This is a genomic window from Enterococcus sp. C74 (genome assembly GCF_040887125.1).
Taxonomy (GTDB): domain Bacteria; phylum Bacillota; class Bacilli; order Lactobacillales; family Enterococcaceae; genus Enterococcus_B; species Enterococcus_B hirae.
Window position 1 is genome coordinate 1 of sequence record NZ_JBFOFA010000011.1, and the last position, 57671, is coordinate 57671.

49 protein-coding genes and 1 other annotated feature (1 of these 50 running past the window's edge) are annotated in these 57671 nt (G+C 37.7%); of the genes, 8 read left to right on the forward strand and 41 right to left on the reverse strand.

Annotated elements, in window-relative coordinates; all coding sequences use genetic code 11:
* Positions 1-172: 172 nt before the first annotated feature.
* The 8 genes from AB3H93_RS12345 to dnaX form a co-directional block, all read right to left on the reverse strand.
* On the reverse strand, positions 173-517 hold the full coding sequence (locus AB3H93_RS12345) for a DNA replication initiation control protein YabA (protein ID WP_010718685.1): 345 nt from the start codon (positions 515-517) through the stop codon (positions 173-175).
* Entirely contained in the window at positions 510-1334 is an 825-nt protein-coding gene (locus tag AB3H93_RS12350; RefSeq protein WP_010738041.1) for a stage 0 sporulation family protein, read from the reverse strand. The genes AB3H93_RS12345 and AB3H93_RS12350 overlap by 8 nt, the downstream gene beginning before the upstream one ends.
* Positions 1335-1369: 35 nt before the next feature.
* A complete protein-coding gene (gene holB, locus AB3H93_RS12355) occupies positions 1370-2311 on the reverse strand; it encodes a DNA polymerase III subunit delta' (RefSeq protein ID WP_010718687.1) in 942 nt (313 codons plus the stop codon).
* An 8-nt stretch (positions 2312-2319) separates the two neighbouring features.
* Entirely contained in the window at positions 2320-2649 is a 330-nt protein-coding gene (locus tag AB3H93_RS12360; RefSeq protein ID WP_010718688.1) for a cyclic-di-AMP receptor, read from the reverse strand.
* Positions 2650-2663: 14 nt separating this feature from the next.
* Complete coding sequence (tmk, locus tag AB3H93_RS12365; RefSeq protein ID WP_010718689.1) at positions 2664-3308, reverse strand: dTMP kinase; 645 nt, start codon at positions 3306-3308, stop codon at positions 2664-2666.
* Between the two features lie 63 nt (positions 3309-3371).
* The gene (gene recR, locus AB3H93_RS12370; protein WP_010718690.1) at positions 3372-3968 is read right to left on the reverse strand and encodes a recombination mediator RecR; all 597 of its coding nucleotides are present in this window, start codon (positions 3966-3968) and stop codon (positions 3372-3374) included.
* 23 nt (positions 3969-3991) lie between these two features.
* Entirely contained in the window at positions 3992-4303 is a 312-nt protein-coding gene (locus tag AB3H93_RS12375; protein WP_010718691.1) for a YbaB/EbfC family nucleoid-associated protein, read from the reverse strand.
* Between the two features lie 24 nt (positions 4304-4327).
* Complete coding sequence (gene dnaX, locus AB3H93_RS12380; RefSeq protein WP_034699015.1) at positions 4328-6076, reverse strand: DNA polymerase III subunit gamma/tau; 1749 nt, start codon at positions 6074-6076, stop codon at positions 4328-4330.
* A gap of 297 nt (positions 6077-6373) precedes the next feature.
* On the opposite strand from dnaX, the gene AB3H93_RS12385 reads away from it, so the two are divergent.
* Genes AB3H93_RS12385 through AB3H93_RS12395 form a run of 3 tightly spaced genes read left to right on the forward strand, consistent with a single transcriptional unit; the run spans position 6374 to position 9649 of the window.
* Entirely contained in the window at positions 6374-7621 is a 1248-nt protein-coding gene (locus tag AB3H93_RS12385) for an SPFH domain-containing protein (protein WP_368020635.1), read from the forward strand.
* A 22-nt stretch (positions 7622-7643) separates the two neighbouring features.
* Positions 7644-8855 (forward strand): TFIIB-type zinc ribbon-containing protein, encoded by a 1212-nt coding sequence (locus tag AB3H93_RS12390; RefSeq protein ID WP_207426815.1) that lies wholly within the window; start codon positions 7644-7646, stop codon positions 8853-8855.
* A complete protein-coding gene (locus AB3H93_RS12395; RefSeq protein ID WP_368020636.1) occupies positions 8852-9649 on the forward strand; it encodes a TPM domain-containing protein in 798 nt (265 codons plus the stop codon). Before AB3H93_RS12390 ends, AB3H93_RS12395 begins: the two co-directional genes overlap by 4 nt.
* Before the next feature lie 116 nt (positions 9650-9765).
* On the opposite strand, the gene AB3H93_RS12400 is transcribed toward AB3H93_RS12395, so the two are convergent.
* Entirely contained in the window at positions 9766-10422 is a 657-nt protein-coding gene (locus tag AB3H93_RS12400) for a Crp/Fnr family transcriptional regulator (protein WP_010738044.1), read from the reverse strand.
* Positions 10423-10616: 194 nt separating this feature from the next.
* On the opposite strand from AB3H93_RS12400, the gene AB3H93_RS12405 reads away from it, so the two are divergent.
* Together AB3H93_RS12405 and AB3H93_RS12410 are read left to right on the forward strand one after the other, a co-directional pair.
* A complete protein-coding gene (locus tag AB3H93_RS12405) occupies positions 10617-10895 on the forward strand; it encodes a hypothetical protein (protein WP_010718697.1) in 279 nt (92 codons plus the stop codon).
* An 18-nt stretch (positions 10896-10913) separates the two neighbouring features.
* Positions 10914-12101 carry an MFS transporter gene (locus tag AB3H93_RS12410; RefSeq protein ID WP_368020637.1) on the forward strand — a complete coding sequence of 396 codons (1188 nt, stop codon included), beginning with the start codon at positions 10914-10916 and terminating at the stop codon, positions 12099-12101.
* A 317-nt stretch (positions 12102-12418) separates the two neighbouring features.
* Here the strand turns inward: AB3H93_RS12410 and AB3H93_RS12415 are convergent, their stop codons facing one another.
* From AB3H93_RS12415 to AB3H93_RS12505, 19 genes are all read right to left on the reverse strand, one after another.
* On the reverse strand, positions 12419-15169 hold the full coding sequence (locus tag AB3H93_RS12415) for a discoidin domain-containing protein (RefSeq protein ID WP_368020638.1): 2751 nt from the start codon (positions 15167-15169) through the stop codon (positions 12419-12421).
* A gap of 206 nt (positions 15170-15375) precedes the next feature.
* On the reverse strand, positions 15376-16146 hold the full coding sequence (locus tag AB3H93_RS12420) for a DeoR/GlpR family DNA-binding transcription regulator (RefSeq protein WP_096710034.1): 771 nt from the start codon (positions 16144-16146) through the stop codon (positions 15376-15378).
* A 270-nt stretch (positions 16147-16416) separates the two neighbouring features.
* A complete protein-coding gene (locus tag AB3H93_RS12425) occupies positions 16417-17280 on the reverse strand; it encodes a ketose-bisphosphate aldolase (protein WP_034698965.1) in 864 nt (287 codons plus the stop codon).
* Complete coding sequence (locus tag AB3H93_RS12430; protein WP_240274239.1) at positions 17280-18707, reverse strand: PTS fructose transporter subunit IIC; 1428 nt, start codon at positions 18705-18707, stop codon at positions 17280-17282. Before AB3H93_RS12430 ends, AB3H93_RS12425 begins: the two co-directional genes overlap by 1 nt.
* A gap of 71 nt (positions 18708-18778) precedes the next feature.
* Positions 18779-19243, reverse strand: coding sequence for a PTS sugar transporter subunit IIA (locus tag AB3H93_RS12435; protein WP_053765737.1), 465 nt, complete (start codon positions 19241-19243; stop codon positions 18779-18781).
* A 250-nt stretch (positions 19244-19493) separates the two neighbouring features.
* On the reverse strand, positions 19494-21020 hold the full coding sequence (locus tag AB3H93_RS12440) for a M60 family metallopeptidase (RefSeq protein WP_368020639.1): 1527 nt from the start codon (positions 21018-21020) through the stop codon (positions 19494-19496).
* A 233-nt stretch (positions 21021-21253) separates the two neighbouring features.
* Positions 21254-21517 (reverse strand): type B 50S ribosomal protein L31, encoded by a 264-nt coding sequence (locus tag AB3H93_RS12445; RefSeq protein WP_010718705.1) that lies wholly within the window; start codon positions 21515-21517, stop codon positions 21254-21256.
* A gap of 97 nt (positions 21518-21614) precedes the next feature.
* Complete coding sequence (rho, locus tag AB3H93_RS12450) at positions 21615-22910, reverse strand: transcription termination factor Rho (protein WP_010718706.1); 1296 nt, start codon at positions 22908-22910, stop codon at positions 21615-21617.
* Positions 22907-24178, reverse strand: coding sequence for a UDP-N-acetylglucosamine 1-carboxyvinyltransferase (locus tag AB3H93_RS12455; RefSeq protein ID WP_010718707.1), 1272 nt, complete (start codon positions 24176-24178; stop codon positions 22907-22909). The genes rho and AB3H93_RS12455 overlap by 4 nt, the downstream gene beginning before the upstream one ends.
* Positions 24179-24400: 222 nt before the next feature.
* Positions 24401-25270 (reverse strand): class II fructose-bisphosphate aldolase, encoded by an 870-nt coding sequence (locus tag AB3H93_RS12460; protein WP_010718708.1) that lies wholly within the window; start codon positions 25268-25270, stop codon positions 24401-24403.
* A 269-nt stretch (positions 25271-25539) separates the two neighbouring features.
* Positions 25540-27150, reverse strand: a complete 1611-nt coding sequence (locus AB3H93_RS12465) for a CTP synthase (protein ID WP_010718709.1) — start codon at positions 27148-27150, stop codon at positions 25540-25542.
* A 327-nt stretch (positions 27151-27477) separates the two neighbouring features.
* Positions 27478-28302, reverse strand: coding sequence for a hypothetical protein (locus AB3H93_RS12470; protein WP_368020640.1), 825 nt, complete (start codon positions 28300-28302; stop codon positions 27478-27480).
* Positions 28283-29002 (reverse strand): hypothetical protein, encoded by a 720-nt coding sequence (locus tag AB3H93_RS12475; RefSeq protein WP_368020641.1) that lies wholly within the window; start codon positions 29000-29002, stop codon positions 28283-28285. Before AB3H93_RS12475 ends, AB3H93_RS12470 begins: the two co-directional genes overlap by 20 nt.
* 828 nt (positions 29003-29830) lie before the next feature.
* Positions 29831-31171 (reverse strand): type I glutamate--ammonia ligase, encoded by a 1341-nt coding sequence (gene glnA / locus AB3H93_RS12480; RefSeq protein WP_010718711.1) that lies wholly within the window; start codon positions 31169-31171, stop codon positions 29831-29833.
* 30 nt (positions 31172-31201) lie between these two features.
* The gene (locus tag AB3H93_RS12485; protein ID WP_010718712.1) at positions 31202-31594 is read right to left on the reverse strand and encodes a MerR family transcriptional regulator; all 393 of its coding nucleotides are present in this window, start codon (positions 31592-31594) and stop codon (positions 31202-31204) included.
* A 204-nt stretch (positions 31595-31798) separates the two neighbouring features.
* Positions 31799-33031: a GTPase HflX gene (gene hflX, locus AB3H93_RS12490; protein WP_034698955.1), complete on the reverse strand. Its 1233-nt coding sequence runs from the start codon at positions 33029-33031 to the stop codon at positions 31799-31801.
* Positions 33021-33947: a tRNA (adenosine(37)-N6)-dimethylallyltransferase MiaA gene (gene miaA, locus AB3H93_RS12495; protein WP_368020642.1), complete on the reverse strand. Its 927-nt coding sequence runs from the start codon at positions 33945-33947 to the stop codon at positions 33021-33023. The genes hflX and miaA overlap by 11 nt, the downstream gene beginning before the upstream one ends.
* Positions 33948-33954: 7 nt before the next feature.
* Positions 33955-34689 (reverse strand): glycerophosphodiester phosphodiesterase, encoded by a 735-nt coding sequence (locus AB3H93_RS12500; RefSeq protein ID WP_368020643.1) that lies wholly within the window; start codon positions 34687-34689, stop codon positions 33955-33957.
* A 472-nt stretch (positions 34690-35161) separates the two neighbouring features.
* Entirely contained in the window at positions 35162-35689 is a 528-nt protein-coding gene (locus AB3H93_RS12505; protein WP_010718716.1) for a hypothetical protein, read from the reverse strand.
* A gap of 178 nt (positions 35690-35867) precedes the next feature.
* Between AB3H93_RS12505 and clpP the strand changes: the two genes are divergently transcribed.
* Positions 35868-36461: an ATP-dependent Clp endopeptidase proteolytic subunit ClpP gene (gene clpP, locus AB3H93_RS12510; RefSeq protein ID WP_010718717.1), complete on the forward strand. Its 594-nt coding sequence runs from the start codon at positions 35868-35870 to the stop codon at positions 36459-36461.
* An 86-nt stretch (positions 36462-36547) separates the two neighbouring features.
* Here the strand turns inward: clpP and AB3H93_RS12515 are convergent, their stop codons facing one another.
* From AB3H93_RS12515 to efrA, 4 genes are all read right to left on the reverse strand, one after another.
* A complete protein-coding gene (locus tag AB3H93_RS12515) occupies positions 36548-37036 on the reverse strand; it encodes a gamma carbonic anhydrase family protein (RefSeq protein WP_010718718.1) in 489 nt (162 codons plus the stop codon).
* A 373-nt stretch (positions 37037-37409) separates the two neighbouring features.
* The gene (locus AB3H93_RS12520) at positions 37410-38882 is read right to left on the reverse strand and encodes an immunoglobulin-like domain-containing protein (RefSeq protein WP_368020644.1); all 1473 of its coding nucleotides are present in this window, start codon (positions 38880-38882) and stop codon (positions 37410-37412) included.
* A gap of 643 nt (positions 38883-39525) precedes the next feature.
* Positions 39526-41292 carry a multidrug efflux ABC transporter subunit EfrB gene (gene efrB / locus AB3H93_RS12525; protein ID WP_368020645.1) on the reverse strand — a complete coding sequence of 589 codons (1767 nt, stop codon included), beginning with the start codon at positions 41290-41292 and terminating at the stop codon, positions 39526-39528.
* On the reverse strand, positions 41289-43019 hold the full coding sequence (gene efrA / locus AB3H93_RS12530) for a multidrug efflux ABC transporter subunit EfrA (RefSeq protein ID WP_010738063.1): 1731 nt from the start codon (positions 43017-43019) through the stop codon (positions 41289-41291). Before efrA ends, efrB begins: the two co-directional genes overlap by 4 nt.
* A gap of 389 nt (positions 43020-43408) precedes the next feature.
* Here efrA and AB3H93_RS12535 point away from each other — a divergent pair, with 389 nt between their 5' ends.
* Together AB3H93_RS12535 and AB3H93_RS12540 are read left to right on the forward strand one after the other, a co-directional pair.
* Positions 43409-43621: a DNA-directed RNA polymerase subunit epsilon gene (locus AB3H93_RS12535; RefSeq protein WP_010718722.1), complete on the forward strand. Its 213-nt coding sequence runs from the start codon at positions 43409-43411 to the stop codon at positions 43619-43621.
* 1 nt (position 43622) lies between these two features.
* On the forward strand, positions 43623-45305 hold the full coding sequence (locus AB3H93_RS12540) for a ribonuclease J (protein WP_010718723.1): 1683 nt from the start codon (positions 43623-43625) through the stop codon (positions 45303-45305).
* A 165-nt stretch (positions 45306-45470) separates the two neighbouring features.
* On the opposite strand, the gene AB3H93_RS12545 is transcribed toward AB3H93_RS12540, so the two are convergent.
* The 9 genes from AB3H93_RS12545 to thiI form a co-directional block, all read right to left on the reverse strand.
* Positions 45471-45671 (reverse strand): cold-shock protein, encoded by a 201-nt coding sequence (locus AB3H93_RS12545; RefSeq protein ID WP_010718724.1) that lies wholly within the window; start codon positions 45669-45671, stop codon positions 45471-45473.
* A gap of 163 nt (positions 45672-45834) precedes the next feature.
* Entirely contained in the window at positions 45835-46527 is a 693-nt protein-coding gene (radC, locus tag AB3H93_RS12550) for a DNA repair protein RadC (RefSeq protein ID WP_034698946.1), read from the reverse strand.
* A 57-nt stretch (positions 46528-46584) separates the two neighbouring features.
* Positions 46585-47241 (reverse strand): HAD family phosphatase, encoded by a 657-nt coding sequence (locus tag AB3H93_RS12555; protein WP_010718726.1) that lies wholly within the window; start codon positions 47239-47241, stop codon positions 46585-46587.
* Positions 47231-48544, reverse strand: a complete 1314-nt coding sequence (locus AB3H93_RS12560) for a folylpolyglutamate synthase/dihydrofolate synthase family protein (protein ID WP_368020646.1) — start codon at positions 48542-48544, stop codon at positions 47231-47233. The genes AB3H93_RS12555 and AB3H93_RS12560 overlap by 11 nt, the downstream gene beginning before the upstream one ends.
* 215 nt (positions 48545-48759) lie before the next feature.
* A complete protein-coding gene (locus AB3H93_RS12565; RefSeq protein WP_368020647.1) occupies positions 48760-51405 on the reverse strand; it encodes a valine--tRNA ligase in 2646 nt (881 codons plus the stop codon).
* A gap of 47 nt (positions 51406-51452) precedes the next feature.
* Positions 51453-51693, reverse strand: a binding site (T-box leader).
* Positions 51694-51854: 161 nt separating this feature from the next.
* The gene (locus AB3H93_RS12570; RefSeq protein WP_368020649.1) at positions 51855-53078 is read right to left on the reverse strand and encodes a hypothetical protein; all 1224 of its coding nucleotides are present in this window, start codon (positions 53076-53078) and stop codon (positions 51855-51857) included.
* A gap of 122 nt (positions 53079-53200) precedes the next feature.
* Positions 53201-55213 (reverse strand): hypothetical protein, encoded by a 2013-nt coding sequence (locus AB3H93_RS12575; RefSeq protein WP_368020650.1) that lies wholly within the window; start codon positions 55211-55213, stop codon positions 53201-53203.
* A gap of 422 nt (positions 55214-55635) precedes the next feature.
* Entirely contained in the window at positions 55636-56283 is a 648-nt protein-coding gene (locus AB3H93_RS12580) for a redox-sensing transcriptional repressor Rex (protein WP_368020651.1), read from the reverse strand.
* Between the two features lie 225 nt (positions 56284-56508).
* Positions 56509-57671: the 3' portion of a tRNA uracil 4-sulfurtransferase ThiI gene (gene thiI / locus AB3H93_RS12585; protein WP_010718731.1), read on the reverse strand. The gene runs 49 nt beyond the window's last position; the window shows 1163 of its 1212 coding nt (coding positions 50-1212); its start codon lies off the right edge, out of view; it ends in the stop codon at positions 56509-56511.

Genomic DNA, 57671 nt, shown 5'->3' on the forward strand with positions numbered 1-57671 from the left:
ATATAAGAGGTCGTGAACAACACGGCCTCCTTTAAGAATTAAGGGCGAAACATTGAAAAATAGCATTTCTTATTTTTTATTTTCGGACTTAATTCCGTAGAAGTGATACTGTGAGTGCCGTTTATTGATCGCTAAAAATAAGCAATATCAGGCTTGTTTCAAATCTCTTTGTTTACCGTCCGCTTTCTCGATAGATGACTTCTAAACAAAAGGCACAAGGTTCGTCATTCTCACGTCTTGAGCCATAGAGATCATAACAAACATGAAAGCCTTCTTCATAAATCTTTTCTAAGTTCATACGAGATTTTGAAAGTTCTTGTTTCACATTATCTGCTGGTGTTTGTACTTGATTTAATTCCCGTAAATGCTCTCTTAAACGTTGATTTTCCATTTCCAACGTTGTATTTTTTTCAACGATCTCATGTAATGCTTGCTTCATTTCCACCAATTCAGTTAATGTATTTCTTAGCTCTGATTCTAATTGGTTCAAGCCATCATATAATGATCTCTTATCCATTTATCTCACCTACCTGGATGAAGTTTTTCAATTCATCCCATTCATATTCGATTGGATTTTCCCGACCTGTTAATCGAACATTTACTAGTCGATTAAGTAAGTTCAAGCCGACAACTTTCCCTTTACCATCAGGAGTGTTAACCACTGTTCCAAAATCTGGAAGTGCTTTTTTTGCTAATTCATATTCTTCATTTTCATATTGCAAGCAACACATCAAACGTCCACACAACCCAGATATCTTAGTCGGGTTTAAGGACAAATTTTGATTTTTTGCCATTTTGATTGAAACTGGAACAAAATCTCCTAAAAAAGAAGCACAGCATAAAGGCCGTCCACATGGACCAATCCCACCTAGCAATTTTGCTTCATCTCGTACTCCGATTTGTTGAAGTTCAATCCTAGTGCGAAACACGGCAGCTAAGTCTTTGACTAATTCCCGAAAATCAATTCGTCCATCTGCTGTGAATGAAAAAATGAGTTTACTACGATCTAACGTATATTCTACATGAATGATCTTCATTTCTAACCCATGTTTTTTGACTTTTTCTTTCGCAATCAGCCTGGCTTGTTCTGCATCTTCTTTATTTTTTTGTTCTTTTTCGAGTTCTGCTTGTGTCGCTTTATGCAAAATTGAACTGATTTGCTCAGGCAATTCTTCCGGATCAAGTTCTGCTTTAGGAATGGCGACAGTTGCAATATGTAAGTTTTTTTGAGTTTCAACGATTACTTTCTCGTTGTATTCATACGTTAATTGACCAGGTTTAAAATAATAGATAGGACCTGCTTCTTTATAACGGACACCTACTACTTCGACCATTTCCATCCCCCTTGACCCTCATTTTTCCTGCTGTCTCAGCCAGTAATTGTTTGTAAAACAAACTGTTCCGCTACTGCTTGGAAGCTGACATTGCTTCTTAATTTCTGTTCCGCTAATAAAATACGCTCAATCGTCTGATTAATACGTGTTACTTTTCTAAGATTTTCTGCTATTAAAGCTTGTTGTAAAGCTTCTTGATAATAAAACATTAAGATTGATAAACCAGTAAATTGTTGCGATTTTTCTTTAAAAGTCTTTATTAACTTTTTTTGAACATAAATGAATGCTTGTGTATCATTTTTTTGCAAATACACAAACCACTGTTGAATCGAATCCTTAGCATCATTAAACCATTCATTTTGCGATATTTCAACTGCTTTTGTGAAACTGTTCGTCAAGAAAGTCAAAAGTTTCGCTTTTTCTAAAGGAATCTGTGCTTGTTGTAATTTATAAATCAACGCATCTTTAGCCAGCTCCTGAAAATGCAAGATTTGGCAGCGTGATTGAATCGTTGGTAAGATTCGCCCAATCGAATCTGTTTCTAAGATCGCTAGAAAATCGCCTGGTGGTTCTTCTAAAAACTTAAGCAAACTATTTGCTGCACTTGCATTCATCTTTTCTGCTTCTTGAATAAGGAAGACTTTCTTCCTAGATTCATAACCACTACGACTAAATTCGGTTTGCAAACGTCTAATTTGATCGACTTTGATCGTTTGCCCTTCTGGTACGATCGTTAAAACGTCTGGATGTTCTTGGTTTTGGATTCGTTGACAATTATTGCATACTCCACAAGGAAGTTGTTCCTGCAGATTCGTACAAAACAGGTGTTGTGCTAACCAAATCCCCATTTCGTGTTTTCCCGTTCCTTTTTCGCCTTCAAAAAGATAAGCATGAGCGAGGCGCCCATGCTCAAAACTTCGTTGAAGCTGTTGATACACGATAGGTTGCATTTGATCCAGCGTAAATTCTTGATCCATGGCGCCTCCTAAAATTGATGAAATCCTTCAACTGGTAACACAAAGACGGTTGCTCCACCGACTTCAACTTCTACTGGATAAGGAACTCCACCGTCCATAGAGATATCCAACGTGACAGGTGTTGAAACAAATTGTTTTCTTGATTCACAAGTTTTTTTGATGATTTCTAATGCTTCTTCTACACGTTCGTCTTCAATCCCAACAATAAATGTACTGTTGCCAGCTTTCAAAAAGCCACCAGTTGAAGATAATTTTGTTGCACGGATATTGGCATCAATCAATTCATTGGATAAACGATTACTGTCTTTGTCTTGAATAATTGCTAAAATAATTTTCATATACAGTCACCTTCCTAGTTTTCAAAAAATTGTGGATATTGTTCAACAATGGCTCTGTAACTTGTTTGAAGTACCTCTTCAAAGCTCTTTCTTGCATCAATTTTATAAATACGTTCAGGATTCTCTTCAGCTATTTTTAAATACGCATGACGTACTCGTTGATGAAATTCCAATCCTTCTGAATCTAATCGATCGATTTGACCTCTTCGGTTCTCTTTAATGCGATGCAATCCAGTATCTGAATCAATATCGAGATAAAGGGTAAAGTCAGGTGTCGTACCTTCTGTAGCAAATTCATTCAAGCGGGCAATCTCAGAAACACCAATTCTACGTCCCGCCCCTTGATAAGCCAATGAGCTGTCTACAAATCGATCACATAAAACAATGCTTCCTTCTGATAAAGCAGGTAGGACTTTCTCGACCAAATGCTGTCTTCTAGCCGCAGCATATAGCAAAGCTTCTGTCCGTTCATCCATCCGATCATTTTTAGGATCAAGGATAACTGCCCGAATCTCTTCGGCAATCGGGATCCCACCTGGTTCTCTTGTTTGAATGATCTTTGTTTTTGCTACTTTTTTCAAAAGAGGGAATAACTCATTTAGAATACTGGTTTTCCCAGCTCCATCTGGTCCCTCGATCGTAATAAATAGTCCGTTCACATTTTTGCCCCCATCTCTTGCGTTACTTCTTTATTGTAGCCGAAATTCTTTTTTATAGAAAATTTATAACTCGCGTCTGCCTTCTACCGCTTTTAACAGGGTCACTTCATCAGCATATTCGATATCCGAACCAACGGATAAGCCGTGGGCCAATCGAGTGACTTTGATACCAGCCGGTTTGATCAATCGTGAAAGATACATGGCAGTAGCTTCTCCTTCAGTGGTTGCATTTGTTGCAATGATCACTTCTTTCACTTGATCATCATGTAGGCGTTCAAGTAACGAAGAAATGTTGATATCTTCAGGTCCAGTCCCTTCCATTGGAGAAAGAACCCCATGTAGAACATGATAAAGCCCACGATATTCCCGCATTTTTTCTAACGCCATCACGTCTTTTGGTTCTTCGACAACTAAGATAACTCCCCGGTCTCTTGAAGGATCTTTACAAATCTCACATGGGTCTTCTTCTGTGATGTTGCCGCAAACACTACAAAAATGAAGATCTCGTTTGACACTTAACAACGATTTAGCAAATTCATTCACGATTTCATCTTTCATATCGATCGTGTAGAAAGCTAATCTTGTGGCTGTTTTCTGACCGATCCCTGGCAGTCTCATGTAACTATCGATCAATTTAGCAATTGGTTCTGGATATTGCATTTTCATTACCCCTTTAGGAAAAATTAGAAGGGTAACCCCTTAGTGTATTTTCCCATTGTTTTTTCAGATTCTGCATCGATTTTTGTCAAAGCATCATTGACAGCCATCATCAACAGGTCTTGCAACATTTCTGTATCTTCAGGATCCACGACACCTTCACTGATTTGGATGTCTTTCATCCGACGATCACCTGTAAAAATAACTTTTACTAACTCATTGGTTGCTACACCAGTAAATTCTGTTTCGTTCAATTGTTCTTGTGCTTGAACCATCTCTTTTTGCATTTTTTGGACTTGTTTCATCATCCCTTGCATGTTTCCCATTCCGCGCATCATAATTGATCATTCTCCTTTTTTTATTTAATCATCAATGATTGTCACAACATCTGTGCCAAAGATTTCTTCGGCTTTCGTGACGATCGTTTCTTCACTTGGTGCTTGTTGAGGGATCAGTTCGATCTCTTCATCTGAATCTTCCGGAGCAAAAGAATCATCATTACTCCCGTCTTTTGCTTGGACTAAATAGTCTTTGCGGATCGTTGGCCAGCTTTCTCTCGTGATATAGACTGAATCTGGTGCATAGTCTTTGATCATTCGACTTAAATTATTATGGATCGCCAACTGTAATTCTTCGTCGTTAGCAGCTCGTTGACAAACGATCTCGTAATCAAACGCAATGACTAACCCAGTAGGACTAGCCGCAACTGGTTCACTTGCTTTAAGCATCGCTCGTTGTGTCACAGACAAACTCATCAACAAATCGTCCCAGACTTCTTTGACTTCATTCAAATGCTTTCTGGTCGCTTCTCTTAGAACCTGATACACTCGTTCAGTTGGTATCCGATACGTACTTGCTTGTTTCTTTTGAACAGGAGCTTGTGTTTGCTTGGCAGTAGTTGAAGGGGTTCCCCCATTCGTTTTGATCTCGTTGATCGCTTTTTTCAGCTCTTTGATCTCTGCTTGTAGCTGATTGATCAACTGACTGTCTACTTCACTTGCTTGGTTACTACTTGAAGGAGCAGCTGAACCAGAAGCTTGAGCTAGCTTGACGGTTGCTACTTCCAAATAGATCGTAGCACTATTAGTAAAACGAATCTCATTTTGTGTTTCACTCAAAATATGGATCATCTGAAAAAGTCGAGGTGCAGGTACTTCTTTTGCTAGTTCGACAAATGGTTCTCGAAGTGAAGTTGTTCGTTCTGCTACGAGGTTTGGTGCTTGTTGGTACATCAGTAAGTCACGACAATACTGTAAAAGATCTTCTAAAAAGCGCCGTGCTTCCTTACCAGCAGCTAAGATATCTGTTAATGATTCTAACGCTTTGGGCACTTCATTATTCACACAAGCGCCTAAAAATTCATCCATCATCTCGTTGGTTAGACTACCGGTAACTTGCATCGCATCATCCACAGTTACGATCCCATTACTAAAAGAAATCGCTTGGTCCATGATACTTAGCGCATCACGCATCCCGCCTTCTGCTGCTCGAGCAATAACCCCTAGTGCTGGTTCTTCATATTGTACGTCTGATTGCTTTAAAATGTATGCCAAATGCTCAACGATATCTGCTGCATTGATTCGTTTGAAATCAAAGCGTTGTGTTCTGGAAATGATCGTTGCTGGTATCTTATGTGGCTCGGTTGTTGCTAAAATAAAAATAACATTTTCTTTAGGTTCTTCTAAAGTTTTCAACAATGCATTGAACGCTCCGGTAGAAAGCATATGCACTTCATCTATGATATAGATTTTATAAGTTGCTTTTGTCGGTGCGTAGTTCGCTCGATCTCGAATAAAACGTATTTCTTCGACTCCGTTATTACTTGCTGCGTCGATTTCAATCACGTCTTCTTGTGTTCCCGCTGTAATCGACTGACACATTTCACAATGATTACAAGGTTCTCCATCTTGACTATTCGGACAGTTGATAGCTTTTGCAAAAATTTTAGCTGCACTCGTTTTACCAGTTCCTCGTGGTCCTGTAAATAGATAAGCATGAGAAGTTTTATGGGAAACGATAGCATTTTTCAACGTCTGTGTCACCGCTTTTTGCCCGACGATGTCTTCGAAACGCTGTGAACGCCAGACACGATAGAGTGCTTGATATGCCATGAAGATCCCCCTTTTTTGAAAAATTCACTATCTTTTATTATACGTGATTTTGCTAAAAAAAACTACTATAGTTATGAGAAGAATCATGATTTGTCGTTTGTAGTTACTTGTGTATTCCCCGATTCTTTCAAATAAATACTCACAAACAGCTTTCTCGATCTTCCTTGCTTTTTGCAACTGAAAGAAAATCAGCTAAACAGCTAATATCCATCTTCCGTCTGAGAGTTTTTCATTGCTCCTATGGTATAATAGAGTCATTCATTTAACAATCAACATTCATAAAGGGAGGAATTTTTTATGGGTCTTATCAAAGCAGCAACAAGCATGATCGGCGGTGGATTAGCAGATCAATGGATCGAAGTAATCGAACCAGCGGATATGAGCGATACAACAGTTATGACAAAAGGTGTGAAAGTACGTAAAGATGATAAACGTGGCTCCAATCGTAAAGGAACAGAGGATGTTCTAACTGACGGAACCGTTGTCCATGTCTATCCGAATATGATGATGCTCCTTGTAGATGGTGGTAAAATCATTGATTATACTGCCGAAGAAGGCTACTATACGATCAAAAATGACTCTGCTCCTTCCATGTTCAATGGTTCATTGAAAGGTGCGATCGCAGAAACTTTTGAACGTTTTAAATTCGGTGGCGTGACACCTCAAAAGCAACAAGTCTTTTATATCAATCTTCAAGAAATCAAAGGAATCAAGTTTGGTACCAGTGCGCCGCTGAACTATTTTGACAATTTTTACAATGCTGAATTGTTCTTACGAGCTCATGGTACTTATTCGATCCATATTACTGATCCAATTTTGTTTTATACCAACGCTATTCCTAAAAACAAAACGCAAGTAGAAATCTCAGATATTAATGAGCAGTATCTGGCAGAATTTTTAACAGCTCTTCAAGCTGCAATCAACCAAATGTCTGCTGATGGTCAGCGCATTTCTTATGTTCCATCAAAAAGCTTAGAATTAAGTAAATACATGGGCAATGTTTTAGATGAATCTTGGAATGAATTACGTGGTATGGAAATCGTTTCTGTCGCAGTAGCAAGTATTTCTTACACAGATGATTCAGTGAAATTGATCAATATGCGTAATGAAGGTGCGATGTTGGGAGATCCAAGTGTCCGTGAAGGCTATGTTCAAGGTTCGATTGCTCGTGGGATGGAAGCAGCTGGTAAAAATGATGCCGGCGCGATGACTGGCTTTATGGGCATGGGAATGGGAATGAATGCTAATGGTTCTTACCTTTCACAAGCAGCACAAAATAACCAGGAACAAATCAAACAACAAGCTGAAAAACAAAACCAACAAACCGCTCAAGGGAGCAATGATACTTGGACATGTCCAGTCTGCGGAACTGAAAATACGGGAAAATTCTGTTCTAACTGTGGGGCAGCCAAGCCAGTTGCAAATGTCCAACCAAAGTTACAAATGAAATGTAGTAAATGTAACGAAGTGGTCGATCTTTCAAATGGTATCCCTAAGTTTTGTCCAAATTGTGGAAAACCATTCAAAGGAATCCCACTCGACTAAGTTTTAGAAAGGTGTGGATAGAATGGACGTTCTTACACATAAATGCCCAAACTGTGGGGGTCCTCTCACGTTTGATCCAAAAGATCAAAAATTCCACTGTGACTATTGTTTAAATGTTTACACTGAGGAAGAAGTCAGTCAGTACGAACAAGAACAAAAAGCAGCCCGAGGGATTCACTCAGAAGATCAACCGTCCTCCCAACAAGATTCTGAAAAAGATTTTACTTTTACTGCAGATGAACAGTTGGAGCAGATGGATGAAGCAGAACGAAAAGCGTTTGAAGAAGCTGGTGGTTTTTCTGATCCTAGCGATCAAGCAACACCAGCTGAATCAGTGGAAGAAGAAACAGAAGCAACGATGGAACTATTTCTTTGTCCAAGCTGTGGAGCAGAGATCGTGACCGATGCAACAACGGCTGCTACTTACTGCTACTATTGTCACAATCCAGTTGTTTTATCCGGACGGTTAAGTGGAAAATTACTGCCAAATAAAGTCTTACCATTTGCAGTCGAAAAAGAAGAGGCGGTCGAAAAATTTTTAGCTTGGACAAAGAAAAAATGGTTTGTACCCAAAGAATTTTTCAACAAAGACCAAATCGACAAACTAACTGGCGTTTATTTTCCTTATTGGACAACGGATGCAACCGTTGACGGCTCTATGCAAGCGACCGGAACAGTGATTCGTATTTGGCGAGTGGGTGACATCGAGTATACAGAAACCAAACAGTTTGCTGTTCATCGAGAAGGCTCACTTTCCTTTAAAGAACTAGTAAAAAATGCATTGTCCAAGAATACCCAACAAAAAATGGTGGAAGCAGTCCAACCGTTTCCTTTGAACAAGGCAATTGACTTCAAAAGTCAGTATCTGGCAGGGTTTCAAGCAGAAAAACGAGATATCGAATATGAAGCAATCAAATCACAAGTGCAAGATGAACTGCAAGATTACTCCGAGAAATTGTTACGTGACACCGCAAATGGTTATACCACATTGACCAATGTTCGGACTTCGACAGATATTACTAGTGAGAATAATGAATATGTTCTTTTACCGGTATGGTTAGTCACTTATCGCAGTAGTGATGCCAATAAGAAAGTCTATTATTACGCCATGAATGGTCAAACAGGTAAAGTCAGTGGTGTTTTACCCATCAGTCATAAAAAACTGGGCTTGACGGCTTTTGGAATCTTTGCTGTATTGGCGATCCTCTTTATGATTGGAGGATACTTGATATGAAAAAAAGAATTTTACTTTTCTTTCTAGTCCTATTCGGTTTCTTTTGGAGTTCTTCCGTTGACGCTGCTACACCCGCAGTGAACGATGAAGCTGGTTTGTTCACGCAAGAGCAGATCCAATCTTTAGAGCAACAAATCCAGCCTATCAATGAGAAGATCAAAGGACAAATCTTTATCGTAACGACGACTTCCAACTCAGAAGAACCTCGAACGTTTGCAGATGATTACTTAAGAAATGCAATCGGTAATGATCAAAATGGGTCCGTTCTATTGTTAGATATGGGGCAACGTGAGATTTACATTTCAACTTCTGGTAATATGATCGATTATCTTGATGATGCTCGGATCAATGACACGTTAGATGATGTCTACGACCAAATGACGAATTCGGCTTATTTTGCAGCAGCACAAGCCTATTTGACTAAAACTTCAGAATATGTAGAAGCTGGAGTTCCTGGAGGACATTATCAAATTGATGAAGAGACTGGTAAAATCACGCGGTATAAAGTGTTGACGACGACTGAAATAGTGATTTCTATCATCTTAGCCCTGGCATTGAGCCTCGTATTCTACTTTGTAACAGTTTCGAGGTATCAGTTGAAATCAGGAACTTATAAATACCCATTTAGAGAAAAATCAAACGTAAAATTAACAGATAAAACAGATCGCTTAACCAACTCCTTTGTCACTACACGCAGGATTCCAAAAAGCCCACCTCCTGGCAGCGGCGGTGGCGGAAGTACGACTCATTCCAGCGGTGGCGGGACTTTCGGTGGTGGTGGTCGAAGCTTTTAAAGCACCACAATAGGAACAATCATCCATAAATTAAGATGCTTCCTTCATGCATTGTCGTCAGCTAAAGCTGATACAACTACATGAAGGAAGCATCTTATATTTTCCACTGATCCTGTTTAAAAGATAATATTGTCTTCCAATAAATCCATATTGGTGATAATGATCCGATGATCTTTAACGGTGATTATCCCATTTTCTTTCAGTTGTTTTAAGATCCTACTCACACTACTAGCGGTAGAGATTCCGCAAAACTTGGCGATTTCTTCATTAGTGATCACAAAATCGATCATCATACCTTCCTCTGTCCGAACCCCAAATAAATCATATAACTCGTAAAGTTGCGTACATACAGCACCTAATTTCCCATTTAAAAGCATTTGTTGCATTTTTTTCATGGAATACAGTAAACGATAACGATAATACTCTTTTACATAATGTTGCATCTTTGGATCTTCATTGATATGTTCCCAAAATTTCACTCGATTGATTCGATAAAATTCTGCATATTCAGATTCAATCCGAATATTGTACGGCGAATCAATAAACTGCGAATATTCATCTTTTAAAAGTGAAACAATCTCTAGATCTTTAATATACCTCAAGTTGAACTCACGACCATCATTTGAGATGACACTTGCTTTGACCGTGCCTTCTTTTAAAATATACGTGTAACAATCCTCCACTCCTTCAAAAGTTAGATACTTATGATATCTTTTTCGTACAATTGGAAATTGATTTTTCTCTAAATATTCCTTTAGCACTCTGCTGTCCAATCATGCTCCCCCATCCAAACATTTATCTAAAAAAATAATACAAGATTTCTAAGTATTTTAAAGCCCAAAGGTATTTTACTAATGATATTAACATTTGTTAAGTACCATTTTAAATTATGTCTGTGATTTTTTTCTTCTTTTCGTTTCGTTATACTGCGAATGTAAAAAAAAATGAAAGAATTGAGGAAAAAAATATGAACTACTGGATGAAAACAATTATTAATCGACTTGAAACAGCTTATCAAACAAGATTTGACATGAAAGCTTCTTTGGTTTTCTTAAATGATGCTTACCAAAATTCGATTGAATTGATCAAAGCAGTCGATGAAAAACCATCGAATGAATTAGAAGAATTTTTAGAATTATTTATGACGACTCGAGACTTGTTCATTCGTCAATTGGTCGATCGCTATCCATCAAATTACCACGATGTTGAAGTACAAATCCAAAAATTAAAAGCTTATTCAGATTAAGGGGTAAACACAAAGCAAATGGAAAAAAAATTATTCAATAAACATTTTATCGGAATCACTCTTATTAATTTCATTGTCTATTTAATTTATTATTTACTGATGGTCATTATTGCCGTTATTGCTCAAGATGATTTACATGCTAGTATGAGCCAAGCAGGTTTTGCTTCTGGTATCTACATCATAGGTACACTATTGGCTCGTTTATTTATGGGTAAACAACTTGAATTATTTGGGCGCAAGTTTACTTTGCGTGGTGGAGCGATTTTTTATTTACTCTCTACTTTAGCCTATCTTTTCACCCCAACGATCGGCGTATTATATCTGGTACGTTTTTTAAATGGGTTTGGCTACGGGACCGTTTCGACAGCAACCAATGCGATCGTCACTGCCTATATTCCTGAATCAAAAAAAGGAGAAGGGATCAATTATTATGGTTTAAGTACTAGTTTAGCCGCTGCTATCGGACCCTTTTTAGGAATGATCTTGCTTAATCTGACTGATTTTCATTTTATCATTTGGTTTTCTATCGTTTTAGTTTTTCTTGTAACGATTGCCTGTCTGATGTTCCCAGTCAAAAATATTGATTTATCAGATACTCAAAGAAATTCACTACAATCTTGGAGTATCCATGGATTCATTGAGAAAAAAGCATTGTTCATTACAGGAATCGCCTTTTTAATGGGGCTTTCTTATTCAAGTGTTTTGTCCTTCTTGTCTTCTTATACGAAAGTCATTCATTTAGTCGCTGCAGGCTCCTTTTTCTTTGTGGTCTATGCGTTAGTTATCACCTTCACTCGCCCATTGACGGGACGTATTTTTGATGCTAAAGGCGAACAGTATGTCATGTATCCTAGCTATTTGTTCTTGACTGCTGGCTTGTTTCTACTAAGTGCGACAACGAACAGCATCACCTTACTTATTTCAGGCGCACTCGTTGGTTTAGGTTACGGGACTTTCATGTCAAACGGACAAGCAGTTTGTTTGAAAATCGTCAAAGAACACCGTATCAGTATCGCTCTTTCAACTTACTTCATCGGATTAGATCTAGGTCTAGGTGTTGGTCCCTACTTGATGGGAATATTGAAATCTTATACGTCATTTAGAGGATTATACATTGTTTCTGGTATCATTCCTTTGATCTGTACAGTTCTCTATATCGTTTATAATAAAAAAAAGAGCCACTCAGCAAAACTTGAATGGAATTAGTGATGATCTGAAACTGATTCAAGAAACGAATAAAAGGTGTTGAAGTATTCACCTCTAGCAAAATATTGGCCGAAGAGGGACTGAGACAAAAGTTGTCTCAGTCCCTTCTAGTATCTCTAAAAACGAATAAACGGTGATACAAAAGTAGCATCTTCGGAAATAAGCCGAAATTTACCAAAAATTTGAGAAGCAATTTTCGGAAATTCCTTCTTATTTCTTGATGCTGAACACTTTTGTCTCAACCTCTCTTCGGCTTATTTTCATGATTAGATACTTCTGTCAAAACTCCTTTTTGTTCAGAAACAATCACTCAACTTTTATTCTGCTAACCCATAAACTTCTAGTTCATAAAGACGGACAGCTGTATCTGCGCCTTGAGTTGGTTGATCGATGATGACTCTCACAAATCGGGCAGTCGTTGCTGCAAAGGTATTTAGCGTTGAACCTTGCGTATTATTAGTTGTTCGCGAAACTTCTTGGAAATTTTCTCCGTCTGCACTCACTTCTATAGTATAAGCTTTGGTATTCATGCCTACACTTTCTCCTCCTGCAGAAGCATGAGCCATGCGCACTTCACTGATCAATTTAGCTGTTCCTAAGTCAATCGTGATGGTATGTGGGGCACTCCCTACAGCACACCATTTTGTTCCAAGATCACCATCGACAGCAAACTTTGGCGCCTCTGATTCATTCACATATGAAGAGGCTTCTGCTTTGGCACCTTTAGATAATAAACTCAGACCAACTTGGGCATTCTTGGTAACCGTAACGATCCCTTTCATTTCAGTTGTCGTTTCTCCTGCTTCATTGATCGCTGTCAATTCTACATCGTAGCTTCCTTCTTTTGAATAAGTGACACGAGGCTGTTCTTCCGTACTTGACTCTACATCAGCACCTTTGAATGTCCACTTTAAGCTTTGGGTATTTCGTGAAGAGGTGTTCGTGAAAGTGATCGGTTCTCCTGGCGCTACCAAAGTTTTTGAGACAGTAAAGGAAGCACGTGGTAACTGGACAGGTGGCCAGTCAAAACTGATTGGTCTGGAAGGTTCACCCTTGTTGCCATAGATATCAACTGGCACAACTTCGATAGCTGTAGCTGTTGCATTTTGACGTTCTAAGCCATTGATAAAATAATTCTCAGCAGGTGTGGCTCCGATAAAGACACGTGTTCCATCGTCTAGAACTCGGTAAATTTCATAGTGTTTGATGCGATCTGCTTGTGGACTAGTCCAAGATAATCTGATCCCGGCAAACATTGCTTCTTCGTCAAATGACAAATCATCGAACGTAACATCATTGACCGCTGTTGGACTCAGCACTTTTTTAGGTGTCGCAGAAATTTGACCTAAGAATAACTCATAATTCTCACTTGCTTTTGCTGAGGTTACCTCATAGGCAATCGATGTTACTTCTTTTCCAGTTGCTTTATTCAAAGGATAAGAAACCGTTGTCCAGTCATTCCCTATTTTTTTATTGCCATTAAACGTTTCAAATGTACCATCAGCAAAACCTAATACTAGTTTCAACGTGGTTCGATCAGATGCTTTGGCTGTCGTCGTAAATGACATGTTTTTCTCGACTTTGACTTTTGTTTGATACAGTTTGATCTTACTTGTTACTTTCTCCGCAAGTTTTCCTTTAAAAGCCAAGGAACTCCCACCATTAAAAGCAGTAGTATAGTCCACACTACCAGCTAATTTATTGCCAGCTCCTTCTTCGATAATATAGCGGTAAGTCGGCATGATATCTTGGAGACTTCGATTATTCCATTCATTTGTTGAAACTTGTTGCCCATTGCTAAAATAGCTGTAACCATTTCCAACATTGAAATTGGTGATAAAAGGCCATTGCGTAATAGCGGTTTGTTCAACCGAAAAAGTAGAGATTCCAGGCCAACTTGTGCCGGTTGGTAGTGTACTTTTAGTAGGATCCCCTTGTTCATTGATCCAGAATTTTTCTTCTTTTTGTTGGTAGTCCATTGGGTCATTGGAAGAAGAATAGGTCCAACTTGGGACGTAAAGCCCTAGTGAAGTATAGGGTATTCCCTTCTTATCCGTAAACAAATCCCATCTGACCGGCGTATCGTACCCTTTTTCTTGGACATCGATTCCCGCAAATAAATCATAGGGATCAATGGCTAAACTTTCTGCTTTTTCTTTTGATTTACGCAATAGATCTTGGCCTGCTAAGCTAGAGGTATTCCACCAAAAATTCAAAAACATGCTATCTGCTACTGGATTCAAATCAGCATCCACTAAATAATCTTGGTTTTGATCAGTCAACGCATTCTGCCAATCCATTTTCCCATCACTTGTCATGGAATCGTACCACATAACCTCTAACGCTCCAGCTGATTTTTGTTTAAATTCCACAATCAGTTCTTTCATTAAATCAGCGTGCTTTTTCGTTAGATTGGTTTCTGTCTCTTGATTGATGAACCATCCATCAAACCCATATCTTTGGGCGACTTCGATCATCTTGTCCACGATTGGAAAATGACCTTGATCATCTTTTTCTAAAAAAGTATTCAACCATTCGATTTTTCCGCCATGGGCCCCTTGCGGAAAAAAGATCGTACCTAAAACAGGCACACCATTTTTGTGCGCCGCATCGGTAACATCTGGGCTTGGCGGAACAATAATACCTTCGCCAGCTGAGCCTCCCCAATAAACCAATTGATCAATATATTGCCAATTCGAAAAAACATTTGCATCAAACTGATTGCTCCCTCTTGGTGCATTTCCACTAGTGCTATTATTCATGATCGAAAGTGCGACAACCTTCATCTTTTCGTTTTGGGTAGTATTCGATTTTAATAAGTGCGATTTCTCCACTCGTGTGGCTAAAGGCTCAACACTAACATTGTATTTCGCATCTGTATCCTGATCAAACGTCCATTTAAGCAATTCATCAGGGAACCAGTAAGAGGACTCCGGTTGATTATCCATCGAAACCCTTACCTCGGGATTTGTGGCATCTACTTGTGCATAAACGACCGGTTCTTTCAGAGCAATTCCCATCATCACCGTTACCAACAATCCAGCTAAAGTACCTTCTAACTTCTTCATTGCTACCTCCTATGATTTGTTCTTATCTAATCGCTTGCTGCAACTGTTCACTCGTTACTCCTTTCTCAATTATTATCTTCCACAATTTATGATAGCGTTTACCAAAAAGGGTGTACATGAACAAACTATAGCTTTCTTGATACAAATTATAGGTGTTATCAATGAATGAATTTTATGAGAACATACACTTTTATTGGTCTTTCTGATTAATAAAAACACTCTGTGTGGTGTTCATGGATTTTTTTCAATTGTTCGTTCGTTAATTTCTGACTGGTCACTAAATAATCGATTTCATGACTAGCAATTGCTTGATGAATGAAGCGTTGTTCTAATTTATCTTGTGTAGCTAACACCATCAACTGATTGGCTTGTTTACGAAACGCTCTTTTTACTAACGCTTCTCCTTCATGCGTTTCGGTCACGCCTTGATTAAAATCAAATCCTCGACAGCTGATGATTGCAAGGTCAGCAGCATAAGTCAAAATATCATTATACGCTTTTGCTCCGTTGATCGTTGCTCGTTTTTGAACGATTTTACCACCGACGATCGATACTTTTGCTGAAGTAAATTCACTTAGCATCGCAGCAGTAATGACCCCATTCGTAATGATTTGCAGCCCCTCAAATCGACCTAAATTTCGAACTAAATGCAAACTAGTTGTACTAGAGTCTAAAAATAAAACCATATCATCTTTGATCAAATTAGCTGCAATATCCGCAATATAACGTTTTTCACTTTCTTCCTCTAAATGGGTGATTTTCATCATATATGGTACATCGATTTTCTGATTATCTACTAACATAGCCCCACCACGGACTCTTCGGATCAGACCACTTTGTTCTAATACAACAAGATCTCGTTTCACTGTCGCCTCACTGTAATTCACTAAATCGATCAATTCAGTAATCCTGGCAAATTGGTTGATTTTCAAATGATTGACAATCGTTTGTTGTCGCTCTTCTACGTCACTTAACATCTTCCCCACTCCTTTCTCTTTCGCTTTATTTTACCATAAACAAAGATGCCTCCACCTACACCCAAAAACAGAATCGAGTGGTTAGAATGAAAATGCTTCGCTATAGGACATCAGCCGAAACAACTAAAATTAGCGATTCATTGGCTTATTCCTAGAAATACTGAGCATTTTTTCATGACCACTCGATTTCGATTTCATTGGAGACTGTGTCAAAACTTGTCTCGGTCTCTTCTAGTATCTCTAAAACGAATAAACGGTGAGAAATTCGTCTTATTTATAACACTTGGCTTGATCGATCGTGTTTAAGATCGTCATTTTATGTTTCACTACTTCCTGTACTTTTTGATTCGCATAAGGGTAGATCATATTCGGTTCATACATTTCCGGATTTTCATTTAAGATTTCTCTTAAAGCATCGAAAAAGACACTTTTAAGATCCGAACTAAGGTTGACCTTAGCTACACCATATTTAACTGCTTCGCTTACTTCTTTATCCGGATTTCCTGAACCACCATGCAAAACAAACGGCAAATCGATGGTCTCATTCAATTCTTTCAATAACTCGATATTCAGTTTTGGTGTTTTATCTTTAGGATATAAGCCATGTGCTGTTCCAATAGCGATAGCTAATGTATCAATATTCGTTTCTTCAACAAACTGTTTTGCTTGTTCAGGATCTGTGTAAATAATATTAGCTGCCCCACCTTCTGCTGACCCATTATTCCCAATCGTACCAATTTCTGCTTCGACTGACACATCTACCTCGTGAGCTAGAGCCACCACTTCTTTAGTTATCTTTATATTATCGTCAAAGGATTGCAAGGAGGCATCAATCATAACCGAGGTATAGCCATTGCGGATAGCCCGTAACACATCACTTACTTTACCGCCATGGTCAAGATGGATCACTACAGGTACTTTACTTTTATGCGCATAAGCTCGAACAGCAGCAACAAATTCATCATTCAAGTAAGCAATCTCATCGGGATGGATCTCTAAAATCACTGGTGCATTTAACCGTTCTACTTCTTCCATGATTGCCTTTAACATATCATAACTACAAATATTAAAAGCAGGAACCGCAAATTGATTGTCTTTAGCTACTTTCAATAACTCTTTCATTGTATATAACATTATACTTCCACCTCATTTATTATTTTTTCTTGCTTCACTATTTTTTCTTCATTTCCGACTTGTTCTTCGCTTGATTTCTTTAATAATCCAAGTGAAAGAGCCGTAACTACTGTCCCAGTACCAATCGCTAGCAAATACATGGGTAGGTGATTGATCACGTTAGGTATCAGCATGACCCAAATCCCACCATGAGGAGCAATGGATGTGACACCGGCAGCCATTGAGATACCCGCTGCAGTAGCAGAGCCGAGAATCAAGCTCGGAATGACTCGAATCGGATCTGAAACTGCGAAGGGAATCGCTCCTTCTGTAATATAAGAAGCACCAAGCACCCAACAGGATTGACCAGAAGTCCGTTCTTCTTTCGTAAACTTTTTCTTGAACAACAGTGTGGCTAAGGCGATCCCCAACGGTGGGGTCATTCCAGCTGCCATACATGCTGCGATCGGTGCATTGACTCCGGCAGACATCAAACCAATGGAAAAAGTTGAGATCGATTTATTGATCGGCCCTCCCATATCAGCTGCCATCATCACGCCGATGATCAAGCCAAACATTAATCCGGAAGTATTACCTAAACTATTCAACCAATTGGTTAATACTTCTAATAACCACGAAATGGGTTGTTCGATAACAAAAACCATTGCTAAACCAATGATCAAGATAGATACTAGCGGAACAACGATCAATTGATACATCGCTAAGATACCTTTTTTTACAGGAATTTTATTTGCCAGAAAATCTGTCACATACCCTGCTAACAGCCCCCCGATCATTCCTCCAAGAAATCCAGAACCACCAGTAGATGCCAGTAGCCCTGCCACGATCCCAGGTGCAAAGCCAGCTTTCCCCGCAATAGAGGTCGCAATCCCTGCCCCTAAAGCTGGCACCATCATGGCAAAAGCGGTGTCTCCGCCAATTCTAGAAAATGCGGCAGCTAGGACATTATAGTCAGCTGATTTAGGATCCGCTGCAGTGATCCCAAAAGCAAAACTTAATGCGATAATAATTCCGCCCGCAATCACAAACGGTAACATATAGTTCACACCACTCATAAAATGGTTATAAAGTGTGGCTTTTTGTTTCGTGGCTTTTGTTTGTTCAACTGATTGGGCAATTTCTAACGTATTGATCCCTTTTAATGCTTCATCAATTACTAATTCTGGTTCTTTAATTGCTCGACTCGTTGAAACTTTTTTGATTCTTTTACCCGTAAAACGTTGCATATCAATTTCTTTATCAACTGCTAGAATAATCGCATCTGCTTCAGCAATCTCTTTTGTAGTTAACCTATTTTCCGTTTTGATTCCTTGCGTTTCAAACTTTGCATCATGGCCTAGTTTTTTAGCAGTCCCTTCTAATTTCTCAGCGGACATATACGTATGCGCAATTCCCGTAGGACATGCGGTTACACCAATTATTTTCATCGTTATTCTCCCCTATCTGCTTATTCAATAACGGTCTCAGTTGATGCGTGTGACATTATTCGATGATTCATTTAACGGATTGCTTTTTCTTCATTTTTTAAAACGGTCATAATTTCTGAGGCTGAATTTGCTTCTTTGATTTGTTTTCTAAAGTTTGGATCAATTAATCGCCTTGACAACGCACTGAGAATCTCAAGATGACTGTCAGCAGCGTTTGCAGGAACCACGATTGCAAAAGTATATGCAATTGGCTCCCCATCTAAGCCAAGATATTCTGTAATCTGGCTGCTACGAACAAAACAAATGGTTGGTGTAATTACAGCCTTGCTTTTAGCATGTGGGATACCAAATCCAGCTTCAATCCCTGTAGGCACTTCCTCTTCTCTTTTAAATAATGCTTTGATTATTTTTTTTGCACTTTTTACTCTATGTGTGGTTTCAAGTGTAGTACCGATACATTCAAATAATGATTTTTTTGATCGAATTGAGTCATCGAAAAGAATCAATTCTTCTGAAATCAGTTGACTAATCTCCACTCCATATAGCCTCCTTTCACTATTTGTTAACGCTTTCTAATAACTGTGGCAAGTATAGCATCCCTAATTCAGCCATTCAATGCTTTGAACGAATAACGAAAAATGGATCAAAATTTTAAAAAATCAGTCAAAAAAATGATCGATAGCGTTCATCAAAATTAGAGATTCATGTGTTTCAGGCGTTCCTTATATAAATAAAACACAACGTATTTTGACCGTTACAATCAAAATACGTTGTGTTTATTGATGATCAATCAATTCTTTCCCAGTCAATCGTTTCTCCAGGAACTTTATCGGTATTCCACCATTTTGCACGATATTTTACACCTTTATACATGACAATATCCCCAGCAACATACACTTTATCTTTATCCCAAGTTTCAATTGAAGGATCTTCCGTGTTGCCATTGTTATTATCATCATCGGTAATATTTCCTACATCACCTTTCATTTCATCACGATATTCCCAGATTTTCTTCGTTAATTTTGGTAGTCTTGCTAATTCTTTTTTAGTATCATCAGTAACTTCGATAGCCCATTTTTCAAAAAATGGCGTTAGATTTTTGTTACTGATCTTTGAAGCAGATAAGATAAAATGTTGTCGCTTGTCTTGTTCTGTCCATAGCTGTGGACTTTCTTCACGGTATAACTGATGTAGTTTAGGATAGAAGTCGCTGCCAAATGCTAATTCCAGCTGCCAAAACATTCCTAGTCGAACAAATTCATCTTGTTTATCAAAATTTTTCGATTGACTGCGATTCAAATAATTGAAAATATCCGTATATACGCGATCTTCTTCTAAACGACTACGCTGCCCTAATGCTTTTTGTACCCGCATCGAAAAGATATTCACGGTCACTTCGGTCATATCCTCCCAACCCATATCATCAATTTGATAGGTATGACCTAATTCATGCCAAATCCCCCACTGTGAGGAACCGTCTGGATCTAACAAGACTCTCATTCCATCTGCATAATTAAAACCAGTATGTTGTTCATACGCGTACATATAATCTTCTCTGGCACTCGTTTCACGCATATGTTGAACTAAGCCAGTTGGTTGACGATGGATTGTAGCGCTATTATCTAGTCCGGCTGTTTGATCGTGAAGATCAATTACTTTTTCTTTCGTTGTTAAAATTTTAGTTGGGTCCTTCACATAATTAATTGTTTTGTCGGATCCTGTAACCAAAACTCGATCACTGACCAATTCATAAGCAGGTGCATTTGGATGATTTCTTACTTCATTCTGCCAATCTTTATTGGTCATTTTTCCTAGAATAAAACGTGGAATTGTAATACCACCACGTATTTCAATTCTCGTTTTTTGTTGCGTGATGCGAGTGGATTCATTTTGGATATGGATCACACCTTCTTGGGTACCGGAAATGACGTTTCTTCCTCTATTTAGTCGTTTCCCTTTCGTTGCCCCTTCGAGATAATCTTTCAGACTAGCCCTGGTAATCGTATACGTCGGTAGTTGTTGCGCCGTTTCATCTACATAAATTTCGATCGTATCATTTTTACGTTTATAGATCCCTGTAGATTGATTGCTACTAGGACCAAACCAATTACCGATTTCTTCCCGATAACTCTCAACATCCTCACTTTGATAAGCATCCAAAACCGTTGAAACGTTTTCATTACTTCGCTCTGAAAGAACGACTTCCGTCCCAATAGTCGGTTCATTTACTGTTGCCTCAACATTTAGGTCATTTGATAAAATAACCATACTGAACAGTAAAGACCCCAAAATCATTGCTTTCTTCTTACTCATATTAGCACCCCTTAATGTTATTTTTTCTTTATAATATAACATTAACATGCATTATTTTATAAATGTTGTCGTTTTTTTCCAACAGAAGGAAATAATGAAAATCAGACTTTTAAATAATATGGTATGATAAATTTTTAGTGAGCATTTTTTGATTATCAGAAACAGAAAACACAAAAAAAAACAGACTACCCTTATCAGATAGTCTGCTAAACATCGTATGAACAATGTTTTGATTATTCTGCAGCGTTTGCGTCTTTGAGACCGTATTTTTTGTTGAAACGGTCCACACGTCCGTCTGCTTGTGTGAATTTTTGACGTCCAGTATAGAATGGATGTGAGTCAGAAGTAACTTCGACACGGATGACTGGGTATGTATTACCGTCTTCCCATTCAACTGTTTCTTGTGAAGTTTTTGTTGAACCTGACAAGAATTTAAAGCCAGTTGTTGAATCCAAGAACACTACTGGATGGTAATCTGGATGGATGTTTTCTTTCATGCGTTTTCGCTCCTTTGCCCTGACCCATTTGCTGAACCAGAGTTGATTTGTCGATATACAACAGTAACATCTTAACATGTTTCTAACAACGTTGCAATTATCTTTTTAGATTTCTTGTTTGATTTTTTTTACCGAACGAGACATCTTGGAATTCTTTGAAAAATTGTTGATTGTTTTTGGTTTTTCTTAAAAAACGGATCAATTGTTCGGTGTATTCCAATGAATCGCCGACCATATTCTTTCGTAACTTCCAAATTTCTTCTAATTGATCTTCTGGCATTAGAAGCTCTTCTTTTCTCGTACCAGATTTCTTGATATCAATGGCAGGGAAGATACGACGCTCAGATAGTTCACGAGACAGTTGAAGTTCTAAATTCCCTGTTCCTTTAAACTCTTCATAGATCACATCATCCATTCGGCTACCCGTATCGACTAAGGCAGTTGCTAAGATCGTCAAGCTTCCACCTTCTTCGATATTTCTAGCTGCTCCGAAGAATTTTTTTGGTTTATATAGTGCGGCTGGATCGATTCCCCCGCTCAATGTACGACCACTTGGCGGTACGACTAAATTGTAAGCTCTAGCTAATCGGGTAATACTGTCCATCAAGATCACGACATCTCGTTTATCTTCGACTAAACGCATCGCTCTTTCCAGAACCAACTCAGATACCCTTGTATGATTTTGTGGTTGTAAATCGAAAGTAGATGAAACGACATCTCCTTTGACACTGCGTTCCAAATCCGTGACTTCTTCTGGGCGTTCATCGATCAGAAGAACGATCAGTTCTACTTCTGGATGATTTTCAGTGATTCCATTGGCGATTTCCTTTAACACAGAAGTTTTTCCGGCTTTAGGAGGTGCTACGATCAAGCCACGTTGACCAAAACCTACTGGTGAGAAGATATCGATCATTCTTGTTGCTAGTCTTTGAGAGGTTGTTTCTAACCTAAGCTGTTCTTGAGGATACAGAGGTGTCAAAGCTGGAAAATGCGGACGTTCTTTGGCTTCTTCTGGGTCTTTTCCATTTACACTTTCCACGTGCATCAACCCATAATAACGTTCTGACTCTTTAGGTGGGCGAGCCTTTCCTGCTACTTTATCTCCATTTCGCAAACTAAACCGTCTTATTTGTGAAGCAGAGATATAGATATCTTCTACACTTGGCCCATAATTGATTGGTCGTAAAAATCCATACCCATCTTGTCCAACGATATCTAAGATTCCTTCCATATAATAAAACCCTTGTTTTTCTGCTTGCGCCCGAATCACAGCTAAAGATAATTCTTTTTTATTCATTTTGCTATAATAAGGAATCTTAAATTCTTTTGCGTAACTGTAGACCTCTTTTAATGTCTTATTTTCCAGTTCCGCCATCGTTAAATAATCACTCATTCAGCTTCCACTTCCTCCACCATTTGGATTTCAGCACCTAATGCCGTCAATTTTTCAATAATATGATCATAACCACGTAAAATATATTCTACGTTATAAATAGTAGTTGTTCCTTCAGCCATGAGACCTGCAATAACTAAACAAGCACCTGCTCGAAGGTCAGAAGCGACTACCTCTGTTCCATGAAGTTTATTTGGTCCATTTGTAATGATCAAATTCCCTTCCACTGATATATCAGCACCCATACGTGCTAATTCAGGCACATGATTCACACGTTTAGCATAGATCGTATCTGTGATTTCAGCTGTTCCTTTGGTCATTAATAAGAGGGGAGTCAATGGTTGTTGTAAGTCTGTTGCAAACCCAGGATATGGATAAGTCATCACATTCACCGCTTTTAACTCTTTAGACGGAAACACTTCAATCTCATCTTCTCTAATTGTCATGTTTACGCCCATTTCTTGAAGTTTAGCAATAAAACTTTCTAAATGTTCGTAAATCACATTTTTGATCTTAACACCATTTCCTGCTGCTGCAGCAAGCGCTAGATAAGTCCCTGCTTCGATTCGATCAGGGATCATGAAATGGCGACAACCATGGAGTTTGTCTACACCTTCGATCCGGATCACATCCGTCCCTGCTCCTCGCACTTTGGCACCCATATTATTTAACAAAGTAGCAACATCGATGATCTCTGGTTCACGAGCGGCATTTTCGATTACTGTCTGACCTTTCGCTTTAATAGCAGCCAGCATCACATTAATCGTTGCACCGACTGAAACGACATCCATGAAAATCCGATTTCCCTGTAATCCCTGTTGGTCGGTCCGTAAATACATTGCACCATGTTCATTGTTGACTGAAGCACCTAATGCTTCGAAACCCTTGACATGTAAATCAATTGGTCGTGGTCCTAAGTAGCAACCACCTGGCAAACCAACCACTGCCTCACCAAATTTTCCAAGCAGTGCCCCCATAAAATAATAGGAAGCCCGTAGACTATTGATCTTACCACTTGGCATGGGCACAGAGACGATACCGCGGGGATCAATTTCTAAAATATTTTGTGAAAAATGGATTTTTGCTCCCATGATTTCTAAAATTTCGATTAGTGAATGAACATCCTGAATATCAGGTACGCCTTCTAAAATAACCGGAGAATCTGCTAAAATCGCTGCAGGAATCAAAGCCACTGCACTATTTTTAGCCCCACTGATCGTTACTTCACCAGTTAACGGACGATTTCCTTCAATTATGATTTTTTTCATTGATTTCCACCTTGTTATTGTTCAATTTTATTACACATGCTTGTATTTTATCATAGATGAAATAAAGAAACGAGTTCCCATTCTTTTTTATTTCCTCAAAAATCAAAGGTCTATTCTGAAAAAAGATGGACAAATGTTTATCAAAGTGAACGATTATCAATTTGCGAAAAAAAAAACCGCAAAACAGGTTGAACCTGTTTTACGGCATTCTTAATCGATTAATTAAGCTTTGTTAGCTGAACCGAACCAATCAATGTGTTCTTCTGCATCTTTAATGATTGCAGCTTTACCTGGTGCTAACAATTTACGAGGGTCAAAACCTTTTCCTTCTTTATCTTTGCCAGCTTCGATATATTCACGAGTAGCTTTAGCAAATGATAATTGGAATTCAGTATTTACGTTTACTTTAGAAACACCCATTGAAATTGCTTTTTGGATTTGTTCTTGAGGAATACCTGATCCACCATGTAATACTAAAGGCATATCTGGACCTACAGCATCAGCGATTGCTTGTAAATGATCAAATGCTAAACCATTCCAGTTTTCTGGATATTGACCATGGATGTTACCGATACCACATGCTAGGTAGTCGATTCCTGTAGCAACCATTTGTTTGCATTCTTCGATATCTGCTAATTCACCGTTACCGATGATTCCATCTTCTTCTCCGCCGATTGAACCAACTTCACATTCAACAGAAATTCCTTTAGCGTGAGCTTTTTCTACAACTTCTTTCGCTAATTTCAAGTTTTCTTCAAATGGTAAGTGAGAACCGTCAAACATAACTGAAGTATAGCCTACTTCGATACATTCCATAGCTGCATCATAGTCACCATGGTCTAAGTGGATGGCAACAGGAACAGTGATGTTCATTGATTCAACTAAGTCACAAATAATATCTTTAGCAACTTTGTAGCCGCCCATGTATTTAGCCGCACCCATTGAAGTTTGGATAAGTACTGGTGCTTGTTTTGCTTCAGCTGCTTCAAGGATTGCTTGAGTCCATTCTAAGTTATTTGTATTGAATCCGCCGACAGCGTAACCGCCTTTACGAGCAGCTTTTAAAAATTCAGCTCCTGATACTACTGGCATAATAAATTCCTCCTAAGTTTTGTAAAACTAAATTTGTTAAGACTATCCTTAACCAACGAACCTATTTTACCAAACATTTTCAGAGTTTTCTACTAAAATCAATGAAAATGAAAATTTTCAAGAACTTTTTTGCAAAAAATAAGGTTTTCAGTTGGCTGATTTAGTCAAAAATGGCTAGTTTATCGTTTTTTATTGTTCAAACAATAACAATTTATTTATAACTGTTTTCTCTAAATTCATCTGAAACATTAAAAGCGTATTTGTCCCGCTTATTTTCCTTCACGTTCAGACAAAGCAGCTCCGACAAATCCTTTGATCAATTTTTGTGGGCGATTTGGTCTTGAGATCAATTCTGGATGGAATTGACAACCAACAAAGAATTTTTTCTCTGTTAATTCCACGATTTCCACTAAACGATTATCAGGAGAAACACCTGAGAATACTAATCCTTTTTCTTCAAATAATTGACGGTATTTATTGTTGAATTCATAACGATGACGGTGACGTTCTTGTACTACATCGGCTCCGTCATAAGCTTCGGCTGTTTTCGTTCCTTTTTTAATTTTACATGGGTAAAGACCTAGACGTAACGTTCCACCTAAGTTTTCGATATTTTCTTGGTCTGCCATCAAATCAATGATATTATTTGTTGTTTCTGGTGTAGTTTCTGCTGAAGCAGCATCTTCCAAACCAACCACATTACGAGCGAACTCAACACACGCCATTTGCATGCCTAAACAAATCCCTAAGAAAGGCACATCATTTTCACGAGCGTAACGGATCGCTTCAATTTTTCCTTCGACCCCACGATCGCCAAAGCCACCAGGTACTAAGATACCATCTGCATCTTTCAAATATTCTGCAACATTTTCTTTGGTTAGATCTTGAGCCTTGATCCAGTCAAGTTCGATATCCGCATCAAAAGCAAAGCCTGAATGTTTCAACGCTTCAACAACTGAGATATAAGCATCTGGTAATTCTACATATTTACCTACTAAAGCAATTCGGACTTTTTTCTTCAGATTCAATACTTTTTCTTCTAATTGTTTCCATTCTTCCATATCAGCTTCTGGCGTTTCTAGTTTCAAATGTTCACAAACAATGCGATCCATCCCTTGTTTTTGTAAAAGCAATGGAATAGAGTAAAGTGTGTCCACATCTGGTGACTCAATCACTGCTTCGGGTTCTACGTCACAAAATTGTGCTAATTTATTTTTCACATTTTGTGAAACAGGTTGCTCTGTTCGAACCACCAAGATATTAGGTTGGATGCCTAAACCACGTAATTCTTTCACGCTATGTTGAGTTGGTTTAGTTTTCATTTCTCCAGCAGCTTTTAGGTAAGGAATCAATGTGGTGTGGATATACATCACGTTATCAGCACCAACATCCGCCTTCATTTGGCGTAGTGCTTCTAGAAATGGTAAAGATTCGATATCGCCGACTGTTCCGCCAACTTCAGTGATGATCACGTCTGAATCAGTCATTTTTGCCGCACGCATGATTTTCTCTTTGATTTCATTAGTGATATGAGGGATGACTTGAACAGTTGCTCCTAAGTATTCCCCTTTTCGTTCTTTACGAAGTACTTCTGAATAAATTTTCCCTGTAGTAACATTGGAGTATTTGTTCAAATTGATATCGATAAAACGTTCATAATGGCCTAGATCCAAATCAGTTTCTGCTCCGTCGTCTGTTACAAAAACTTCTCCGTGTTGGTACGGACTCATTGTTCCCGGGTCTACGTTGATGTAGGGATCAAATTTTTGGATGGTTACTTTTAAGCCACGATTTTTCAACAAACGACCTAAAGAAGCTGCAACGATTCCTTTACCAATCGATGAAACTACGCCGCCCGTTACAAAAATGTATTTTGTCATAAGTTCAAAAACTCCTTCTTCTTTTATCTGCAGGAAAAGTCCCAGAAAATGAACAAAGCTCCCTATTCTAGTTAGAATAGGGAGCAAAATTTCTGTGAACTTCTGACCCTTTAAAAGGGTGCCCAATGAGTATACTACAAGCAAATTTGAAGAAAGTCAAGCCTCTAATTTAACGTTGCAGATGTCGTTAATCATAAGAATAATCCAACGTCATTGATAAATGAAAACAGGTAGTTCACTCTCTAATAAAAAACTGCACGAAAAATGGTACACTCATTCTTTTAGTAAGAACGATTAGCCATACGACTTCTTTACTCATTCACTAGACTATCTTTGATGATCTCTAGAAGATTTTTGTCCTTGTTTTTCAGATGTGTTTGTACTTCTCGTTCCTGCAGCATTGAATTTTTCTGTCCTATTTTTTAACGGTAACAATTTTTCTACATCTAATTGTTTCCAGTTTTCTTGTCTTCTTTTCTTCAAATCCTCCACTTTTTTCATTACCTGTTCCTGTTGTTCGGGGGTCAAATTAGAAATTTCAGCTTGAAAACCTGATTTATCTTCAGCTTTAGTTCCCACCTTGCCTACACTTTCTTTAACCAACTCTCTAAATTCTCTTTTATATAATTCAAGGTTTGAAAGTTCCTGTGGATTGCCATGCACAAGATCTGTTTGTGGATGCTGTAACATATTGAATTCAGCATAGTTAGTCAGCAGTTCTACAGCATGGCGGTTAACCTGCCAACGTTCATTTACGTTTTCCACGCTCAAACCAAGATTATGTATAATTTCCCTATATTCATTCTGCCTAAGAGGCAAAACACGTCTTGAAGTACCTTCTATTGTTATACTATGTCGTGTATCTAAATTCGCTTCTAATATAGATACAACCTCGTGTTGTACAAGTGGAATAACTGGGTCATTCATTTGCTCACGAAGTACTGAAGTGATATCCTGTATCAGGGTAACAGGACGGCGTATTCTCAACTCCTCTATTTTTCTTGAAAGTCCAACATCCCTACTTGCTTTCATACCCTCAATTCTTTTCTTTTGAGATTCTTTAATTTCATTACGAGTATCAGGATGGAGGTCAAACAAGTCCACGAAAGAACCAATATCATTAGGTTTCATCTTAAACGTTTCTATATACAAATCCTATATCCTCACTTAAATCAGCCTCATTAACTTTGTAAGGTAATTCTGAATACATTTTTTTAAGACTTTCTGCAACCTCTGTGAATGTCCTTGAAGAATCTGTCATCGACTGTTGCACCATTTCGTTAATTTTTTGCTTTCGTTCTTTTTTTAAAAACTTGATTTTACGTCGAGGTTCTTGTTCAATCTCCGTTTTTCTAAGTGTTTCACGAAAATTTTCTTTATTTGCTAGTTCTAGCTTATCAATAGTTGAATTTATTTCATCTGGTGTAAAATAGTTTTTTTCAAAGAAGATGTATAATGCCTCACTTATCTCAGACTCGTCTATCGGTCGAATAGCATTAATTTCCGGATCATGAATCAATTGATTGATAGATACAACAACTGTATCTATCCTCTTTGAGCGATCAGAGAATGAATGGACTTCCTCACTTTGTTTGTTTAAATTTCTATGAACAGCTCTAAGTTTTTCTTCTCTTAATAAATATTTTTTTTTCACTTGATGTTTTTCCATTGAATTAATTTGTGATTTTCTAACCTGTTCACGCATATGATCATTTAGATTAAGACGATCTACTACGTAATTGATTTCATCTTTAGAATAAGTACGTAGGTCTAATACAAATATATTTTCTTCATCTTCCTCTAATTCTTTATTCATATCTTTGATTATTTGATCTAATTCAACTTCATTCATAAATTTATGCCTCCTTTATAATATAATAATAAGGCAATAACTTTAATTTGAGCACTCCTAATTTTCCTCCCAGAAGAAATAAATGTGCTCAAATTAAAAAGATTCAATTATTTATCATCATATACAATCTTCAATGAACTCATTTTTTACTTGTGCGTATCAACCAGGAGTGCAATAATCACTGTAAAACAAGAATATTCTTAGGAAAATTCTACACACAAAAAAAATGAAAAAAATTTTTTATACTATAGAATAGGTGTGTTATTCATATTTTGCAAATAATTTTCTTTCCATTAAAATTTTAAAAAAAATTTCAATCAGAAATAGCTGTATACTACTCGTAGAGAATGATTTCATTACACAATCCAACCAGTTATTTGTGATTCAGAATAACTTAACATCATCCGTTTCTCATTCTCGTACTCCTGAAGTGTATTCTTCAGGAGTTTTTTGTTGTCCCATATCTATTTTGCTCTCACTAAACCATGCACGAACAAAATAAGCCAAAATTTCCTAAAATAAGTCTTCAGCGACTAAGAAATCAGTTCAAGCAAACTGTCTTTCTTTTCAGTCGTACTCATTTTTCGTAAAATTTTGGCTTATTGTCCTGTTTATCAAGCATAAGAAGGTTGTGAATCAGAGGTCGTGAAAACATCGGTCAGCTTCGATGACAATAAGAAAGTATTTTTTAAAACAGCTTCTCACGTTTTGAAAAATTCAGGCTTATTTCAAGGAGCTGATGCTAAAAACCCATTTACTCGTTTTTAGAATGAGGTGAGATTGATCTCTCCAACTCCAATTATTCGTATTCTAATGGGGAAGCGATAATCAATATAATTCCAAGTATTGTTCTCTTTCCCATTCTGAAACAGTTTGTCTAAAGGCTGCCCATTCTAAGCGTTTTGCTTCGACAAAGTTCGAAAAGATATGTTGTCCCAATGCATCGATCATCACTTTGTCTTTTCTTAATTCTTTGATTGCATTATGGATCGTTGAAGGAAGATCTTGAATGTGGGCTTCTTCTCGTTCTTCTTCGTTCATCACATAAATATTTCGGTCCACCGCTGCTGGTGGTGTGATTTCATTACGAACGCCATCTAATCCAGCTTGTAATAAAACAGCCATTGCTAGATATGGGTTAGCAGATGGATCAACTGAACGCAATTCCAAACGTGTGGATAAGCCACGTGATTCTGGAACACGGACTAATGGTGAACGATTACGACCGCTCCATGCCACATATACTGGTGCTTCATAGCCAGGAACTAAACGTTTATATGAGTTGACCGTAGGATTGCAAACCGCTGTATAGGCACGAGCATGTTTCAATAGCCCACCTAGGAAATGATACGCTGTTTGGCTAAGTTCTAAATCGCCATCTTTGTCATAAAAGACATTTCCTTCATCATTGAACAAGGACATATTACAGTGCATCCCCGAACCATTGATCCCGAATAATGGTTTAGGCATGAACGTTGCGTGTAACCCATGTTTACGAGCAATTGTTTTAACGACTAGTTTGAATGTTTGAATATTGTCACAAGCATCCACAACGTCTGCATATTTAAAATCAATCTCATGTTGCCCAGGAGCTACTTCGTGGTGAGAAGCTTCTACTTCAAACCCAAGGCTTTCTAATTCTAAAACAATATCACGACGACAGTTCTCACCTAAATCTGTTGGTGCAAAATCAAAATATCCACCTTTATCGTTTAACGTGGTCGTGATTCCACCATCTTCATCTAACTTAAATAAGAAGAATTCTGGTTCTGGACCTAAGTTGAAAGAGGTAAATCCAAGGTTGCGCATATCTTTTAATGCACGTTTCAAATTCCCGCGTGGATCACCTGCAAAAGGTGTGCCATCTGGGTTATAGATATCACAAATCAAACGAGCTACTTTGCCATGATCACTTTCCCAAGGGAAGATCATCCATGTTGAAAGATCAGGATACAAATACATATCGCTTTCTTCAATCCGAACAAAACCTTCGATCGAAGAACCATCAAACATCATTTTGTTTTCAAGTACTTTATCGATTTGACTAACGGGTACTTCGACATTTTTGATCGTTCCTAAGATATCTGTGAACATTAATCTTAAAAATCGAACGTTCTCTTCTTCAATGATTCGTTTAATTTCATCACCAGTTATTTGTTTCTTTACCATGGTATCCCTCTTTCTTTTTCTTTATATTATTCAGTCAAAGAATTGTCGTTGCATTCCTTGCGACTGATAATGCCCAGTTTTACTTAGCCCACCTTGCGCCAATATCTCATCACGAAAAATTTGTCGAACGTCATGATCAGTTAGCGGTTTTTTGCTCTTTTCTTCCTGTTTTTTGGCTTGAGCCATTTCGTAAACTCGTTTGATACCAGCCATATTTAATCCATCAGAAAGATAATCTTTGATCTCTAACAACAAGTCAATATCGTTTAATGAATACATTCGACGATTTCCTTCGCTTCTTTCAGGATGAACAAAATCTTGTTCTTCATAATAACGAATTTGTCGTGCGGATAAATCAGTCAGTTTCATTACTGTACCAATTGGAAATACAGACATTGAACGGCGCAATTCCTTTTCTCCCATCAGACGTCCCCTTTCGTTTAACAAGTTGGGTAAAGTATACCAATCAAAAAAACTACTGTCAACCGCTTATGTCAGGTTTTCTAACATGAGAGTTGGTTTTTTTTACAAAAAAACTTGAGCAACGATTCATTGCTCAAGTTTTCTAACTTTAAAAAAAAAAAGAAAATACATAGGTCACTCTGATAAGAAAGAGACAACGACCATTTAACTATTCAGCCATTTAGAAGTTGACTTTGCAAATCCTTTTACTTCATATCCATTTTTTTCTTCTACAAAATGCTCTTTCAAAACGAGGGTTTGTCTTCGTAAAGCACTTAACGTTTGCCCATCCTGACTGGGTACAAAGAGCGTGTATGGCACCATCAATTCCAACAACTGCTGTTTGATCGCTTGTACTAGCTTTTCTTTCCCATCGGTACTTTGCGCCGATATCAATACATTTGGAAAGAGTGAGGGAGTAAATAAGGCTGGATCAATTTGATCCGCTTTGTTATAGACTGTTAATACAGGCATCTCTTCCATCTTTAGTTCCGCCATCAACTGTAATACAGTCTGCTCCTGCAAAATACGATCTGGCGAACTTGCATCAACTACATGTAACAATAGATCCATGGATTGACTTTCTTCCAATGTTGAATGGAACGCATCAATTAATTGTGTCGGAAGATCTTGAATAAATCCAACCGTATCAGTAACCGTAATCTCAAATCCTTCTGCAAATCGCCATTTCTTTGTTAAGGGATCCAAAGTAGCAAATAACTGATCTTTAGAATACGTATCCGCTTGCGTAAGCAAATTAAGAATGGTTGACTTCCCCGCATTGGTATACCCAATCAAACCAATTTGAAAGATTTCACTAGACTGTCTTTTTTGGCGGTTTCTCGCTCGATGCGCTTCTACAGCCTTCAACTCACGTTTTACCCCTAATATTTTATTACGGATATGACGTCGATCCGTTTCCAACTTGGTTTCCCCAGGTCCTCTCGTTCCGATTCCACCACCTAATCGAGACAATGACTTTCCTTGTCCAGCTAAGCGTGGTAAAAGGTACTCTAATTGTGCTAGCTCTACTTGCAGCTTTCCTTCTTTCGAACGGGCTCTCATGGCAAAAATATCTAAAATCAACTGGACTCGGTCAATGATAGGGATTCCTACTGCTTCTGAGACTAGCTGACTCTGCCGAGGTGTCATTTCATGGTTAAAGATAATCAGATCCGCTTCATGAGCATCCGCTTGTTGGATCAATTCTTGTAATTTACCTTTACCGATAATGGTTTGACGATCGACTTGCGGTCGTTTTTGCGTCAATGTAAATACAACTTCCCCAGAAGCTGTATTGGTCAGCTTGCTCAATTCTGCCATCGACTCTGTGAAGTATCGTTGATTCTGTTCTGTCTCAACGCCTACGATGATCACTTTTTCTTTTTTATTCGTCATCTTTTTCCTCCAACCACGTTCTGATCAATTGATCAATTTGCTCCATACTACTGGACTCTGCTAATAAATCAAACCAATGTGCATCAAGACGATTACGAAACCATGTCAATTGTCGTTTTGCATACCGTCTCGAGTTCATCTTCAACTGCTCCACAACGTTTTCTAAAGATTCTTCTCCCTTAAAATACGGATAGAATTCTTTGTATCCAATGCCCTGACTCGCTTGGACTTCACCAAGTTCATACACAAAACGTGCTTCTTCTAATAAGCCTTCCTCTAACATACTATCTACACGTTGATTGATGCGCTGGTATAACAAGGCTCTCTCGGTATTAAGACCAATCATACAATAATCATAAAGACGTGCGGGTTCCTCTTGCGGTGTTGTGATACTGTAACCAGTCACTTCAAATACTTCTAAAGCTCGAATCACTTTTCGTTGGTTATTCCAATGGATTTTTTCCGCTGCTAGCGGATCTTTTGTTTTCAAATACTCCCAAAGTTCTTTTTTACTGAGTGTTTCAGCTAATTCTTCATATTTTTTTCGTACTGCTGTGACGCTTTCCTCTTTTGCACCCAATTGAAAATCATAAAGCAAAGATTGAATATATAACCCTGTTCCACCAACGATCATTGGCAAATGGCCACGTTCTGTGATTTCTGTGATCAAATTTCGTCCAGCTTTTTGAAAATCTGCTACGGAATAAGTTTCATTCGGTTCGATGATATCAATCAAATGATGGGGAATACCTTCCATTTCTGACGTCTTTATTTTAGCTGTTCCGATATCTAATTTCTTGTAAACTTGCAGTGAATCCCCACTAATAATTTCACCGTTAAATTTTTTAGCCAATTCCACGCTAAGCGCTGTTTTCCCTACCGCTGTAGGTCCAACGATTACTAATACTTTTTCCATTATCATCCTACTTTTTCATTGTTTGTTTTATCCAAAATGCTTTTTGGGGAAAGTCTGTGATTATTGCATCTAGTTGTTGATCGAAACATCGTGTCATCTGCTGGTCGTCGTTGATGGTCCAGCATCTGATCGATTTGGGGAATGTCTCCATGGATGGCAAATGCTCCAAGTACCAGTCACCTCTAGGATGAATCCCTTCTATCCAAGGAGTATCTTCAGCTAACTGTACTTTCTTTTGTGACGTACTTAAAAGAAGATCCAGCTGTGCCTGAGGATCAATTTTTACTACTCGTTCCAATGTATGAAAGTTAAAACTGCAGTACGCATGTCGAAAAGGCCATTCCACTGCTTTTAATTGTTGAACTACTTTTTCTTCGATGCCAGCATACTCATATTTATCTGTTTTAATCTCGATCATTACCGTTCCACGATAATTCATTTCCCAAAAAAGATGCAAGACCTCTTTCAAAGTTGGCACTTTTGTTGCCTGAAACTCTGTATTGAACCACTTTCCTGCATTCAACTTTTTTATCTCTGCTAATGTTTTTTCCCGTACCAATCCTTTGCCATCCGTCGTCCGATCCACTTCCTCATCATGAATCACCACGATCTGCTCATCTTTCGTCAAATGAACATCTAGTTCAATCCCATCTACACCTATTCGAACAGCTTCGGCAAACGCAGGCAATGTATTCTCTGGATGGGTACCACTACTTCCACGATGCGCAAAAATCTGAACCATTTCATCACCACTTTCAGTCTCCTTGATTGTACCATAGGAAAAAGGCTGTGAAAAAGTCGTAATACTTCGAATGTCTAAGAATTAGGTTGACTTGTCATTCTAAAAAATGAGTAAACGGTATTCAATAAAGAACTCCTCAGCAATAAGCGATGATTTTCTAAAATATGAAAAGCTATAAAAAAGTCCTCTCTCATTCGCTTAAAGATGTTCTTCGACGATCAGTCAAAAAATCTCAAAATATGGGGAGCTGTTTCGAGATTTTCATTCTTCATACTCAGGGCAAACTGCTGTTTTCACAATCTCTCATTCATAGTGTTCCCTCTATCGAAAATAAGCCGAAAAAACCAAAAATATAAGGAACTACTTTTGGATTTTTCGGCTTATTTCTAAAAGCTAGACAATTCTGTCACAACCTTGCCTTTACAAATTATAAAAGTTTTTTGATCCTCTTCGATCTCAACTCAAAAAACAATTAGCTCCACACATTATCATTTGAGAAAAAGCCAATGGGTTGTCGCGTGACACTTTTTAATTGCGCTTTTTTTTCATTGATCATTTCCGTCAGATTATCCGTGAAGTTTTCTAAGATCACACGTCCACCTTTATAAGCATAACCGCCTATTTTCATCGTTTCGTCAGGAGAAAGAACGACTTTACGGTGCGCAATGTTTTTAAACAACTCCTCTAAGATGTAATTTGGAAGATAAAAATTATTTTGTGCAGCAAATGACTGTAAATAAGCAAAATCATCAATAGTGATATAACAATCATCAAATGCATCAAAGCTGACATATTCATCTAACAGTGTTGCTCTTTTTTGCAAGATTTCATTGATCTTTTTATTGAGTTGATTCAAAGTCTCAATCTCTTTGACTTTTAATTCTAACTCCCGTCTTCGTTGCTCTTTGTTTTCAAGATGGCGCATCTGAACAACCATCCCGATATATACTAAAATAGCTCCTAATAAAACGCCAATTAAGCCTACGATGCCAACTACCAATTAGTGTTCCTCCTTGCTGTATTCTTCTATTTCATCATAACATAAACGTGCAAGCACAGACTATTTTCTAAAATTTTTTTATTTGACCTTTATTGACCAAGAATGTATACTACTTTTTAGGTAGAAGAAATGAATTTGTGTTACACTATTTGTAAAGAACTTAAGGAGGAACCAAATTATGAATTTAATCCCTACAGTTATTGAACAATCCTCTCGTGGCGAACGAGCTTATGATATTTACTCACGCTTATTAAAAGACCGCATTATCATGTTAAGTGGTCAAGTGACAGATGATCTTGCAAACTCGATTATTGCCCAATTGCTTTTCCTAGATGCACAAGATTCTGAAAAAGACATTTATCTTTATATCAACTCTCCTGGCGGTTCGGTTACTGCTGGAATGGCGATTTATGATACGATGAATTTTGTTAAAGCAGATGTCCAAACCATTGTGATGGGTATGGCTGCTTCTATGGGTAGTTTCTTACTGACAGCAGGTAAAAAAGGCAAACGTTTTGCTTTACCAAATGCTGAAATCATGATCCATCAACCACTTGGCGGCGCACAAGGTCAAGCGACAGAAATCGAAATCGCAGCTCGTCACATTTTACAAACACGAGAACGCTTGAACAAAATTTTAGCAGAACGTACTGGTCAACCTCTTGAAGTGATCGAAAAAGATACCGACCGTGATAATTACATGACTGCTGAACAAGCGAAAGCATACGGTTTGATTGATGAAGTGATGGAAAACAGTGCTGGATTAAACTAATATCATTTGTAAACTAAAAGGACGATGGGACTGCTCGATTGAGCGGCTCATCGTCCTTTTTTCAGTTGGAACGAAAGCTCGGTTTTTCAATGCTGTTCTTTAAACTTTCCTTCGTTATATTGTTCTCCAAGTTCAACGTAATGTTGAATATTTTGGCGATTCTTTTCAATCTCTTCTTCCGTTAAAGGACGAATGACTTTAGCTGGCCGACCAAATGCTAATACGTTGGGCGGAATGACCTTGCCTTCGGTCACTAAAGAACCAGCACCAATCAAACTATTTTCACCGATCACTGCATGGTTCAAAATAGTTGATCCCATACCAATCAACGCGCCCTTTTCGATGGTGCAACCATGAAGCATACATTGATGTCCTACCGTTACATTTTCAGCAATTTCAACTGGTGCATCATGGTCCACATGAATAACAGTACCATCTTGAATATTCGTTCTTGCTCCAACTTTAACCGTATTGCTATCCCCACGAATCACCGCTTGATACCAAACTGTGACCGATTCTGCGAGCTCTACATCGCCAACAACAGTTGCATTCGGTGCAATAAATTTTTGACTCATTTTTACACATCTCCTTTTTTGGCTTATTTCCAATTATAGCAGAAGATGGATTTCTCCTTCAAAAAGACTGGCAGCTATTATTTCATAGTCCCTTCAAGCACGCCTACTCTCTAGGGACTGAGACAAAAGTAGCATCTTCGGAAAATTTGCCGAAATTTACCAAAAATTTGAGAAGCACCAAGTAGGTAACAATCAACATCAAAAACTAGTTTTTGTGTTTCTTGTCAATTTTCGGAAATTCCTTCTTATTTCTTGATGCTGAACACTTTTGTCTCAACCTCTCGTTTTTACACAAATAAAGAGCTCAGAACAATCTTTCGTGTTCCAAGCTCTTTCCTTTTATCTATATGCTATCTAAACTGGTAGCTAAATTTTATCCATTTACTTTAGAAATATTGATTGAGCCGATATAGCCAGCTTTATAGTTTTCCACATTGATTAGTGGGCTTGTTTCTCCTTTATTTACTTTAAAAGTAGTTGTAAGTCGATAGTATCCTTTTTTTTCTAAAACCCCATCTCTCATCAATGTGGTGTTAAGGAGTTCACGACTATCTTTAGACGAAGTATCTTCCTTCAATGCCACTTTTACATAATGGTCACTCAACATATCGACCACTGGTTTCACATAAACGGTTACTCGATAAGTTGCATTTTCTTCTAAAGCTTCACTACCGTTAAAGATTTTATATACACTAGCATGCTGATCAGCAAAGAAAGTATAGTCACCTACTAAAGCATTCACAGGGTCTTTCACTAGTTCAATGTCATCTCCTGAGAACATTTTCCATCCAGCAGTTTGTCCGTCAGGCCAAGTATCATTGATTTTCACCGTTACATTAATCGTTTTTCTAGCCACTTCATTTACACTATTTTTCACTTCATAAGTGACTTGGTATTTTCCAGGAATAGAGGAATCAACGTTGTTTTCTACCACTTTGATTTTGTCTGTGATGTCTCCGTCAACACGATCATAAGCACTTAGATTGATTCGTTTGTCAAATGGATCAAATAACTCATCGTGCAAAATTTCAATATCATTTGCATGTAACTCTGGTTTTTCAAAAACAGCTGCAAATTGATTGATTCTGACAGTATGCGTATTGAAGTGTTCTCCTGTTGCAGCTCCAATCGTAAAAGTATATTTCTTTGATTTATCGATGTTTGGATTTTTCAATTCCCAATGTTGCCCATCGTAATCTGCAGTAATAAGTTGTTGCTTGCTATTCCATTTTAACGTTAATTTTTTAAAAGTATTTGGCGTGAATTTAATTTGTTGCATAGGAGCTAAAGCGGTTAAAAATCCGCTGTTGGCATCTGTTGAAACAAAGCCTCCATGAGCACCAACCATTTGAGCATGGTTGAAAGAAGTATCCGCATCATCTCTATCTGGCGCTTTAGAATAGGTATCCAATTCAAATCCAATTCCCTTTTTCAGGCCTCTGATACCTAGACCACCACCATTAGCTCCAATGTCGCCAATTGCTCCTTGGTGGAAAGCCACACCTACCCCATCAGCACCATTTACATTATCACCTAAATTGACATCCATATCCAACAAGAAATCATAGTTCATATCAAGGGAGACGATTCCAGATATTGTTCCTTTTTGAAATTGTTTCGATTGAGTAAGACGAGCTGTATGGGAATCAAGTTGGACGGCACTTCCATTAAATGCGACGATGTCTTTCAAATCAAAATTATTTTGATCCACATTTTGGGAGATAGCAATATTTTTATTGACTAAAACATTACTAGTTTCTGCATTTACTGACAATCCAACAACACTTACCCCAATTAATCCAATAGTTCCTGCACATACTTTTTTACAAAAGGTCTTTTTGTTCATAATAAATAACGCTCCCATTCATATAGTTATTTTTTATACACTATCCTTTTCCGTTCTATCTGCATTTCACCATCTCTTTTCATTCTTTTAGTAAACAATTACGCGTAAAATTCATTTACTAGCAAGCATCCAGTAGTAGAAGCATTTTTGAATGCTATTTCGCCTCCCTTGATCTTTTTTCTACTACAAAATTATCGTAACGCTCAGATCCTATTATTTTTATTTTGTATAGTAGTCCAACAAATAAAAAAAGAGGTGAGACAAAAATGTTTCGCATCAAGAAATAAGAAGGGATTTCTGAAAATTAACAAGAAGCATAAACACTCGTTTTTTGCTGTTGATCGTTACCTACTTGGTGCTTCTTATTTCTTGATGCTACTTTTATCTCACTGTTTATTCGATTTTTAGAGATACTAAAAGAGACTGAGGAAAGTTTTTCCTCAGTCTCTCTATTCTAAAATTCTTTCTTATTTGCTCGGAGCTGATCGCTTCTTTCACGACCTCTTGGTTTAAACGGTGTTCAAGAAGCAACTCCTTGAAATAAGCCTGAATTTTTCAAAACATGAGAAGCTGTTTCAAAAAATTCTTTCTTATTGTCATCGGAGCTACCCGCTTCTTTCACAACCTCTTGGTTTAATCGGTATCAAGCATCAGCAACATCTTCAGCAAATTGGCTATTGTACAGTTTTTCATAGAATCCGCCTTGAGCTAACAGCCCTTCATGCGTTCCTTTTTCGATAATTTGTCCTTGATCCATCACTAAGATCAAATCCGCATCACGAATTGTTGAAAGGCGATGAGCAATAACAAAACTTGTTCGTCCTTCCATTACACGATCCATTGCTTTTTGGATCAATGCTTCTAAACGAGTATCGACAGAACTAGTAGCTTCATCAAGTATCAAGATTTTAGGATCAGAAACTACGGCTCTGGCAATAGTCAATAATTGCTTTTGCCCTAACGAAACATTGTCACCTTCAGCGTTGATTTCCATTTCGTACCCATCAGGCATTGTCCGAATAAAATGATCAACGTTAGCTGTTTTTGCTGCGTCAACGACTTCATAATCCGTCGCATCTAATTTACTAAAACGAATATTATCAGCGATTGTCCCTTCATAGAGCCAAGCATCTTGAAGAACCATCCCAAATAATGAGCGGACATCACTACGACTCATCGTTTTAGTATCAATACCATCGATTTTTATTGCCCCATGACTCACATCATAAAAACGCATCAATAAATTAATCAGAGTGGTTTTCCCTGCACCGGTTGGTCCGACTACCGCAACTGTTTGACCAGCTTTTACTTCAAAGTTCAAATCTTGAATCAACGGTTTTTTAGGGTCATAAGCAAAATCAACATGTTCAAATGAAACATTTCCTGCTACTGTTTCTGGTAAAGTGACATCCACTTTATTTTCTTTTTCTTCTGGTTCATCTAAAATCTCAAAGACACGTCTGGTAGCCGCAGATGCACTTTGCAATACAGAAGATAACTGTGTGATATTCCCCATTGGCTGGCTGATTTGCCAAATATATTGGATAAATGCTTGTAATTGCCCCACAACGATGACACCCGTAATGACGTAAAAACTTCCCAATACAGCCATACCGATATAAGTAGCATATGCGGTCAACTGAACTAAGGGCATCATCAATCCAGATATAAAGGCTGCTCTAAATCCATAATGTTTCAATCGATGATTGACTTGTTTGAATCCTTCAAACGTTTTTTGCTCACGTCCATAAACTTTTAACACACTAAAACCAGTCATATTTTCTTGGACATAACCATTTAAATCCCCTAACGAATTTTGCATTTCTTGGAAATATTTTTGCGAAGCATTGATCACACGTTTTGAAATCCAGATAGATGCAGGAATCATGATCATCGAGATCAACGCCATCAATGGCTGGATATAAAACATCATCGCTGCTGCCAGTGTGATCCCTAAAATAGCATTCACCACACCGATAAACGCTTGCTGTAACGCTCCACTGACTGCGTCTACGTCATTCGTCACCCGAGATAAGATATTTCCTTGTTGATTTTTATCAAAATAAGAAACAGGCAATCGATTGATTTTTTCTTCAATATCTCTTCGCAAATCTTGCATTGCACTTTGCACGACATTCGTCATCAAAACACCTGAAAGTAATTGCGAAACACAATAACCAACGCCCACGATCGTGATCCAAATCAAACAATTGAAAATATAAGAAAAATTAATCGCTTCGTTGTTTGCAATATTATGACTGATCTCAGTAGTTGGCAATCCGACAACATAGGGTAAAGCAACGTTGAAAATCACCGTCAAAACAGTAAACAACAGCACAAAGAAAAATGTTAACTGATAAGGTTTGATGTATCGAGCTAATCGTTTTAAGGAAGATAATGTTTGTTTCATGCTAATTCCTCCTTCGATAATTGCGAAGCTGCGATATCATAATAGATTGGACAGTTTTCTAATAATTCACGGTGTGTCCCGATACCTACGACTTCTCCCTCATTCAAGACGATGATTTTATCAGCATGCATGATCGTACCCACTCGCTGCGCCACGATTAACACCGTTGATTCGGTCGTTTCTTTTTTCAAGCGAGCCCGAAGTTTTGCATCCGTTTGATAATCAAGCGCCGAGAAGCTGTCATCAAAAATATAGATTTCCGGACGTCGAATAATAGCTCTGGCAATCGCTAAACGCTGCTTTTGTCCTCCAGAGAAATTAGCTCCACCTTCGGAAAGAAGTTCATCATACCCATCCGTTTTCTTCGAAATGAAGTCCGTTGCTTGTGCGATTTCAGCTGCTCGCTCCATCTCCTCTTGCGTAGCATCTTCTTTTCCATATCTTAAATTATCTGCGATCGTCCCAGTAAATAACAATGCTTTTTGAGGAATAAAGCCAATTTTATCTCTTAATTTACTCAAGCGATAGTCCCTGACATCTACGCCATCAATAAGGATTTCCCCATCACTTACATCGTAAAATCGAGGAATCAATTGAATCAACGTTGACTTCCCGCTACCTGTACTACCGATGAATGCGACTGTCTCTCCTGGCGAAGCAGTAAAACTCACATTACGGATCACGGGTTCTTGTGAATGTCCAGGGTAAGCAAATGTCACATTCTTAAACTCAATATATCCTTTGGTTTTTGTTTCAGATACACCATTTGGATCTTCTTTGATCGACGGTGAGGCATCTAATGCTTCTTGGATACGCCCTGCTGAAACAGCTGCCCGTGGATACATCATAAAGACACTTGCAAACAGCATGAAGGAGAATAATGCATGGAAAATATATTCAATAAACGCAATCAGATCCCCCACTTGAAGAGAACCAGCATCGATTTGAACCGCTCCGCTCCAAATAATCAAGACCATTACAATGTTAAACAGGAAGTAGAATCCAGGCTGTGCAACAGCCATTAAACGAAACAAGCTTTTCGAGCTTTTTGTATAGTTATCATTAACTTTCGCAAATCGTTTTTCTTCAAATTTTTCATTAACGAATGCCCGGATAACACGTAATCCTGAAAGATTTTCACGTAAAATACTATTAATCTTATCCAAATTTTTCTGTTGTTTTTTTGATAACGGTTCAGAAAATTTCGCAATCGCAACCACTGAAAGTAGTAAAAACGGTAGCGCTCCGATCACATAATAACTCAATGAAACACTGGTCCGCATAACCATATAAAGACTGACAACAAACATCATCGGTGTCATAAATCCGATCCGTAAGATATTTTGTAAGAACAGCATAATTTGATAAGCGTCATTCGTCGTACGCGTGATCAACGAAGCAACCCCCAATGTTTCATATTCTTGGTGAGAATAACTCTGGATTTTCTTGAATAGATCGTCACGAATATCCGCAACGATGTTCGTCGTGATCCGTGAACCAAAATAGCCTAATAAAATATTCATAATGATCCCAACCACAGTAATCACGACCATCAAGATCCCTTGTTGTTTTACATAACCAAAATCGTTGTTACGAATCCCGACATCAATCATACGAGCTAAAATCGTTGGTAAGCCTAACTCAATTAAAATAAAACCAAATACGCAGATGAAATTTAATAACAAATATTTCTTATAGCGCATGGTATAGTGCCACATCAACTTCAAACTCTCATCTCCTTTTAATTAGAATAAATTTAGCTATTAATAAAAATAATAGCACACTCCTATAGTATATAGAACACCTCTCTCATCAAAAATTTTTTTTATTACATTTAAATGATAAAAAACATTTTTCCTTTCCACCTTGTTGATTTCTATACTTATCCACTTTTTTATGCTAAAATAGCAATTAACTATTGTATGAATTCATACATAAGGTACGGTTGAAAAAATTTCCGAACAGAGAAGCAAAACGAGGCTTGTCTCTTTGATTAGAATCGCTCATTTTAATCAAAGCATATCAAAAAACAGGTGGCTTGACCCCTCGTTTTGTGTTGTCTAAAAAAAATCAACTAGCTAAATTACTGCGACATGCAGATAAAGGAGACATAAACATGATTTACAAAGTATATTATCAAGAATCAAAAATCCGTAATCCTAAACGGGAAGAAACAAAATCACTTTACATTGAAGCAAATAGTGATGTTGACGCACGTCAACAAGTGGAAGAAAATACCCCATACAACATTGAATTCGTTCAACTTCTAGAAGGCAGTCATCTAGAATACGAAAAAGAAAATGCTGAATTCACATTAGTGGAGTTTTAAAATGAAACTTTCCATCAAAAATAATGAGACAGGCGTCTTTGCTATTGGTGGATTAGGTGAAATCGGGAAAAACACGTATGGGGTACAATTCCAAGATGAGATTATTATCATTGATGCTGGAATCAAGTTTCCAGAAGATGATCTGCTTGGGATTGACTACGTAATTCCTGACTACAACTATATCGTTCAAAATATACACAAAGTGAAAGCACTGGTGATCACGCATGGACACGAAGACCATATCGGTGGCATTCCTTATTTGTTGAAACAAGCGAATATCCCTATTTATGCTGGGCCATTAGCGCTTGCACTGATTACCAATAAGTTGGATGAACACGGATTGCTTAGAGATGCACAATTGCATGAAATCAATGAAGATACCGTGATTCGTTTCAGAAAAACATCGGTCAGCTTTTTTAGAACAACCCATAGTATCCCTGATGCGTTGGGTGTCGTTGTAAAAACACCTTCTGGTAATATCGTTGCAACAGGTGACTTTAAATTTGATTTCACCCCAGTCGGTGAACCTGCTAACCTGCACAAAATGGCACGGATCGGTGAAGAAGGCGTACTCTGCTTGCTATCAGACAGTACAAATGCTGAGATCCCAACATTTACAAAATCAGAAAAAACGATTGGTCTTTCGATCCTAAAGATTTTTGAGAAAATCGAAGGTCGGATCATTTTTGCCAGCTTCGCTTCAAACATCTTCCGTCTACAACAAGCAGCAGATGCAGCGGTTGCTACCGGCAGAAAAATTGCTGTTTTTGGACGCAGTATGGAAAATGCGATCGTTAACGGCCAACGTTTAGGCTATATCAAAGTCCCAGAAGGAACCTTCGTTGATGCACATGAAATCAATCGATTACCTGCGAATGAAACGATGATCTTATGTACTGGTTCTCAAGGTGAACCGATGGCTGCTTTAAGTCGTATTGCTAATGGTACCCATCGCCAAATCCAGATCCAACCAGATGATACCGTCATTTTCTCAAGCTCACCAATTCCTGGGAATACTACCAGCGTCAACCATTTGATCAATTTATTATCTGAAGCTGGTGCAGAAGTCATTCATGGGAAAATCAACAATATCCATACTTCTGGACACGGTGGTCAAGAAGAACAAAAGCTGATGCTTCGTTTGATGAAGCCTAAATACTTTGTTCCAGTCCACGGAGAATTCAGAATGTTGAAGATCCATGCTTCCCTTGCTCAAGATACTGGTGTACCTGCTGAAAATTGCTTTATTATGGAAAATGGAGATGTGTTGGCTTTGACTAGCGAAACCGCTCGTCCAGCCGGACATTTTATTGCCGGTGACGTCTATATCGACGGTAGCGGGATCGGTGACATTGGAAATGTTGTTTTGAGAGACCGTCATTTGTTATCTGAAGAAGGACTAGTTCTGGCAGTTGCTACTGTCGACATCAAAAAGAAAGAAATTTTAGCGGGACCTGATATTTTATCACGTGGCTTTGTTTATATGCGTGAATCAGGTGAGATGATCAATGAGGCGCAACGCATCCTTTTCCATGCATTGCGTGAAGTGTTAAATGCTCCTGATTGCTCTGAACATAAACTGAAAGAAGCCATGACAGGCGCTTTACAACCTTTCTTATTTGAACGAACAGAAAGACATCCAATGATCCTTCCAATGGTGATGACACCTGATGAAGAAAAATAAATGAAAAACTTATAATGGCTGCATGCGCCGACTACCTACATAGATGGGTAAAGTTCGGCACAGTTGTCCATTATAAGTTTTTTTGTAACAAAAAAGAGCGTAATCACTTACGCTCTTAACATGTTTAAATAGGTGAACAACACTTATTTAGTTTACTCGCTCTACTTAAGCTTTTTCAACATTAGCAGCTTGTGGGCCACGATCTGATTCTTCAACATCAAAAGTCACTGCTTGACCTTCTTCTAAAGTTTTGAATCCGTCACCTTGGATAGCTGAAAAGTGAACAAAAACATCGCTTCCGTCTTCACGTGAAATAAAACCAAATCCTTTTTCAGCGTTGAACCATTTAACTGTTCCGTTTTCCATTAATAATACCCTCCTCGTGCCTAAGCACTTAATTGATTGTAACATTGCTCGCGTACGATAGAGGTGCAACAGATGTTTCAACTTCTATTCCCAAACAAAATTACAATATAATTGTACACTTGGTTCTTTTTTTTTGCAAGAAAGCTACTTCCACTTATTCAATTTATTCCTCTTCCATCAATCCCTCCTCTCTCAGACTAAAATACTGTTTGCATCCAATGATCAAATGATCTAAGACATCGATTCCCATCATCTCCCCACATTTTTGAACTCTTTTAGTAAAAAGCAAGTCTTGTTTAGATGGAAGAACATTCCCCGAGGGATGATTATGAACTAAAATAATTCTCGCTGCAGAATATCGAACAGCATAATGGAACACTTCTCTTGGATGTGCGATCGTTTGATCCAGGGAACCAATAAATAGCGTTTTTTTCAACAATACTTGATTCTTAGTATCCAAATAAATACAAATCAAATGTTCTTGTTTGTGATCCTTTAATTCTATGATCAATTGATGCGCCAATTCATAGCTGGCATGGATCGTGGGTTGTACCGCTACATGCTGTGTTTGGATTCTTTTTCCTAGCTCGATCAGTGCTTTGATTTCAAGAGCCTTAACCTGACCAATTCCTCGTATTTTTTCCAGCTCAGACAGCGTTGCCTGTCTTAACAGTGCAAGTCCACCAAATGTTTTCAACAAATTACCTGCTAGTTCCAAGACATTATAGGGATGCTGTCCCGTGCGTAATAAAATAGCAAGTAATTCTTGATCAGAGAGTGCTTTCTCTCCGTAAAGCAGCATTCGCTCCCTTGGAAGTGAGGTTGCTGGCACAGCATCCAGCAAATTTTTTTCCATAAAATCCCCCCTTTCTTCTTCTCACTAATAAGATACGAAAAAAGGGGGGAGTTATTTTTATTTTTTTAGATATCCTGGTACTTCGTGTAGAGAAGATAAAACTGCTAACGTTTTTTGTTGCAAGTCTTCTGAAGGAGCCAACAAATCTGGAATCATAATCACTGGGATCTCCGCACTTGCTGCTGCAAGTATCCCGTTTTTAGAATCTTCCAGAACCAATGTTTCTTGTTTTTTCGTTCCTAGATATTCATGGGCAAGCAAAAAGATTTCTGGATCAGGTTTAGCACGTTTGACATTTTCTGCTGAAACAATCGTTTCAAAATAGTTTGTCAGTTGGTTCTTTTCCAATAATAGCTCAATAATATGACGTTGGTTACTAGAAGCGACAACTTTAGGTATTCGGTGTTCTTCTAAAAAGTCCAGTAATTCGATTACTCCTGGTTTTAATTGCACTGCACCTAAGGAAAACCGTCTGATCGTTTCTTCATAAGCATCATTAATGAATTTTTGGACATTGTTTTTCCCAAAACTTGCAAAGATCTGATGATAATTTGCCCAAACCTCTTCATCTGATACACCTAGATATTTTAAATACAATTCTTTGTCGTAAGGAAAGCCCATTTGATCAGCAACCATTTGCGAGGCTTCATAGTAGACGATTTCTGTGTCAAAGAGTAACCCATCCATGTCAAAAATGACAGCTTTATAATTCATTTTTTCCTCCTAACTGTAACAATAGTGTTCGTACTTCAGAAATAAAGTAAAGGGAACCTGTAACCACTAAGACATCTTCATTGGTCATTTTTTCTAATATTTCAGCTAAACCAAATTGCCATAATGAAACAATTGAAACTGTTTCATCTACAAGATCAGTCACGGAGCTTAAATCCAATGCTTTCGGGTGTTCAAACGTCGTTAAATACAAATGCGCATTAGGAACTGCTTTTAATTGGGTTAGCATTGCTTCTACATCTTTTGTACTTAGTGCAGAAAATAAAATATTGATCCGATAATCTTTGAACTCTTTCTTCAAATTTTGAACCAAACGGCTGACTGCATGTGTATTATGAGCGCCATCTAAAATAACAAAAGGTTCTTCACTTAATTTTTCCATTCGTCCAGGCCAGTGCGCTTTTTTCAGCCCTTTGCGAATTTCTTTTTCACTAAATGGTATTCCTGTCATCTTGCAGTAAACTTGGTATAGTTCAATTGCCATACCAGCATTTTCTGTCTGATGTTGTCCAATCATGCCAATCGTAAGCGAGGTCATTTTTCCATGCTCATTATGAAATGAAAATACTTCTCCCCATCGCTCAGCTGGATGTTGATAAGTAACTTGATAGTTTTCGCCAAAAATATGAAGGGGGGCATTTCTTAGTCTAGCCTGTTTTTTGATTACTTCTAAAGCTCTTTCTTCGATATTTCCCGTAACGACAGGCACCCCTTGCTTGATTATTCCTGCTTTTTGGGCAGCGATTTCTTCAATTGTTTCTCCTAAAATATCCGTATGATCCAAGCCAATCGTGGTGATTCCTGTAAGTAATGGTACGGCAACATTTGTTGAGTCTAGTAAACCGCCTAACCCAACTTCAATAATAGCAACGTCGACTTTTTGACACAAAAAATAATCAAATGCCATTGCTGTCAGCGTTTCAAACTCAGTGATTCCGGCAACTGCTTCAAATCGATCCAAATGTTCAACAAGTGGTCGGTATTTTTGTACAAGCTTGATTAAGTCTTGATCTGGAATTTCTTGTCCATTGATCGAGATTCGTTCATTAAAAGATTCAATATACGGCGAAGTAAATGTCCCCACTGTCAGACCTGCTTCTTCTAGTAGACATCTCAGATACGTAACCGTCGAACCTTTTCCGTTGGTTCCTGCGATATGGATCGTTTTCACCTGTTTTTCAGGATGCCCGACTATCTCTAATAATGCCTCCACTCTATCTAGTCCCGGACGAGAGCCAAATGGCAAGCGGCTATGGATCCAGGCGATTGCTTCTTCTATTTTCATCAACGTTTCCCCCATTCCATATTTATTATAGCAAAAAGCAAGCGGAAACACAGAAAAAGACGTAGTATATGTAAAAGAAGAAGAGATACTGAATAGCCAATTCTGATTCTACTTATTTGTGCTGACGTCTTGCTTTTTACTTAAAAAAAGAGCGGAAATGTTTTTCAACTACTTTCCGCTCTCTTTTGCATTTGTACGATTGTTCGAATGTCAGATTACTGGATTGTTCTTAAGCTGTGGATTCTTTCTGTAACTGCTGCTTGTTTGTCCAAATAATCTTTTTCTTTTGCCCGCTCTGCTTCAACCACTTCTGCTGGCGCATTGGCAACAAAGCGTTCATTGCCTAATTTTCCTTGTACTCGTTTCACTTCATCTGTCCATTTCGCTAGTTCTTTTTCTAACCGTTTGATTTCTTCTTCGATATTGATCAAACCTGCTAATGGTAAGAAAATTTCTGCCCCTGTCAATACAGCTGACATTGCTAGATCAGGCGCAACGATTTCACTTGAGATCGTTAGCTCTTCTGGATTACAGAAACGCTCGATATAGCTGGTATTTTCTGTTAAGAATTGACCGATTTTCGGATCATTGATCTTAATCATTAATGTAATTGGTTTTGATAATGGTGTATTCACTTCAGAACGAATATTACGTACGGAACGAATTAGTTCTTTGAGTACTTCCATCCCTTTTGAAGCTGTTTCATCATTAAATTCCGGATGAACCACCGGATAATCAGCAACTACTAAAGAAGTACCTTGATGTGGGATGTGTTGCCAAATTTCTTCAGTAACAAATGGCATAATTGGATGCAATAGACGCAAAATTTGATCTAACGTATGCACCAAAATACTTTGTGTTGTTTGTTTTGAGACAGCATCATCACCATACAAGACTTCTTTACTCATCTCGATATACCAGTCACAAAAATCATCCCAAATAAAGTTATACAACTGACGCCCAGCTTCCCCAAATTCAAAATGATCAAAGAGTTCAGTAACCTTAGCGATCGTTTCATTTAGACGTGTCAAGATCCAGCGGTCTGCCACAGTTTTCTCGCCAGTTAGCGTAATATCTTCAACTGTCATGCCTTCACTGTTCATAATAACAAAACGTGAAGCATTCCAAATTTTATTAATGAAATTCCAAGCTGCATCCATTTTTTCATAGCTGAAACGGACATCTTGACCAGGTGCTGAACCGTTTGATAAGAACCAACGTAAGGCATCAGCGCCATATTTTTCAATCACTTCCATTGGATCAATGCCGTTTCCAAGAGATTTACTCATCTTACGTCCTTGTTCGTCCCGAATCAACCCATGAATCAAAACATTTTCAAACGGACGACGATCTGTAAATTCTAAGCTTTGGAAAATCATTCGACTAACCCAGAAGAAGATAATGTCGTAGCCAGTTACTAATGTGCTTGTTGGGAAATAGCGTTGATAATCAGCACTATTTTCATCTGGCCATCCCATCGTTGAAAAAGGCCATAATGCTGAACTAAACCAAGTATCTAATACATCTGGATCTTGTACCCACTCTTCACTATTTTCTGGAGCTTCCATCCCTACATACATTTCACCCGTTTCTTTATGGTACCAAGCCGGGATTTGGTGTCCCCACCACAATTGACGAGAGATAACCCAATCGTGAACATTTTCCATCCAACGTAAAAATGTTTGATTAAAACGTGGTGGGAAAAATTCAACTGCATCATCAGTCTCTTGATTTTTCATTGCTTTCTCAGCTAATGGAGCCATTTTAACAAACCATTGTGTGGACAAGCGTGGTTCAATGACTACTCCCGTACGTTCTGAATGCCCAACATTATGGATCATTTTTTCAATTTTGATCAATCGTCCGATTTCCTTCAAATCAGAGACAATCGCTTTACGTGCTTCGAAACGATCCATACCTGCATATTTTCCAGCTAAGTCATTCATCGTTCCATTTTCGTTCATCACATTTACACGTGGCAGATCATGACGGTTACCTACCTCAAAGTCATTTGGATCATGCGCAGGTGTAATTTTCACTACGCCTGTTCCAAATTCCATATCAACATACGTATCTGCAATAATCGGAATTTCTTTATTTACTAATGGTAAAATTACTTTTTTGCCGATCAACGCTTGATAACGCTCGTCTTCTGGGTGTACAGCAATCGCTGTGTCACCTAGCATAGTTTCTGGACGAGTCGTTGCAATTTCCACTACACCCGAACCATCGGCCAGTTCATAGCTCATGTGGTAGAAAGCACCTTCAATCTCTTTGTGGATCACTTCGATATCCGATAAAGCAGTGCGTGCTTGTGGGTCCCAGTTAATAATGTATTCACCACGGTAAATCAAGCCTTTTTCATAAAGTGTCACGAATACTTTACGAACAGCTTCTGACAAGCCATCGTCTAGTGTAAAACGTTCACGACTATAATCGAGAGATAAGCCCATTTTTGCCCATTGTTCACGGATATGGCTTGCATACTCTTCTTTCCATTCCCATACTTGATCCACAAATTTTTCACGTCCTAAGTCATAACGCGAAATTCCTTGTTGACGAAGCTTTTCTTCTACTTTTGCCTGTGTAGCGATCCCTGCATGGTCCATCCCAGGTAACCACAAGGTATCAAAGCCTTGCATCCGTTTTTGACGAATCAGCATGTCTTGTAAAGTCGTATCCCAGGCATGTCCTAAGTGAAGTTTTCCTGTAACATTTGGTGGGGGGATTACAATTGAATAGGGTTTTGCTTTCTGATCGCCACTTGGTTTGAACAAATCTTGTTCCAACCATTTTTCATAACGGCCAGCTTCAACTTCTTGCGGATTGTATTTTGTTGATAGATTTTTTTCTTCCGTCATACTGATGTCCTCCTTAAAAATAAAAAAAGTCCTAAAATACTTTCGTATTTTAGGACGTATTGATTTACGCGGTACCACCTAATTTGTAGCAGTTTCCTACTACCTCTCATGTGAGTTAACGATCACGACTCGTTTATCTCTAGGTTTTATCGGTTTGCTGTACACGATAAAGGGTTCAAGATAAAAACTCCCAAGCTACCTTCACTAGTCTCTCCTAAGAACGTCCCACCATCTCGTTCTCTCTCTAAAAGGCTGTAACTAGTTACTCCTCTTGATCAACGTCATGCCTCATTTTACAATGGTTCAATTTTAAAGTCAATAAAAGACGGTAAGAATCGTATTTCCCCAAATAGTACCTCTTTAGGCTTATGATTCGCCTATTATAAATAATTGACTAAACAATAAGCAGTAGTGACAATGTTTGCTTATTCAGAACGTGACTGTTCAAATTAATTTTTTAACTCTCTTACAGAAGACTGATTTTTTCCTGCTTCCTTCATCTCATTTAGATTATTAGCCTTATTTGTAGACTGATTCATTCGCTCCTCTAGTGTTTGAATTTTTATTACATGGTGACTATTGGGCGTTTGAGGTGATTTATTTGTTAGAGATTGATCCCTGATTTCCTTGGGAATTGGTGTTGGTTGAATACCAGCGGACTTCTCTTGATTTAGACTATCAGCCACATTTGTAGACTGATTCATTTGCTCCTCGAATGTTTGATTTTTTATTACAAGGGACGTTTTGGTTTGTTTATCTGTTAGAGAGTGATTACTGATTCCGAGAGGTGTTAATGTTGGTTCAATACCTGCAGACTTTTCTTTAGGTTGCTCCTTTTTTCTCTCTGGTTCCTTTACTGAATTACTTATTAGAGACTGATTACTTGTTCCCTGAGGCATTGGAGTTGGTTGAACATCTATATTCAGTTCTTTAAGTTGCTTCATTTCCTGTCTATGTGAGTGTAATTTCTCGAAACTCTCAACTAGTCTTTTAATTTCCCCTCGATTCTGTTGGTGTTCTGAGTCTTTATTAAGATACCCTGCCGTGTATTTAGGATTTATATTTTTAAATACACCAGATGAATATACCAAGAAAGACAAAACAACCTGGGAACAACAATGCTCATCCTTGATTAGTAATTCTTCAATCTGTCGATTCACATCAGACACTAATAGGTTATTCGGACTTACGTAAGTATTTACAAACTGCTTAATCTTATCGCTTTCCTGTTGCCACCACTCCCTTTCGAATGGAGTCAGCACCTGATTAAGATTCTTAAAATATTTATTATTGTTACCCTCAACTTCATTAATCGTTACCTTCTTAAGATCAACAGAAACTAAAGGAATTTGTTTGCTACACTCGTCAATGACACTTTTTAATTTGGGATATGTATGTATAAAATGTTGTATCTTTTCTTTTTGATTAAGGATATTTGAAAATTGCTCCTCTATACTAAGTCGATCATCTCTAAATTCGTACACCTCAATCACACTATATTTCATTTGTTTTTTAATTTCTTCTTTTTTATTATTTAAATCTTTTTGAAACGTCTCAATTACTTTATTGACTCTGACTTGTTTTGTATTTTTTTTATTTTTTATCTTCAATAAACTATTTTTAATCTTATTTATTACAACTTGGGATTCACTTTGCCGCTTTTTTTCATCCATTGATAAACATTTTTCCGTCCAATTGATGACATCCGATTCAGTAAAATTAATATTTTGTGAACGAAGTGCTTCTTTAATTGATTGAAGGAGAGACTCAGCTTGTGAAAGGTCCTTGGTTTCCTTTAATAGTCCTTCTCCGTCATCCCCAAACCTTTTTTTAAATCAGTTACATCACTTGAATTTCCCCATTCTCTACTCATTACAGAATAAATGACTGTTGATAAAGTCTCTCCCTCCTTTTTTTGCTGGAGTGCTTCTTCGATTTTTGGAAGTAGTTCTTTTTTTGTCTGATAATCTTGTAATAGATTTAATGCTTTTTCCCTATCCGAACGATTCGAACAATCAATTCCTTCTTCACTTAGTGTATGATTAATCGTTTCCAGTATTATAGGAAAAAGGTAATCTACTTTTTGTTTTTTTAAATCTTTTCTTACTTCCCCCACTATATCAAGACCTTTTATTTTATCAATAGGGGCAAGTATTATAGTTTGTGCTTTTTCTCCCATTTCCATGCTTATTGCGGATATTCTTAAGATCACTTCTTTTTCATTCAAAATTTTGTTTGTTTGAATCTTATCCTCTTCATTTAAATAAGTGCTTAATTGATTATTGACTTGTTCAAAGTTTTTTTCCGTCCAGTTTGGGTAATTAACTTTTAACTGAAGCATAATCGTTGCGATCTGCTCGGGTTTTAATTGCTTGAGATAATCATTGTTCGCCAGTTTATTATCAATTGATCGAAGTCCATTCATGTGTCGCTGATTTTCGATTTCACTCAGATCTTTTTTCATCATTTCCGATAAGGAACTATTTTTTTTTGCTTCTGTCTCCTTTAATTCTTCTTTAAATGCCTGAACTGTTTCAAATTTGTGCCATTGATTTTCACCAAAAACAAGTCTCCCTAAATAGGATAACTGTTTTTTTGACTCTGGAGAATTCAATAATCTATAGAATCTATCAAATCGGTCTATTTTTGCCCCACTATTCAATAAATCTTCTAATTGATCCCCTAAATCTGATCGATTTTCTTTTTTTAGTTTTTCGATGATACTTTTTTTATAAAATTCTAAACGGTCCGTTTCTTTGAAGGAAGTATTGACATGTTGCCTAACAGACTCTTTTACTAATGTGGACTGAGACTCAACATAAATTTGTGTCATCACCTCAACTGTTCCTTGTTCTTCTCCTCTTAATATTTCATCATATTTTACAGCCAACTCTGGGGTTACTTCTTTAGCAATCAAATAAACGAGCTCTTGATCAAGGATTCTTTTTTTTGTGATTATGGTACTTTCTTTTAAATTTATTTTTTTAAAATATGGAAGGCTATTACCAATAAACGGCGAATCACTATGATTTGTAGCTATAGAAATATATGTTTTTTTTTCAGCTTCTGATAAATTCTTTCTTTGGAGAAGTTTAGAAATTATTTTATCATCTCTCAAAAAGTCAAAAAACCATTTATACTCATTATTCTTAGATGATCTATTCATCGTTTCAAAAAATCCATCAATTACGATTTCTCTACATCCTTCTTCATAATCTAGCTCCATATTGACTAATTGTTGATAGTTTACACTGCCCTCGTTTAATAGTTCAAATGTACGAGCTAAAATATCCTCTTTGACTTTAGCTGAGTCCATGCCATATTGTAATTCTATACATATCTCTTTAATTTTTTTCTCGATTTCATCTGTCGATAATTTTATTTTATTAATACTAAACAAAACATTCTCATGAAAAAATTTATCACCATCCACAGATAAACTATTAGTTAAAGATGTTAATAAGTTGAGCTGTTCTGTCAGATTTCTAGTTGGAACCATTAGAAGATCAAAAAGATGAATCTGATTTATTACATTATCAGAATTTTGTTGAAAATAGAGACAAGATTCCACGATCTCTCTCGTTATTACTCTCTCTTGTTTCAGCATCATTATCAGCTCATCAAGAGTTTCAAATCTGTTAATTGCCGTCCCCCCTCTTAATGTATCCAGTAATTGCTGATAGTCTGCAGTTATTTTGTAAGGGAATTTATTCAACACTGCTTTCATTTGGTGGTATCCTTCACTTGTTTTGTCCGAAAACCGTTCCATTTCCATAAGAATTGTATTTTTTACCTTCTCTTGATTCATTTTTACCATCCTTTACATTTTTTTGTTATAGCATCCGTGGCTTGTCTGTTTTGCTAGACATTCATATCTAGCCTGAATCATAAGAATTAAGGATTGTTCCTTTTATGTACATTCAATCAAATCTTAAACTTCATTAGTATTTTTTACTCCAACTTGTTTCATAACCGCCTCCTTCAGATTAACTTTTTTCTTACAACAGTGATTCTATCCATTGCATTCATCTTTATTACTGTCATTCACTCCTAAAAAAAGGTTTCTTCTTTCAAAAAAACCAGTTATTTTATAATCCCTGCACACGATGATACAATGAACTGAAAGCTATTATATCAGTATTATGATTGTAAACAAACAAAAATAGATATAAACATGCGTTATAAAAAACGCTTAGAAACATTGGCTCTAAGCGCTAAAACTATGGATTGTCATAAAAAAACTTCTGAATATTTCTCGTTAAAAAATATAAGCGTTTGCAATTCTGTCGTCAAATCAATGTATTGAATATTCACATGCTTGGGTACGATCACTCGGTCAGGAGCAAAGTTTAAGATCGCTGATACGCCACCTTTCACAATTTCATCGATTGCTGACTGGGAGTGTTTACTTGGAACCGTTGAAATCGCAACTGTTACTTTTTCTTTTTTGACGATTTCGCCAAACTGTTCGATTGGATAAATAAATTGACCATCGATTTCTTGGTTGACGATTTTAGGGTCATTGTCAAATACACAGACGATATTCAAATTTTCATTTTTTCTAAAATTATTGTGCTTTAAAGCTTTCCCTAGATTCCCATACCCAACTAAGGCAATTCGTTTTTCCTCTTCCGTCTTTAAGATCCGATCAAATACTTCGATCAGATAAGGCACTTCATAACCATAGCCACTGCGCCCCAATTCACCTAAATATGAAAAATCTCTACGGATCGACGCAGAAGGTACTTGGGTGATTTGACTAAATTCATTTGATTTAATCCGCTTCACACCTGAATCATTGAGCATTTTTAAATAACGTAAATATAAAGGTAGTCTTTTAGCTGTTGCTTTTGGTAAAACCGCTATTTTTTCTCCCATCTTCAAACTCCTTTGTTAATTTCTTCACATAGTCAGTTTATCATTTATCCTCTCTTAGAGCAACAGTAGGGAACATAAAAAAGAGTCTGGGATTGACTCCAGACTCTTAAATAAGTGTAAGAACAAATAAAAAGTAATGTTTTTAAAGTATGTTTTATTAAACATAAAAAAACGGTTCAATCTACTTTCTTATTCTTGTCAAAGCTCACGATAATTTCAAGACTCTTATAACAAATCAGCAAATTCTTCTACTTGTTCAGCTTCGGTAGCTGTATGGATCGTTTCCATTTTTAAACCAGAAAGAGCTCGTTCGATCATTTCTTCGATTGGTAAACGTTCTTCGTATTGATGAACTTTATCAAGTCGTGGTCGGGTCTTTGGTTGAGGTGGGGCAAAAATCGTACAGCAATCTTCAAATGGTTGGACTGAAAGCTCAAAGGTATCGATTTGTTCAGCTACTTCAATGATTTCTAATTTATCCATCGTAGCAACTGGACGAATGATAGGCGTATTCGTTACTTCATTGATAGCAACCATGCTTTGTAAGGTCTGGGAAGCTACTTGTCCTAAAGACTCCCCATTAAGGATAATCAACCCATGGCGTAATCGGCGGATCTCATCCGTTAATCGCAGCATCATCCGTCGAGTAATCGTCATCCAGTACCCTTGCGGAATGTTTTTCTTGATTTCTTCTTGGATCTCAGTAAACGGTACCTCGATAAACTCGATTTTACCGACATAAGGAGTCAATTTTGCTGTTAAATCTTTTGCTTTTTGTAATGCTTGCTCACTCGTGTAAGGTGGACTAGCAAAGTGGACCGCTTCAATTTCGACACCACGCTTCATGGCAAAATAACCAGCCACAGGTGAATCGATTCCACCAGACAACATCAACATGCCTTTACCGCTTGTTCCCACTGGCAATCCGCCTGCTCCTTTAATCGTTTCATAGGATAGGTAAGCAGCATCTCGACGGATTTCTACCCGTAGTGGAATATCTGGTTTGCGCATTTGTGCTTCTATATCAGGGAAGATATCTACCACCGCATTTCCTAACGTTTGATTTAATTCATTACTTGTTAATTCAAAGTCGTGGTCACTACGTTTCGCAATAATTTTAAAGGTTTCTTTTCCTGTATAGACTTCTTTCATGATAGCTTGAACTGCATCTTTTAACTTTTGAACATCTTTTTCGATTCGAATACTTGGTGAGAAATTTTGGATACCGAAAATTTTAGCCAATTTAGGTATAACTAATGCACTATCAGCACCATTTAACAGTAGGTGCATCCGGTCACGATCAGCATGGATCTTGATTTCGGGAAAATCACTCAATGCTTGACGAACATTTTGAGCAAGTTGCATAATAAAACTTTTACGGTTTTTTC

Excerpts from the sequence above, each read along its gene's own strand:
- AB3H93_RS12345 (WP_010718685.1), bottom strand. The coding sequence starts at position 517 with ATGGATAAGAGATCATTATATGATGGCTTGAACCAATTAGAATCAGAG.
- AB3H93_RS12350 (WP_010738041.1), bottom strand. The coding sequence starts at position 1,334 with ATGGTCGAAGTAGTAGGTGTCCGTTATAAAGAAGCAGGTCCTATCTAT.
- holB (WP_010718687.1), bottom strand. The coding sequence starts at position 2,311 with ATGGATCAAGAATTTACGCTGGATCAAATGCAACCTATCGTGTATCAA.
- AB3H93_RS12360 (WP_010718688.1), bottom strand. The coding sequence starts at position 2,649 with ATGAAAATTATTTTAGCAATTATTCAAGACAAAGACAGTAATCGTTTA.
- recR (WP_010718690.1), bottom strand. The coding sequence starts at position 3,968 with ATGCAATATCCAGAACCAATTGCTAAATTGATCGATAGTTACATGAGA.
- AB3H93_RS12375 (WP_010718691.1), bottom strand. The coding sequence starts at position 4,303 with ATGATGCGCGGAATGGGAAACATGCAAGGGATGATGAAACAAGTCCAA.
- dnaX (WP_034699015.1), bottom strand. The coding sequence starts at position 6,076 with ATGGCATATCAAGCACTCTATCGTGTCTGGCGTTCACAGCGTTTCGAA.
- AB3H93_RS12385 (WP_368020635.1), top strand. The coding sequence starts at position 6,374 with ATGGGTCTTATCAAAGCAGCAACAAGCATGATCGGCGGTGGATTAGCA.
- AB3H93_RS12390 (WP_207426815.1), top strand. The coding sequence starts at position 7,644 with ATGGACGTTCTTACACATAAATGCCCAAACTGTGGGGGTCCTCTCACG.
- AB3H93_RS12395 (WP_368020636.1), top strand. The coding sequence starts at position 8,852 with ATGAAAAAAAGAATTTTACTTTTCTTTCTAGTCCTATTCGGTTTCTTT.
- AB3H93_RS12405 (WP_010718697.1), top strand. The coding sequence starts at position 10,617 with ATGAACTACTGGATGAAAACAATTATTAATCGACTTGAAACAGCTTAT.
- AB3H93_RS12410 (WP_368020637.1), top strand. The coding sequence starts at position 10,914 with ATGGAAAAAAAATTATTCAATAAACATTTTATCGGAATCACTCTTATT.
- AB3H93_RS12415 (WP_368020638.1), bottom strand. The coding sequence starts at position 15,169 with ATGAAGAAGTTAGAAGGTACTTTAGCTGGATTGTTGGTAACGGTGATG.
- AB3H93_RS12420 (WP_096710034.1), bottom strand. The coding sequence starts at position 16,146 with ATGTTAAGTGACGTAGAAGAGCGACAACAAACGATTGTCAATCATTTG.
- AB3H93_RS12425 (WP_034698965.1), bottom strand. The coding sequence starts at position 17,280 with ATGTTATATACAATGAAAGAGTTATTGAAAGTAGCTAAAGACAATCAA.
- AB3H93_RS12430 (WP_240274239.1), bottom strand. The coding sequence starts at position 18,707 with ATGAAAATAATTGGTGTAACCGCATGTCCTACGGGAATTGCGCATACG.
- AB3H93_RS12440 (WP_368020639.1), bottom strand. The coding sequence starts at position 21,020 with ATGAGTAAGAAGAAAGCAATGATTTTGGGGTCTTTACTGTTCAGTATG.
- AB3H93_RS12445 (WP_010718705.1), bottom strand. The coding sequence starts at position 21,517 with ATGAAAGAAAACATCCATCCAGATTACCATCCAGTAGTGTTCTTGGAT.
- rho (WP_010718706.1), bottom strand. The coding sequence starts at position 22,910 with ATGAGTGATTATTTAACGATGGCGGAACTGGAAAATAAGACATTAAAA.
- AB3H93_RS12455 (WP_010718707.1), bottom strand. The coding sequence starts at position 24,178 with ATGAAAAAAATCATAATTGAAGGAAATCGTCCGTTAACTGGTGAAGTA.
- AB3H93_RS12460 (WP_010718708.1), bottom strand. The coding sequence starts at position 25,270 with ATGCCAGTAGTATCAGGAGCTGAATTTTTAAAAGCTGCTCGTAAAGGC.
- AB3H93_RS12465 (WP_010718709.1), bottom strand. The coding sequence starts at position 27,150 with ATGACAAAATACATTTTTGTAACGGGCGGCGTAGTTTCATCGATTGGT.
- AB3H93_RS12475 (WP_368020641.1), bottom strand. The coding sequence starts at position 29,002 with ATGAATGAAGTTGAATTAGATCAAATAATCAAAGATATGAATAAAGAA.
- glnA (WP_010718711.1), bottom strand. The coding sequence starts at position 31,171 with ATGGTAAAGAAACAAATAACTGGTGATGAAATTAAACGAATCATTGAA.
- AB3H93_RS12485 (WP_010718712.1), bottom strand. The coding sequence starts at position 31,594 with ATGGGAGAAAAGGAATTGCGCCGTTCAATGTCTGTATTTCCAATTGGT.
- hflX (WP_034698955.1), bottom strand. The coding sequence starts at position 33,031 with ATGACGAATAAAAAAGAAAAAGTGATCATCGTAGGCGTTGAGACAGAA.
- miaA (WP_368020642.1), bottom strand. The coding sequence starts at position 33,947 with ATGGAAAAAGTATTAGTAATCGTTGGACCTACAGCGGTAGGGAAAACA.
- AB3H93_RS12500 (WP_368020643.1), bottom strand. The coding sequence starts at position 34,689 with ATGGTTCAGATTTTTGCGCATCGTGGAAGTAGTGGTACCCATCCAGAG.
- clpP (WP_010718717.1), top strand. The coding sequence starts at position 35,868 with ATGAATTTAATCCCTACAGTTATTGAACAATCCTCTCGTGGCGAACGA.
- AB3H93_RS12515 (WP_010718718.1), bottom strand. The coding sequence starts at position 37,036 with ATGAGTCAAAAATTTATTGCACCGAATGCAACTGTTGTTGGCGATGTA.
- AB3H93_RS12520 (WP_368020644.1), bottom strand. The coding sequence starts at position 38,882 with ATGAACAAAAAGACCTTTTGTAAAAAAGTATGTGCAGGAACTATTGGA.
- efrB (WP_368020645.1), bottom strand. The coding sequence starts at position 41,292 with ATGAAACAAACATTATCTTCCTTAAAACGATTAGCTCGATACATCAAA.
- AB3H93_RS12535 (WP_010718722.1), top strand. The coding sequence starts at position 43,409 with ATGATTTACAAAGTATATTATCAAGAATCAAAAATCCGTAATCCTAAA.
- AB3H93_RS12540 (WP_010718723.1), top strand. The coding sequence starts at position 43,623 with ATGAAACTTTCCATCAAAAATAATGAGACAGGCGTCTTTGCTATTGGT.
- AB3H93_RS12545 (WP_010718724.1), bottom strand. The coding sequence starts at position 45,671 with ATGGAAAACGGAACAGTTAAATGGTTCAACGCTGAAAAAGGATTTGGT.
- radC (WP_034698946.1), bottom strand. The coding sequence starts at position 46,527 with ATGGAAAAAAATTTGCTGGATGCTGTGCCAGCAACCTCACTTCCAAGG.
- AB3H93_RS12555 (WP_010718726.1), bottom strand. The coding sequence starts at position 47,241 with ATGAATTATAAAGCTGTCATTTTTGACATGGATGGGTTACTCTTTGAC.
- AB3H93_RS12560 (WP_368020646.1), bottom strand. The coding sequence starts at position 48,544 with ATGAAAATAGAAGAAGCAATCGCCTGGATCCATAGCCGCTTGCCATTT.
- AB3H93_RS12565 (WP_368020647.1), bottom strand. The coding sequence starts at position 51,405 with ATGACGGAAGAAAAAAATCTATCAACAAAATACAATCCGCAAGAAGTT.
- AB3H93_RS12570 (WP_368020649.1), bottom strand. The coding sequence starts at position 53,078 with ATGGATGAAAAAAAGCGGCAAAGTGAATCCCAAGTTGTAATAAATAAG.
- AB3H93_RS12575 (WP_368020650.1), bottom strand. The coding sequence starts at position 55,213 with ATGAATCAAGAGAAGGTAAAAAATACAATTCTTATGGAAATGGAACGG.
- AB3H93_RS12580 (WP_368020651.1), bottom strand. The coding sequence starts at position 56,283 with ATGGGAGAAAAAATAGCGGTTTTACCAAAAGCAACAGCTAAAAGACTA.